The 57,671-nt window shown below is 69.2% G+C and carries 46 protein-coding genes (2 of these 46 running past the window's edge); 24 read left to right on the top strand and 22 right to left on the bottom strand.

The window, feature by feature from the left end; genetic code table 11:
• Nucleotides 1-550 carry the 5' end (the start) of a carbon starvation CstA family protein gene (locus tag EHF44_RS05585; protein WP_124682837.1) on the bottom strand. It extends 1,526 nt beyond the left edge of the window, so 550 of the gene's 2,076 nt are visible here — the first part of the coding sequence; it begins with the start codon at nt 548-550; the stop codon falls past the left edge of the window.
• Nucleotides 551-937: 387 nt separating this feature from the next.
• On the opposite strand from EHF44_RS05585, the gene EHF44_RS05580 reads away from it, so the two are divergent.
• The 5 genes from EHF44_RS05580 (at nt 938) to EHF44_RS05560 (ending at nt 7,104) form a co-directional block, all read left to right on the top strand.
• Nucleotides 938-2,347, top strand: coding sequence for a cache domain-containing protein (locus EHF44_RS05580; protein ID WP_124682836.1), 1,410 nt, complete (start codon nt 938-940; stop codon nt 2,345-2,347).
• Nucleotides 2,344-3,033, top strand: coding sequence for a response regulator (locus EHF44_RS05575; RefSeq protein WP_124682835.1), 690 nt, complete (start codon nt 2,344-2,346; stop codon nt 3,031-3,033). Before EHF44_RS05580 ends, EHF44_RS05575 begins: the two co-directional genes overlap by 4 nt.
• A gap of 342 nt (nt 3,034-3,375) precedes the next feature.
• On the top strand, nt 3,376-4,524 hold the full coding sequence (locus EHF44_RS05570) for a TRAP transporter substrate-binding protein (RefSeq protein ID WP_124682834.1): 1,149 nt from the start codon (nt 3,376-3,378) through the stop codon (nt 4,522-4,524).
• Between the two features lie 37 nt (nt 4,525-4,561).
• The gene (locus tag EHF44_RS05565) at nt 4,562-5,185 is read left to right on the top strand and encodes a TRAP transporter small permease subunit (protein WP_124682833.1); all 624 of its coding nucleotides are present in this window, start codon (nt 4,562-4,564) and stop codon (nt 5,183-5,185) included.
• On the top strand, nt 5,182-7,104 hold the full coding sequence (locus EHF44_RS05560; protein ID WP_124682832.1) for a TRAP transporter large permease: 1,923 nt from the start codon (nt 5,182-5,184) through the stop codon (nt 7,102-7,104). Before EHF44_RS05565 ends, EHF44_RS05560 begins: the two co-directional genes overlap by 4 nt.
• A 497-nt stretch (nt 7,105-7,601) precedes the next feature.
• On the opposite strand, the gene EHF44_RS05555 is transcribed toward EHF44_RS05560, so the two are convergent.
• Complete coding sequence (locus EHF44_RS05555; RefSeq protein WP_124682831.1) at nt 7,602-9,455, bottom strand: phosphoenolpyruvate carboxykinase (GTP); 1,854 nt, start codon at nt 9,453-9,455, stop codon at nt 7,602-7,604.
• Nucleotides 9,456-9,971: 516 nt separating this feature from the next.
• Here EHF44_RS05555 and EHF44_RS05550 point away from each other — a divergent pair.
• The 7 genes from EHF44_RS05550 (at nt 9,972) to EHF44_RS05520 (ending at nt 18,497) form a co-directional block, all read left to right on the top strand.
• The gene (locus EHF44_RS05550; RefSeq protein ID WP_124682830.1) at nt 9,972-10,985 is read left to right on the top strand and encodes a D-2-hydroxyacid dehydrogenase family protein; all 1,014 of its coding nucleotides are present in this window, start codon (nt 9,972-9,974) and stop codon (nt 10,983-10,985) included.
• 247 nt (nt 10,986-11,232) lie between these two features.
• On the top strand, nt 11,233-11,892 hold the full coding sequence (locus EHF44_RS05545; RefSeq protein ID WP_124682829.1) for an MOSC domain-containing protein: 660 nt from the start codon (nt 11,233-11,235) through the stop codon (nt 11,890-11,892).
• A gap of 239 nt (nt 11,893-12,131) precedes the next feature.
• Entirely contained in the window at nt 12,132-13,379 is a 1,248-nt protein-coding gene (locus EHF44_RS05540; protein WP_124682828.1) for an efflux RND transporter periplasmic adaptor subunit, read from the top strand.
• Nucleotides 13,380-13,383: 4 nt separating this feature from the next.
• Nucleotides 13,384-16,581 carry an efflux RND transporter permease subunit gene (locus tag EHF44_RS05535; RefSeq protein ID WP_124682827.1) on the top strand — a complete coding sequence of 1,066 codons (3,198 nt, stop codon included), beginning with the start codon at nt 13,384-13,386 and terminating at the stop codon, nt 16,579-16,581.
• Between the two features lie 202 nt (nt 16,582-16,783).
• Nucleotides 16,784-17,293, top strand: a complete 510-nt coding sequence (locus EHF44_RS05530; RefSeq protein ID WP_253699989.1) for a MotA/TolQ/ExbB proton channel family protein — start codon at nt 16,784-16,786, stop codon at nt 17,291-17,293.
• Nucleotides 17,290-17,652 (top strand): DUF2149 domain-containing protein, encoded by a 363-nt coding sequence (locus EHF44_RS05525; protein ID WP_124682826.1) that lies wholly within the window; start codon nt 17,290-17,292, stop codon nt 17,650-17,652. The genes EHF44_RS05530 and EHF44_RS05525 overlap by 4 nt, the downstream gene beginning before the upstream one ends.
• Nucleotides 17,649-18,497, top strand: coding sequence for a ChaN family lipoprotein (locus tag EHF44_RS05520; RefSeq protein WP_124682825.1), 849 nt, complete (start codon nt 17,649-17,651; stop codon nt 18,495-18,497). Before EHF44_RS05525 ends, EHF44_RS05520 begins: the two co-directional genes overlap by 4 nt.
• A 194-nt stretch (nt 18,498-18,691) precedes the next feature.
• Here EHF44_RS05520 and EHF44_RS05515 read toward each other — a convergent pair whose 3' ends face one another.
• Complete coding sequence (locus tag EHF44_RS05515) at nt 18,692-20,167, bottom strand: sensor histidine kinase (protein ID WP_124682824.1); 1,476 nt, start codon at nt 20,165-20,167, stop codon at nt 18,692-18,694.
• Between the two features lie 4 nt (nt 20,168-20,171).
• Entirely contained in the window at nt 20,172-20,855 is a 684-nt protein-coding gene (locus EHF44_RS05510) for a response regulator (protein ID WP_124682823.1), read from the bottom strand.
• 233 nt (nt 20,856-21,088) lie between these two features.
• Between EHF44_RS05510 and EHF44_RS05505 the strand changes: the two genes are divergently transcribed.
• The gene (locus EHF44_RS05505) at nt 21,089-22,180 is read left to right on the top strand and encodes an ABC transporter substrate-binding protein (RefSeq protein WP_172966094.1); all 1,092 of its coding nucleotides are present in this window, start codon (nt 21,089-21,091) and stop codon (nt 22,178-22,180) included.
• An 18-nt stretch (nt 22,181-22,198) separates the two neighbouring features.
• On the opposite strand, the gene EHF44_RS05500 is transcribed toward EHF44_RS05505, so the two are convergent.
• Nucleotides 22,199-22,909, bottom strand: coding sequence for a TetR family transcriptional regulator (locus EHF44_RS05500; RefSeq protein WP_124682822.1), 711 nt, complete (start codon nt 22,907-22,909; stop codon nt 22,199-22,201).
• A gap of 432 nt (nt 22,910-23,341) precedes the next feature.
• Between EHF44_RS05500 and EHF44_RS05495 the strand changes: the two genes are divergently transcribed.
• The 3 genes from EHF44_RS05495 to EHF44_RS05485 are packed head-to-tail and all read left to right on the top strand — an operon-like array spanning nt 23,342 to nt 29,291.
• The gene (locus tag EHF44_RS05495; RefSeq protein ID WP_124682821.1) at nt 23,342-24,595 is read left to right on the top strand and encodes an efflux RND transporter periplasmic adaptor subunit; all 1,254 of its coding nucleotides are present in this window, start codon (nt 23,342-23,344) and stop codon (nt 24,593-24,595) included.
• A 53-nt stretch (nt 24,596-24,648) separates the two neighbouring features.
• A complete protein-coding gene (locus EHF44_RS05490) occupies nt 24,649-27,804 on the top strand; it encodes an efflux RND transporter permease subunit (protein ID WP_124682820.1) in 3,156 nt (1,051 codons plus the stop codon).
• A 2-nt stretch (nt 27,805-27,806) separates the two neighbouring features.
• Nucleotides 27,807-29,291, top strand: a complete 1,485-nt coding sequence (locus tag EHF44_RS05485) for an efflux transporter outer membrane subunit (RefSeq protein ID WP_124682819.1) — start codon at nt 27,807-27,809, stop codon at nt 29,289-29,291.
• 161 nt (nt 29,292-29,452) lie between these two features.
• On the opposite strand, the gene EHF44_RS05480 is transcribed toward EHF44_RS05485, so the two are convergent.
• From EHF44_RS05480 to EHF44_RS05450, 7 genes are all read right to left on the bottom strand, one after another.
• Entirely contained in the window at nt 29,453-30,304 is an 852-nt protein-coding gene (locus EHF44_RS05480) for an OmpW/AlkL family protein (RefSeq protein ID WP_124682818.1), read from the bottom strand.
• A 14-nt stretch (nt 30,305-30,318) separates the two neighbouring features.
• Complete coding sequence (locus EHF44_RS05475) at nt 30,319-31,569, bottom strand: DUF2957 domain-containing protein (protein ID WP_124682817.1); 1,251 nt, start codon at nt 31,567-31,569, stop codon at nt 30,319-30,321.
• Between the two features lie 59 nt (nt 31,570-31,628).
• Nucleotides 31,629-32,993 (bottom strand): DUF2957 domain-containing protein, encoded by a 1,365-nt coding sequence (locus tag EHF44_RS05470; protein ID WP_124682816.1) that lies wholly within the window; start codon nt 32,991-32,993, stop codon nt 31,629-31,631.
• Nucleotides 32,994-33,219: 226 nt separating this feature from the next.
• Nucleotides 33,220-34,119, bottom strand: a complete 900-nt coding sequence (locus tag EHF44_RS05465) for a DUF1571 domain-containing protein (protein WP_124682815.1) — start codon at nt 34,117-34,119, stop codon at nt 33,220-33,222.
• A gap of 218 nt (nt 34,120-34,337) precedes the next feature.
• Nucleotides 34,338-35,279: a TetR/AcrR family transcriptional regulator gene (locus EHF44_RS05460; protein WP_124682814.1), complete on the bottom strand. Its 942-nt coding sequence runs from the start codon at nt 35,277-35,279 to the stop codon at nt 34,338-34,340.
• Between the two features lie 214 nt (nt 35,280-35,493).
• Complete coding sequence (locus EHF44_RS05455) at nt 35,494-37,089, bottom strand: GMC family oxidoreductase (protein ID WP_124682813.1); 1,596 nt, start codon at nt 37,087-37,089, stop codon at nt 35,494-35,496.
• A 5-nt stretch (nt 37,090-37,094) separates the two neighbouring features.
• Entirely contained in the window at nt 37,095-37,679 is a 585-nt protein-coding gene (locus EHF44_RS05450) for a hypothetical protein (RefSeq protein WP_124682812.1), read from the bottom strand.
• Nucleotides 37,680-38,026: 347 nt separating this feature from the next.
• On the opposite strand from EHF44_RS05450, the gene EHF44_RS05445 reads away from it, so the two are divergent.
• From EHF44_RS05445 to EHF44_RS05430, 4 genes are read left to right on the top strand one after another with little or no spacing between them, the layout of a single operon-like run.
• Complete coding sequence (locus EHF44_RS05445; RefSeq protein WP_124682811.1) at nt 38,027-39,589, top strand: flavin-containing monooxygenase; 1,563 nt, start codon at nt 38,027-38,029, stop codon at nt 39,587-39,589.
• A gap of 34 nt (nt 39,590-39,623) precedes the next feature.
• Nucleotides 39,624-40,517, top strand: coding sequence for an SDR family NAD(P)-dependent oxidoreductase (locus EHF44_RS05440; protein WP_124682810.1), 894 nt, complete (start codon nt 39,624-39,626; stop codon nt 40,515-40,517).
• A complete protein-coding gene (locus tag EHF44_RS05435) occupies nt 40,514-41,512 on the top strand; it encodes an alpha/beta fold hydrolase (protein ID WP_124682809.1) in 999 nt (332 codons plus the stop codon). Before EHF44_RS05440 ends, EHF44_RS05435 begins: the two co-directional genes overlap by 4 nt.
• On the top strand, nt 41,509-42,381 hold the full coding sequence (locus EHF44_RS05430; RefSeq protein WP_124682808.1) for a metal-dependent hydrolase: 873 nt from the start codon (nt 41,509-41,511) through the stop codon (nt 42,379-42,381). Before EHF44_RS05435 ends, EHF44_RS05430 begins: the two co-directional genes overlap by 4 nt.
• A gap of 13 nt (nt 42,382-42,394) precedes the next feature.
• On the opposite strand, the gene EHF44_RS05425 is transcribed toward EHF44_RS05430, so the two are convergent.
• Nucleotides 42,395-43,237 carry a MerR family transcriptional regulator gene (locus tag EHF44_RS05425; protein WP_124682807.1) on the bottom strand — a complete coding sequence of 281 codons (843 nt, stop codon included), beginning with the start codon at nt 43,235-43,237 and terminating at the stop codon, nt 42,395-42,397.
• 59 nt (nt 43,238-43,296) lie between these two features.
• Here EHF44_RS05425 and EHF44_RS05420 point away from each other — a divergent pair, with 59 nt between their 5' ends.
• The 4 genes from EHF44_RS05420 to EHF44_RS05405 all read left to right on the top strand — a co-directional run bounded on the left by EHF44_RS05420 (nt 43,297) and on the right by EHF44_RS05405 (nt 49,156).
• Nucleotides 43,297-44,235 carry a LysR family transcriptional regulator gene (locus EHF44_RS05420; RefSeq protein ID WP_124682806.1) on the top strand — a complete coding sequence of 313 codons (939 nt, stop codon included), beginning with the start codon at nt 43,297-43,299 and terminating at the stop codon, nt 44,233-44,235.
• 600 nt (nt 44,236-44,835) lie between these two features.
• On the top strand, nt 44,836-45,816 hold the full coding sequence (locus tag EHF44_RS05415) for a Bug family tripartite tricarboxylate transporter substrate binding protein (RefSeq protein WP_124682805.1): 981 nt from the start codon (nt 44,836-44,838) through the stop codon (nt 45,814-45,816).
• A gap of 10 nt (nt 45,817-45,826) precedes the next feature.
• Nucleotides 45,827-46,801, top strand: a complete 975-nt coding sequence (locus tag EHF44_RS05410) for a M14 family metallopeptidase (protein ID WP_124682804.1) — start codon at nt 45,827-45,829, stop codon at nt 46,799-46,801.
• 342 nt (nt 46,802-47,143) lie between these two features.
• Nucleotides 47,144-49,156: a methyl-accepting chemotaxis protein gene (locus tag EHF44_RS05405; protein WP_253699988.1), complete on the top strand. Its 2,013-nt coding sequence runs from the start codon at nt 47,144-47,146 to the stop codon at nt 49,154-49,156.
• A 57-nt stretch (nt 49,157-49,213) separates the two neighbouring features.
• Here the strand turns inward: EHF44_RS05405 and EHF44_RS05400 are convergent, their stop codons facing one another.
• From EHF44_RS05400 to yidC, 9 genes are all read right to left on the bottom strand, one after another.
• Nucleotides 49,214-49,813: an Sbal_3080 family lipoprotein gene (locus tag EHF44_RS05400; protein ID WP_124682803.1), complete on the bottom strand. Its 600-nt coding sequence runs from the start codon at nt 49,811-49,813 to the stop codon at nt 49,214-49,216.
• Between the two features lie 187 nt (nt 49,814-50,000).
• Nucleotides 50,001-50,576, bottom strand: a complete 576-nt coding sequence (locus EHF44_RS05395; protein ID WP_124682802.1) for an OB-fold putative lipoprotein — start codon at nt 50,574-50,576, stop codon at nt 50,001-50,003.
• A gap of 65 nt (nt 50,577-50,641) precedes the next feature.
• Nucleotides 50,642-51,229, bottom strand: coding sequence for a TetR/AcrR family transcriptional regulator (locus EHF44_RS05390; protein WP_124682801.1), 588 nt, complete (start codon nt 51,227-51,229; stop codon nt 50,642-50,644).
• A gap of 102 nt (nt 51,230-51,331) precedes the next feature.
• On the bottom strand, nt 51,332-51,826 hold the full coding sequence (locus EHF44_RS05385) for a hypothetical protein (protein ID WP_124682800.1): 495 nt from the start codon (nt 51,824-51,826) through the stop codon (nt 51,332-51,334).
• Between the two features lie 215 nt (nt 51,827-52,041).
• Entirely contained in the window at nt 52,042-53,676 is a 1,635-nt protein-coding gene (locus EHF44_RS05380; RefSeq protein WP_124682799.1) for an ATP-binding protein, read from the bottom strand.
• Nucleotides 53,677-53,689: 13 nt separating this feature from the next.
• Nucleotides 53,690-55,117, bottom strand: coding sequence for a tRNA uridine-5-carboxymethylaminomethyl(34) synthesis GTPase MnmE (mnmE, locus tag EHF44_RS05375; protein WP_124682798.1), 1,428 nt, complete (start codon nt 55,115-55,117; stop codon nt 53,690-53,692).
• A 47-nt stretch (nt 55,118-55,164) separates the two neighbouring features.
• A complete protein-coding gene (locus EHF44_RS05370) occupies nt 55,165-55,929 on the bottom strand; it encodes a CHAD domain-containing protein (protein ID WP_124682797.1) in 765 nt (254 codons plus the stop codon).
• 93 nt (nt 55,930-56,022) lie between these two features.
• Complete coding sequence (gene tam, locus EHF44_RS05365) at nt 56,023-56,793, bottom strand: trans-aconitate 2-methyltransferase (RefSeq protein WP_124682796.1); 771 nt, start codon at nt 56,791-56,793, stop codon at nt 56,023-56,025.
• Between the two features lie 157 nt (nt 56,794-56,950).
• A protein-coding gene (gene yidC, locus EHF44_RS05360) for a membrane protein insertase YidC (protein WP_124682795.1) crosses the window boundary here: on the bottom strand, nt 56,951-57,671 show its final stretch. It continues 956 nt past the right edge of the window; the window shows 721 of its 1,677 coding nt (coding positions 957-1,677); the start codon falls outside the window, past its right edge; it ends in the stop codon at nt 56,951-56,953.

Here is a 57,671-nt window from a genome sequence, read left to right as displayed (position 1 = left end):
TCACCACGATCAGCGCCAGCACCGCCAGGATGATGATCATGATCATGAAGCAGCCGAACAGCGCGATCATGCCGGGCACGGTACCCATCTCGGACTTGACCAGGTCGCCCAGCGAGCGGCCGTCGCGGCGCGTGGAGATGAACAGCACCATGAAGTCCTGCACCGCGCCGGCGAACACCACGCCGGCCAGCAGCCACAGCATGCCGGGCAGGTAGCCCATCTGCGCGGCCAGCACCGGGCCCACCAGCGGCCCCGCGCCGGCAATGGCGGCGAAATGGTGGCCGAACAGCACCGCCTTGTTGGTCGGCACGTAGTCCAGGCCGTCGTTGTGGCGCCACGCGGGCGTCATGCGTTTGGGGTCGAGCTGCATCACCTTGTCGGCGATGAAGCGGCTGTAGTAGCGGTAGGCGATCAGGTAGATGCAGAGCGCGGCAACCACGATCCACAGTGCGCTGACGGCTTCACCGCGCGACAGCGCGACAGTGGCAAAGGCAAATGCGCCGAGCACGGCGACGGCCAGCCACAACAGGTGTTGTCCGATGCGATTCATGTTGAAGGGTCTCCTCAGACCGGCTGAAAGAACCTGCGGCGGCAGACAGGCGGGCAGCGGGGGCGGTGCCGGATGGCGGACGCGGACGTGTCGCGCGGAAAACGGGGTCTCCTGGGACGTCTGCGGGCGCCCGGTCTGTTCTCGTCTGGTCCCGGATCTTGCCGTGCAGGCAGGCAGTGCGTCCCGGATCTGGCGGAAATGCCATGCCGCGGCGCACCTACTGCGTCGGTTTGCGGCGCGGGGCAAGCCCGGACGCGAACCGGCGTGTAGTATTGACAGCCGCCCATGTCGGCACAAGCGCGAAACTACGCAACACCGGTGCGTAGTAGTACGTAGACCGACGATGCCAGGCGGCCTCCCCGGCATCGGTGTTTACCCCCGGTTCAGATGAAACTCCGCCAAAAGATCCTGTTGCTGGCCGTGGCGCCCCTGGCCGTCGCGATGCTCGGCATCGCCTTTGCCGTGCGCTACCAGGCCACCGCGCTGGCGCGCCACGAGCGCGCGCTGGTGGAAGCCGCCTACCTGCAGAGCAAGGAAACCGAGCTGCGCCACTACGTCGACCTGGCCCAGAGCGCCATTGCGCCGATGGTGCAGTCGGGCCGCACCGACGCCGCCACGCGCCAGGCGGCCATGGAGGCACTGGCCCGGCTGGACTACGGCCCGGACGGCTACTTCTTCCTCTACGACCTGCAGGGTCGGAATCTGATGCATCCGCGCCAGCCCGAGCTGGTGGGACAGGACCTGTGGCTGATGCGCGACCCGCAGGGCGCGCTGACGATCCAGAAGCTGGTGACGGCCGCCAAGGCTGGCGGCGGGTCCGTGCGCTACATGTGGCAGAAGCCGTCGTCGAAGCAGACCGTGCCCAAGCTGGGCTACGTGGTGGCCGTGCCGGGCTGGAACTGGATGCTCGGCACCGGCATCTACCTGGACGACGTCGAGCGGACGCTGCGCCAGCTCGACGCGCGCGCCGAGACCGACATCCGCGAGACCATGGCCTGGATCGGCGTGATCGCCGGCATCAGCATCCTGCTGGTGGCCGCCAGCGGGCTGGCGCTGAACATCAGCGAACACCGCGAGGCCGACGCCAAGCTGCGCCAGCTTGCGCAGCGCGTGGTGCAGTCGCAGGAAGAGGAACGCGCGCGGCTGTCGCGCGAGCTGCACGACGGCATCGGCCAGTTGCTGGTGTCGGTCAAGCTGGTGCTGGAAGCCGCCGCCAACCGCATCCGCACGGCCCCGGCCGACGGTGCCGCGGTGGCACCCATCCTTGGCATGGCGCTGCACCGGCTCGATTCGGCGTTCAACGAGGTGCGGCGCGTGGCCCGCAACCTGCGCCCCGCCCTGCTGGACGACCTGGGCCTGTTTGCGGCGCTGCAGCATCTGGCGCGCGAGATGCAGGCCGGCAGCACGCTAAGCGTGGAGGTGGCGCAGTCCGGCCAGCCGCGCACGCTGTCCGACGAGCAGGCCACGGCGCTGTTCCGCATCGCGCAGGAGGCGCTGGCCAACGTGGAGCGCCACGCGCACGCGCGGCATGTCCGCATCGAACTCGATTTCTCGCCGTCGGCCACGCGCCTGACCGTGCGCGACGACGGCACCGGCTTCGACGTCGCCCGCATGCAGCACGATCCGCAGCGCGGCATCGGCCTGCGCAACCTGCGCGAGCGCATGGCCGCGCTGGGCGGACAGTTCGACATCGTGTCGATGCCGTCCGGCACGCGGCTGGTGGCGGTGCTGCCGGCGTCCGCTGCGTCGGCCGTGGCCGCCGTGCCCCCCGTTTCCACCGATATCCCCCTGTCATGACCGTTTTGCACGACGAAGACCTCGTCCCACCGCCCTCGAACGCCCCGGCCCGCGTGCTGCTGATCGACGACCACGCGCTGGTGCGCGACGGCATGCGCATGCACCTGGCGCTGCAGCCGGGCCTGGAAGTGGTGGGCGAGGCCGACGACGGCGAGGCGGCGCTGGCGTGGCTGGCCGGCGCCGGCCCGGCCAGCGTGCCCGAGCTGGTGATTACCGACATCGGCATGCGCGGCATGGGCGGCATTGCGCTGGCCGGGGCGCTGCACGACCGGTATCCGGAGGTAGCCGTGCTGATCGTGTCGATGCACGACAACCTTGAATACGTGCGCCAGGCCATCCGGGCCGGCGCGCGCGGCTACGTGCTCAAGGATGCGCCGGCCGACGAGCTGATGGCGGCCATCCAGGCCGTGCTGGCCGGGCGGGTGTTCTACAGCGCGCGCATTGCCCGCGGCATGGCCGAGCAGGCGATCAGCCCGCTGGACGCGCTGACGCCGCGCGAGCGCGACATCCTGCACGGCATCGGCCGGGGCCAGTCGAACAAGGACATCGCCGCGCGGCTCGGGGTGTCGGTGCGCACGGTGGAAACGCACCGGCTCAACCTCAAGCGCAAGCTGGGCATCGAGGGCCGCGCGGAACTGGTCAAGTACGCGGTGCAGCAGCTGGGCCTGGACCGCAACCCGGCCTAGCCGCCACGGGTGCCGGGGCGCCCCACGGGCGTGCGCCGGGCCGGCCCGCGTGCGATGCGCGCCACCGAATCGGGTAATCCCTACATTGTTAACGTGATCAGCGCTGCCTAAGATCAAGTCAACTGAAGGGCCATGAACCTGTCTGCGAATGTCTGCCTGCGCGCGCCATGCCGGCCGCCGCGCGGCACGCCGCCCCGACCACGGCGCATCGAGCCCCCGCACCGAAACCTTCCTATTGCCTTTGTCCCGCTTCAGGCGGCACCGGCCCCATGGCCGGCGCGCCGGGGGGCGGGTGTGCAGTTGTCGTTCGTCGGTTCGTCCAACACGAAAGGGGAGACGGTCATGGCAGCAAGGCGCAAGGATGGCACCGGCGGTGCCGGTGAGAAGGTTTCGCGGCGCGGCTTCATCGGCGGCGCCACCGCGGCGGCGGCCGGCGCAGCCACGATGGGCTTTCCGGCCATCGTCAAGGCCCAGGGGCCGGTCACCATGCGCTGGCAGAGCACGTGGCCGACCAAGGACATCTTCCACGAGTTCGCCGGCGACTTCGTCAAGAAGGTCAACGACATGTCGGGCGGCGAGATCAAGATCGAGCTGCTGCCGGCCGGCGCCGTGGTCAAGGCGTTCGACCTGATCGACGCGGTCAGCAAGGGCACGCTGGACGGCGGCCACGGCGTGATTGCCTACTGGTACGGCAAGAACTCGGCGCTGGCACTCTGGGGCTCGGGCCCGGCCTGGGGCATGGACCCGAACATGCTGCTGGCCTGGCACAAGTACGGCGGGGGCAAGGAACTGCAGCAGGAGATCTACAAGAGCCTGAACCTGGACGTGGTGTCGTTCCTGTACGGGCCGATGCCCACGCAGCCGCTGGGCTGGTTCAAGAAGCCGATCACCAAGCCCGAGGACTTCAAGGGGCTGAAATTCCGCACGGTCGGGCTGTCGATCGACATCTTCACCGGGCTGGGCGCCGCCGTGAACGCGCTGCCGGGCGCCGAGATCGTGCCGGCGATGGACCGCGGGCTGCTGGACGCCGCCGAGTTCAACAACGCCAGCTCGGACCGCGCGCTGGGCTTCCAGGACGTCTCCAAGGTCTGCATGCTGCGCAGCTTCCACCAGTGCTCGGAGCAGTTCGAGATCCTGTTCAACCGCAAGCGCTACGAGGCGCTGTCGCCCAAGCTGCGCGCGCTGATCGCCAATGCCGTGGACGCCAGCTCGGCCGAGATGTCGATGAAGGCCATCGACCGGTACGCGAAGGACTACCAGGCGCTGCAGGAACAGGGCGTGAAGTTCTATGCCACGCCCAACTCGGTGCTCCAGGCGCAGTTGAAGATCTGGGACGAGATCGTCGCGCGCAAGGAAAAAGAGAACCCGATGTTCAAGAAGGTCAACGACTCGATGAAGGCGTTTGCCCAGCGCAGCACGCGCTGGCAGAACGACACCAACGTCGACTACCGGATGGCCGCCTCGTACTACTTCTCGACCAAACGCGGCTGATGGGGCCGCCACGCCTGCGCGCCTGACGGAGCACCGCATGCAAAAGCTGCTGCTGGGTATCGACCGGATCAGCACGGTCGTGGGACAGGCGGCCTCGTGGCTGATCGTCGGCCTGACACTGATGATCAGCTACGAGGTGTTCTCGCGCTACGCGCTGGGCACGCCGCACGCCTGGGTGTTCGACGCCAGCAACATGCTCTACGGCGCGCTGTTCATGCTGGGCGGCGCCTACACGCTGGCCAAGCGCGGCCACGTGCGCGGCGACATTCTCTACGGCTTCCTGGCGCCGCGCGCGCAGGCCACCATCGACCTGGTGCTGTACCTGGTGTTCTTCTTCCCTGGCGTGATCGCGCTGGCCTGGGCCGGCATCGACTTCTTCGAGGTGTCGCTGGCGCAGAACGAGCACTCGTCGATTGCCGCCGACGGGCCGCCGATCTACCCGTTCAAGGCCGTCATCCCGATTGCCGGCGCGCTGCTGCTGCTGCAGGGCGTGGCCGAGGTGGCGCGCTGCGTGATGTGCGTGTCCACGGGCCACTGGCCCCGGCGCGAGGACGACGTCGAGGAGGTGGACGTCGACAAGCTCAAGCAGATGGTGGGCCAGGACGCTGCCCACGGCGTGGCGCCGGCCGCGGTGCCCAAGGTGGAGGAGCGCGCGCAATGAGAAAGGAACTGTGGTTCGGCGTGACGCTGATGGTGCTGATCATCGGCGCCGTGATCTTCCTGATGCCGTCCCCGGCCGACTGGACCAACGGCCACCTGGGCCTGTTGATGCTGGCGCTGATCGTGGTGGCGATCATGCTCGGCTTTCCCACGGCGTTCACGCTGATGGGCATGGGCGTGCTGTTCGCGTGGCTGGCGTACCGCCACGCCAACCCCGCCATCGCCGTGGAGCAGACGCTGGACCTGATGGTCCAGCGCGCCTATGCGGTCATGACCAACGACGTGCTGATTTCGGTGCCGCTGTTCGTGTTCATGGGCTACCTGGTCGAGCGCGCCAACCTGATCGAGAAGCTGTTCCGCAGCCTGCACCTGGCGCTGGCGTGGCTGCCGGGGTCGCTGGCGGTGGCCACGCTGATTACCTGCGCGGTGTTTGCCACGGCCACCGGCATCGTCGGCGCGGTGGTGACGCTGATGGGGCTGCTGGCATTCCCGGCGATGCTGCGCGCCGGCTACAGCCCGCAGCTGTCGGCCGGGGCGGTCACCGCCGGCGGCTGCCTGGGCATCCTGATTCCGCCGTCGGTGCTGCTGATCGTCTACGGCGCCACGGCTGGCGTGTCGGTCGTGCAGCTCTATGCGGGTGCGTTCTTCCCGGGGCTGATGCTGGCCGGGCTCTACATCGTCTACGCGATCATCATCGCCAAGCTCAAGCCGTCGCTGGCGCCGCCGCTGTCGCGCGAGGAACGGGTCATTCCGCTGTCCGGCTTCGCGGCCACGCTGCACGACCAGTTCAGCCATCGCGCGCTGCCCGCGCTGCTGCTGGCTTTCAAGGGACGCCGCAACGCCGACGTGCCGGCCGGCTACCTGATGCGCCAGCTGGGCGTGGTGCTGATGCCCGCGTTCGTGGTGGCCGTGGCGATGAGCCTGATGTACGCGGCGGTGACCGCGCCGCGCGCCGTGGAGGCGTCCGGCGGCCTGGTCGAGATGGGCGCCGCCACCGAGGCCGCGCCGCAATCGTTCGACGACCTGCAGGCCCCGCCGGCCGACAGCGACGCGCCCGCGCCGCTCAACGCCGACCCGGCCACGGTAACGCCCAAGCCCGCCACCGCGCAGGACGTCGCCCCGGCCACGGCCCTGCCGGCTGCCCCGGCGGCTGATGCGCCGTCCCGGCCTGCCCCGGCGTGGTTCTGGATCACGCTGGCCGTCGTGGCCGCCGCGCTGGCGCTGTTCTACTGGTTCTTCAACTTCGCCCGGCTGGAAATCTTCAAGCTGCTGCTGTCGTCGTTCTTCCCGCTGGCGGTGATGATCCTGGCCGTGCTCGGCTCGATCGTGTTCGGGCTGGCCACGCCCACCGAGGCTGCCGCCGTGGGCTCGCTCGGCGGCGCGGTGCTGGCGGCCGCGTACGGCCAGCTCAACTACGGCGTGGTGCGCGATTCGGTGTTCCTGACGGTCAAGACCAGCGCGATGGTGTGCTGGCTGTTCGTCGGCTCGTCGATCTTCTCGGCCGCGTTCGCGCTGCTGGGCGGCCAGGCGCTGGTCGAGGAATGGGTGCTGTCGCTGGACCTCACGCCCGTGCAGTTCATGATCCTGGCGCAGGTCATCATCTTCCTGCTGGGCTGGCCGCTGGAATGGACCGAGATCATCATCATCTTCATGCCGATCTTCATCCCGCTGCTGGACAACTTCGGCATCGACCCGCTGTTCTTCGGCCTGCTGGTCGCGCTGAACCTGCAGACAGCCTTCCTGTCGCCCCCGGTGGCAATGGCCGCGTTCTACCTCAAGGGCGTGGCCCCGCCCCACGTCACGCTGAACCAGATCTTCGCCGGCATGCTGCCGTTCATGGCCATCCAGGTGGTGGCGCTGGCGCTGCTGTACGTGTTCCCGGAAATCGGGCTGTGGCTGCCGGAGGTTTTGTATCGGTAGGCTGTGGGAGATGACAAGGCGAGCTTCCGCCTTGCGCTTGTGGTCTCCCCTCTCCCGCATGGCGGGAAAGGGGCCGGGGGAGAGGGCCGGCGGCGCAGGATGCGATGCGGTCGGCAAGCAGAGCCTCGACGCCCTCTCCCCCAACCCCTCTCCCGCACGGCGGGAGAGGGGAGCCAAGACAGCGGCATTGTGAATACCCGGTGGGTTTCTCCCCTCTCCGCACGGCGGGAGAGGGGAGCCAAGACAGCGGCATTGTGAATACCCGGCGGGCTTCTCCCCTCTCCCGCATGGCGGGAGAGGGGCCGGGGGAGAGGGCCGGCGGCGCAAGATGCGATGCGGTCGGCAAGCAGAGCCTCGACGCCCTCTCCCCTCAACCCCTCTCCCGCGCGCGGGAGAGGGGAGCCAAGACAGCGCAGTCCTCAGCGTCGTCGCCGACCCCAAACAAAAAACGCCGGACGGCCACCAGCCGTCCGGCGTTTCTTCCACCACCCAGCGAATCAGCCCAGTCGCTTGGCCAGGGCTGCCTTGGTTTCCACCAGGGCGGGCGGCAGGTTGTGCTGGAGCTGCGTGAACAGTTCGTCGTGCAGTGCCAGTTCCTGCTGCCAGGCGTCGCGGTCGATCGAGGTGACCTGGTCGAACTGTTCGGCCGTGAAGGCCAGGCCGTCCCAGTTCAGGTCGGCGTAGCGGGGCGACGTGCCGAACACGTGTTCCTGGCCCTGGCCGCGGCCTTCCACGCGGTCGATCATCCACGACAGCACGCGCATGTTCTCGCCAAAGCCCGGCCACACGAAGTTGCCGTCGGCGTCCTTGCGGAACCAGTTGACGCAGTAGAACTTCGGCAGCGTGGCGCCCGATGCCTCCAGCTTCTTGCCCAGCGCCAGCCAGTGGCCGAAGTAGTCGCTCATGTTGTAGCCGCAGAACGGCAGCATGGCGAACGGGTCGCGGCGCACCACGCCCTGCTGGCCGGCGGCCGCGGCGGTGGTTTCGGAGCCCATCGTGGCGGCCATGTAGACGCCTTCGGTCCAGTTGCGGGCCTCGGTCACCAGCGGCACCGTGGTGCTGCGGCGGCCGCCGAAGATGAATGCGTCGATGGCCACGCCGGCGGGGTTGTCCCAGTTCTCGTCGATCGACGGGCACTGCGACGCCGGCGCGGTGAAGCGGGCGTTCGGGTGGGCGGCCTTGGCGCCGGTCTCGCGCGCGATCTCGGGCGTCCAGTCCTTGCCCTGCCAGTCGATCAGGTGCGCCGGGGCTTCCTTGGTCATGCCTTCCCACCACACGTCGCCGTCATCGGTCAGCGCCACGTTGGTGAAGATGACGTTCTCCTTGAGCGTCGCCATGGCGTTGTAGTTGGTCTTCTCGCTCGTGCCCGGCGCCACGCCAAAGTAGCCGGCCTCGGGGTTGATCGCGTACAGGCGGCCGTCCTGGCCCGGCTTGATCCAGGCGATGTCGTCGCCGATCGTGGTGACCTTCCAGCCGTCGAAGCCCTTGGGCGGGATCAGCATGGCGAAGTTGGTCTTGCCGCAGGCCGACGGGAACGCGGCGGCCACGTGGTACTTCTTGCCCTCGGGCGAGGTCACGCCCAGGATCAGCATGTGCTCGGCCAGCCAGCCCTCGTCGCGGCCCATGGTCGAGGCAATCCGCAGCGCAAAGCACTTCTTGCCCAGCAGCGCGTTGCCGCCGTAGCCGGAGCCGAACGACCAGATCTCGCGCGATTCGGGGAAGTGGACGATGTACTTGGTGGGATTGCACGGCCACGCCACGTCCTTTTCGCCGGCGGCCAGCGGCTTGCCCACGGTGTGCACGCACGGCACGAATTCGCCGTCGGCGCCCAGCACGTCGTACACGGCGCGGCCCATGCGCGTCATGATCCGCATGTTCACGGCCACGTACGGCGAATCGGACAGCTCCACGCCGATGTGCGCGATGGGCGAGCCCAGCGGGCCCATCGAGAACGGCACCACGTAGAGCGTGCGGCCGCGCATGCAGCCGTCGAACAGCCCGGCCAGCGTCTGGCGCATTTCTGCCGGGGCGGTCCAGTTGTTGGTCGGGCCGGCTTGTTCCTTCTTCTCGGTGCAGATGAAGGTACGGTCCTCGACGCGCGCCACGTCGGACGGGTCGGACAGGGCCAGGAACGAATTCTTGCGCTTGGCCGGGTTCAGGCGGCGCATGGTGCCCGCGGCCACCATCTGCTCGCACAGCCGGTCGTACTCTTCCTGCGACCCATCGCACCAGTAGATCTGGTCCGGCTTGGTCAGCGAGGCGATTTCCGCAACCCAGGCGACCAGTTTCTGGTTCTTGACCCAGGCCGGCACGTTCAGCGCCGGTGTACCTTGCATCGTGGGGTGGTTCATTTTTGAATGCTCCAAAGCGAAAAGGAATTCGGGGCCTGTCCGGCCGGGGCGTCAGCCGGCATCATGGGGAAAGGCGGGCAGCGGCCTGCCGCAAAGTGGGCGTGGCGCATGCGCTTCGCTGACCGTCACATCCCGTTACAACTCGGCGACGACCAAATCCGCGCAAATGGTCGCGGGGGTCCCTGCGGCTGCGATACAGTTGCGCTTCGCCCGCTTTTGGCGGGCGCCAGGGTCCGGTCGGGCATTGTCCGGCGGCAAACAGGGGGCGGGAGCGTGGCTCGACCGCACTGTCCGCTGCGGGAAGCGGGCAAGAATACCACTGTACCGGGCCCCTGTTTTTTGCTGCGCAGCATTGTTTCCCCTGTCAGAATGCCCGTTCGCCACCGCGCAGTGCGTGTCGCGCGGCGTGGACCGCGCGGCTTGCCAGCTGCGATTGTTGCGTCAGGGAAGCTAACAATACTGTCCGGCGCGCGCTGATTCTGTGGTCGCGCGCACCAAGCCCCCAACGAGTCACTCATGAAGATTGCCGTTCTCGACGATTACCAGGACGCCGTACGCAAGCTGCCGTGCTTTTCCTTGCTGGAGGGGCACGACGTCAAGGTTTTCAACAACACAGTCAAGGGCGTGGGCCAACTGGCCGCGCGGCTGTCCGATGTGGAGGCGCTGGTCCTGATCCGCGAGCGCACCCGCGTGACCCGCCAGCTGCTGGAAAAGCTGCCCAAGCTCAAGATCATCAGCCAGACCGGCCGCGCCGGTAACCACGTGGACCTGGACGCCTGCACCGACCGCGGCGTGGTGGTGCTGGAGGGCGTGGGCTCGCCGGTGGCGCCGGCGGAGCTGACCTGGGCGCTGATCATGGCGGCGCAGCGGCGCATTCCTCAGTACGTGGCCAGCCTCAAGCACGGCGCGTGGCAGCAGTCGGGGCTGAAGTCGACGACGATGCCGCCGAACTTCGGCCTGGGCCAGGTGCTGCGCGGCCAGACGCTGGGGATCTGGGGCTACGGCAAGATCGGCAAGCTGCTGGCCGGCTACGGCCGGGCGTTCGGCATGAACGTGCTGGTCTGGGGCCGCGAGGCGTCGCAACAGGCTGCCCGCGACGATGGCCTGAACGTGGCCGAATCGGTCGAGCAGCTTTTCACGGACAGCGACGTGCTGTCGCTGCACCTGCGCCTGAACGACGAGACGCGCGGCATCGTCAAGCTGGCCGACCTGCAGCGCATGAAGCCCACGGCACTGTTCGTCAACACGAGCCGCGCCGAGCTGATCGAGGAAAACGCGCTGGTGGCCGCGCTGAACCGGGGCCGCCCCGGCATGGCCGCGGTGGACGTGTTCGAGTCGGAGCCGATCCTGCAGGGCCACGCGCTGCTGCGCATGGAAAACTGCATCTGCACGCCGCACCTGGGCTACGTGGAGCGCGACAGCTACGAGCTGTACTTCCGCACGGCGTTCCAGAACATCCTGGACGTGCTGGGCGGCAAGCACGACAGCATCGTCAATCCGAAGGCCCTCACGCCAGCGCTGCCGCGCTGAGCGCTTCCCCCTTCCTGCCAGCGCTTCCGCGCTGAGCGGCTTCCCCCTTCCTGCCAGCGCTCCCGCGCTGAGCGCCTTCCGCCCTCCCCCTGCCCGGCGCGCGCCGGGCCGGCGTGCGTCTGTTTGCCCACATTGGCGGCCCTCAAACGAGCGGACGAGCCGGTACACTCGGTGCAAACAGTCAGCGTGCGACATCCGGGCCTCCGGTGCATCGCGCGCAGGCCCGCAAACGCAAGGAGGGCGTCCCGTGGCCGAATCCGATCCGCGTCCCAATCCCGCAGGCGCCGGCGGTGCCGCCGCCGGCCGTGTGCTGGCGGTCAACGTGGGCACCGCGCTGCCGCTGGTGGTGGCCGGTGCCGGTACCGAGGCGGTGGTGATGTCGGCCGTCCGCAAGCACCCGCTGAGCACGCTTCATCATCCGATCGCCGTCGGCGTACACCGGCTGGGCCTGGCCGGCGACGAACAGGTGGACCGCAGCGTCCACGGCGGGCCGAACCGGGCCGTCTACGCCTATCCGATCGAGCACTACACATGGTGGAACACGCGCCGCCGCGAAGCCGGCGTGGAGGAAGCCGAGCGCCCGCTGGCCTTTGGCGCGATGGGCGAGAACCTGACCACGCAGGGGCTGGTGGAGACCGCGCTGTGGGTGGGCGACCGCCTGCGCATCGGCGAGGTCGAATTTGTGGTGGAATCGCCACGCCGCCCAGGCTGCAAGTTCAACGCGGTGATGGGCTACGCCCAGGCCGTGCGCGACATGGCCCGCAGCGGCTTTTCGGGCGTGTACCTGAGCGTGGCGCGGTCTGGCGTGATCCGGGCCGGCGACACCATGATCCTCACCCCCGGCCCGCGCCGTGTATCGATTGCCTGTCTGGCCGAGTCCGCCCACCGCCAGGCGTCCGCGCGTTAGTCCCAAGTTGAGTCGTCTCGCTTTTCTGCTAATGTTTTGCATCTGATACAAGCGATTCGACCGACCCCCCGCGGGTCCGGGCAGCCTTTCCCCCGACGAAGCTGTAATGGCTTGTAATACCGCGCGCTTGGCCTGACCGGGCCGATGCGGTACTAGTAGCAATTTGCGCGGGCGCAAACCGGCTCCAAGAAGCCGGCGCCACCGGGGGAGCGCGCCACGCGGGATTTGAGGGTCCTCACATGAAAACTGACGGGATCGACCGGCCGAAAGGCTTCGTCGATGGCAACTGGAGCGCGTCCGCCGCCACGGGGCGCGGCCGCACTTCGCCTTGGATCGCCGTGGCGGTCGTGCTGGTGCTGGCGCTGGCCGCGTGGTTCGGCTGGAAGACGTGGTTCGCGGCCAAGCCGGCGCCCAAGGGCCCGGCCGTGGCCACGGTGACTACCGCGCCGGTGCGCCAGGGCGACGTGCCCGTCGAGGTCACCGCCAACGGCACGGTCACGGCCATGCAGACCGTCGACGTGCGCCCGCAGGTGTCCAGCACCGTGCGTACCGTCCATATCAAGGAAGGCCAGTCCGTCAAGCCCGGCGACCTGCTGTTCACGCTGGACACCCGCATGGACGAGGCCAATCTGGCCAAGGCGCGCGCCCAGCTGATGCGGGACCAGGCCGACCTGGCCGATGCCCGCCGCACGCTGGCCCGCAGCCAGGAACTGCTGCAACGCAATTTCATCTCGCGCAGCGCCGTGGACACCGCGCAGGCCAAGGTCGACGGCTTCGAAGCCACCATCCGCGCCGACCAGGCCGCCATCGAGGCCAGCCAGGTAGCCATCAGCTACGGCCAGATCCGCGCGACGATCGGCGGGCGCACCGGCGTCATCAACGTGTTCCCGGGCTCGCTGGTCACGCCGACCAACACCACCACCACGACGGCGATGGTCACCATCGCCCAGATCGCGCCGATCACGGTCATGTTCACGCTGCCCGAGCGCCAGCTTGCCGCGCTGCGCGAGGCGCTGCAGGCCGGCCCGGTCACCGTGACCGCCCAGCCCAACGACGGCAATCCGGCGCCGGTGACCGGCAAGATCACGTTCGTCGACAACACCGTCGACCCGCAGTACGGCAGCATCCGCGTCAAGGCCATGTTCCCGAACGAGGAACAGCGGCTGTGGCCGGGCACCTACGCCAATGTGAACGCCACGGTGCAGGTGCTGAAGAACGCGCTGAGCGTGCCGCCGCAGGCCGTGGTGACTGGCCCCGAGGGCCGCTTTGTCTATACCGTGGGCGCCGACAGCAAGGTGGCGCGCGTGCCGGTCAAGGTGCTGGTGTCGACGGCCGCCGCCGCCGTGGTCGAGGGCGTGCCGCCCGGCGCGCGCGCGGTGACCGAAGGCGCGCAGAACCTGCGGCCGGGCAGCCTCGTGCGCGAGGCCACGCCGCGCGCCGCATCGGCACCGCCCGCCGCCGTGGGCGTGGGCAACGGCGGACACTGAGGCCATGTCGCTTTCCGAGCTTTGTATCCGCCGGCCCGTCATGACGGTGCTGCTGTGCCTGGCCGTCATCGTCACGGGCATCGTGCTGTATCCGACGATCCCGATCGCCGCGCTGCCCAGCTTCAACTCGCCGGTGATCCAGGTCACGGCCACGCTGCCCGGGGCCAGCCCCGAGACCATGGCGGCGTCGGTCGCCACGCAGCTTGAGAAGCAGTTCGCGACGATCCCGGGCGTGACCGTGATCAGCTCGTCGAACACGCTTGGCAATTCCAGCATCACGATCGAGTTCAACAGCGACCGCGACATCGACGACGCGGCCGTCGACGTGCAGGCGGCCCTGTTCCGCGCCCAGCGCTCGCTGCCCATCGAGATGACGGTGCCGCCGTCGTACCGCAAGGTGAACCCGGCCGATGCGCCGGTGATCCTGCTGGCGATCAACTCGCCGTCGATGAGCCTGGGCGAACTCAACGCGTTTGGCGACAACCTGATCTCGCCCACGCTGGCTACGCTGCCCGGCGTGGCGCAGGTGCAGATCTTCGGCCAGAAGCGCTTTTCGGTGCGGGTGCGCGCCCACCCGGACGCGCTGGCCGCGCGCGGCATGACGCTGGACGAGCTGGCCACGGCGCTGAACCGCGCCAACGCAAACACGCCGGTGGGCACGCTCGACGGCGCGCGCCAGACGCTGACCATCCAGGCCAACCGCCAGATGACCAACGCCGACGCGTTCCGCAACATCATCGTCGCCAGCCAGCCCAGCGGCGCGGTGGTGCGGCTGTCGGACGTGGCCGACGTGGAAGACAGCGTCGAGACGATCAAGACCGGTAGCTGGCTCAACAACGAGCGCTCGATCGTGCTGGCCGTGCTGCGCCAGCCCGACGCCAACACCGTGGCCGTGGTGGACGCGATCAAGGCCGCCCTGCCCCGGCTGGTCCAGCAGATGCCGGGGTCGGTCAACGTGAGCGTGGTGAACGACCGCTCGAACTCCATCCGCGAATCGATCCACGACGTGCAGTTCACGCTGGCGCTGACCGTGGCGCTGGTGGTGATGGTGATCTTCCTGTTCCTGCGCCGCGCGGCGGCCACGCTGATCCCGACGGTGTCGCTGCCCATCTCGCTGATCGGCACCGTGGCGCTGATGAAGGCGTTCGGCTACAGCCTGGACAACGTGTCGCTGCTGGCCATCACGCTGGCCGTGGGGCTGGTGGTGGACGACGCCATCGTGATGCTGGAAAACATCGTGCGCCACATCGAGGAAGGCGTGCCGCCGCTGAAGGCCGCGCTGGTGGGCTCGCGCGAGATGGGCTTCACGATCCTGTCGATCTCGATCTCGCTGGTGGCCGTGTTCATCCCCATCTTCTTCATGCCGGGCGTGATCGGGCTGCTGTTCCACGAGTTCGCGGCCGTGGTGTCGCTGTCGATCCTGGTGTCGGCGCTGGTGTCGCTGACGCTGATCCCCATGCTCTGCGCGCGCTTCCTGTCGGCCGAGAACGTGCCCGTCGACGAATCGCAGCACGCCTATGGCGACCACGCCCACGGCGCGCCGGCCCACCGCGCGCCGCAGAAGCAGACCATCGGCCTGCGCGCCACGCAGTGGTTCGAAGACCTGTTCGAGTGGACGCTGCACCGCTACGCGCGCGGGCTGGACTGGTGCCTGGCGCACCGGCGCGTGGTGCTGGGCGTGGCCGGGCTGACGTTCGTGCTGACGGCCGTGCTGTTCGTCAAGATCCCCAAGGGCTTCTTTCCCGAGGAAGACATCGGCCAGATCCAGGTCAACGCCGAGGGGCCGCAGGACATCTCGTTCGATGCCATGTCGGATCGCCTGCGCGACGCGGCCGAGCGCATCCGCGCGAATCCGGCCGTGAAAAGCGTGGTGGCGTCGATTGGCGGCGGCAGTTCGCCGGCCATCAACACGGGCCGGATGTTCGTCGAGCTCAAGCCGCTGGGCCAGCGCCCCAAGATGCCGCAGGTGGTGGAATCGCTGCGCAAGGACGTGGCCGGCGTGCCGGGGCTGCAGGTCTATTTCTCGCCGGTGCAGAACCTGCGGCTGGGCGGCCGGCAGAGCAAGAGCCGCTACCAGTACACGCTGCAGAGCGTGAAAGCGGGCCAGTTGCAGGAGTACAGCGACAAGCTGATGGCCAAGATGCGCGCCGAGCCCATCTTCCGCGACGTGACCAGCGATTCGCAGCAGTCGGGCCTGGAGGCGCAGCTCTCCATCGACCGCGACAAGGCCAACGCCATGGGCGTGCAGATGCAGGACGTGCGCGCCGCGCTGTACACGGCATTCGGCGAGCGGCAGGTGTCGACGATCTACACGCCCATCGACAACTACTACGTGATCCTGACCGCCGCCGACGTCGACCGCGTGGACGAGACCGCGTTCTCCAAGCTCTACGTGCGCAGCAAGACCGGGCAGATGGTGCCGGTGTCGGCCTTCGCCACCACCGAGCGCCGCGTGGGCCCGATTGCCGTGAACCACCAGGGGCAGTTGCCGTCGGTCACGGTGTCGTTCAACCTGGCGCCGGGCGCGCCGCTGGGCGATGCGTCGAAGCTGATGGACCGCTACCGGCAGGAAATCGACATGCCGGCGTCGATCTTCACGAGCTGGGGCGGCGACGCGGCCGTGTTCCAGTCGTCGCAGGCCACGCAGGTGGTGCTGCTGATCGCGGCCATCGCCGTGATCTACACGCTGCTGGGCGTGCTCTACGAGAGCTACATCCACCCGCTGACCATCCTGGCCGGGCTGCCGTCGGCGGCCATCGGCGCGCTGCTGACGCTGTTCCTGTTCAACGTCGAGCTGTCGCTGATTGCCACCATCGGGGTGCTGATGCTGATCGGCATCGTCAAGAAGAACGCCATCATGATGATCGACTTCGCGCTGGCCGCGCAGCGCGAGCAAGGCATGGCGCCGGCCCGCGCCATCCGCCAGGCCTGCCTGCTGCGCTTCCGGCCGATCATGATGACCACCTTCGCGGCCGTGATGGGCGCCCTGCCGCTGGCGCTGGGCCTGGGTGCCGGCGCCGAGCTGCGCCAGCCGCTGGGCCTGGCCGTGGTGGGCGGCCTGCTGTTCTCGCAGGTCATCACGCTGTTCATCACGCCGGTGATCTACCTGGCGCTGGACCGCTACTCGGGCAGCGGCCCACTGCAGATCGACGCCGAAGGCAACCCGGTGGCCGACGAGGCCCGCGCGGAACCCGTGCACTGAGCGGCGCGGCCGGGCGCCCGCTGCCCGGCCTGCCGCGCCTTTTCCCTCACCTGGCCCGCCGCGGCCGTGCTGCCGGTGCTATCTTGGCTGGCCGGACGACCGCGCCCGTTGCACGGTCGTCGCTATCATTGGCATGAATGTCGATGGATCCTATTGATCACAATCCATCCATCATATGGATATTTAGCGCCGTCTTTCGATCATGACCCCTTCCCTGCTCGAATCCCTGATGTATGACGTGGGCCAGCTTTTTCTGTACCCCACGCTGGTGCTGATCGGCCTGCTGTTCCTCTACGCCTTCTGGGCCCTGGGCGACTTTGCGATGCAGGCGTGGCTGCGCAGCCGCCATGCGATTGGCACCGGGCGCGGCTACCCGCTGGTGGCCTGGGCGCGGCGCCACAAGGTGACCCACCCCGACGCGCTGGACGTGACCGCGCACAAGCTGCTGGAACGCCCGCGCATCGCCACGCGCGTGGCGCCGATGCTGGGGCTGGTCGCGACGATGATTCCGATGGGACCGGCGCTGAAGAGCCTGTCGGGCGGCAACCTGGCCAACGTCGGCGAGAACCTGACCATCGCGTTCTCGGCGGTGATTTTGGCGCTGATCGCGGCCAGCATCACGTTCTGGGTGGTCAACGTGCGCCGGCGCTGGCTGGCCGAGGAACTGGTGTGGCTGGGCCAGACGCCGCCGCAGTGGGAGCCCGAGGCATGAAGTTCCTGGACGAAAGCGAGGCCGACGACCCGATCCTGTCGGTGGTGAACCTGATCGACGTGTTCCTGGTGGTGATCGCCGCGCTGCTGGTGACCGTGGCGCAGAACCCGCTGAACCCGTTCCTGCACCAGGACGTGACCGTGATTTCGAACCCGGGCAAGCCGAACATGGAAATCGTGTCGCGCCAGGGCGAGAAGATCGTGCGCTACCAGGCCAGCGGCCAGGCGGGCGCCGGCGACGGCATCAAGGCGGGCGTGGCCTATCGGATGAAGGACGGGTCGATGGTCTACGTGCCCGAAGTGACCCAGACAGGCGGCACCGACCGGGCGCCGTCGCAACCGGAGCCCGCGCGGCCATGATGCGATTCCTGAACGCCCCGGCCGCCGTGGCGGCGCTGGTAATGGTGGCCGGCTGCGCCTCGACGCAGCCGTCGCCCGATGCCGCCAGCCGGCAGTTCGCTGGCAAGTCCTATGTGCTGCTGGGCGAGGTCCACGACAACGCGGACGGGCAGCAGCAGCGGCTGCAGGCGCTGACGCGCGCGGTGGCGGCCGGCTGGCGCCCGGCCATCGCGATGGAACAGTTCGACCGCGAACGCCAGCCCGACATCGACCGCGCCCGCCGCGAACGGCCGCGCGACGCCGACTACCTGATCGCCCAGGCGGCCGGCGGCAAGAGCGGCTGGGACTGGACGCTGTACCGGCCCGTGGTGGCGCTGGCGCTGCAATACGACCTGCCGCTGCTGGCCGCCAATCTGTCGCGCGCCGACGCGTCACGCATCGTGCGCGGCGGCATGGGTGACGTCTTCGCCCGCAACCAGCAGACGGCGCTGGGCCTGGACCGCGCGCTGCCGGCGGACATCGCCGCCGCCCAGACCGCCGCGCTCGACGCCGGCCACTGCGGCCATTTCCCCAAGGCGATGCTGCCCGGCATGCTAGACGCCCAGGCCGCGCGCGACGCCGTCATGGCCCAGACCCTGCGTCCCTACGCCAACCGCGGCGCCGTACTGATCGCCGGCAACGGCCACGTCCGCCGCGACATCGGCGTGCCCCGCTGGCTGCCCGATGCCGGCAACGGCGTGCTGAGCATCGGCTACCTGGAACCTGATTCGCCCGCCACCGGCTTCGACACCGTCGTGCGCGTACCCGCCAAGCAACGCGAGGACCCGTGCAAGGACGCGGTGATGGGAAAACCGATGGCGCGGTAGTGCGTGGTCCGTTTTGCCACCTCGCCAGTTTTTCTCCCCTCTCCCATGCAATGGGAGAGGGGCCGGGGGTGAGGGCGTTGAGGATCTGCTTGCCGACGGGTCTCGCATTTTGAACCGCCGGCCCTCACCCCCAACCCCTCTCCCGTAGTCGGGAGAGGGGAGCAAGACGGCGGGCGGTGCCGTGCGGCGCTGCCCTACTCCGCCAGCAGGAAATCCAGTTCCGCCCTCAGCCCCCTGCCCTGTGTCGCGTCGCGCAGCGTGACCTTGCCGCCGAAGCGGGCGGCCATTTCGCGGGTGATGGCCAGGCCCAGGCCGGAGCCCGGTTCGGTGTTTTCCACGCGGCGGTAGAAGCGGGCGAACACCTTCTCGCGCTCGTTTTGCGGGATGCCGGGGCCATCGTCCTCCACGGTCAGCAGCGCGTGGCCGTCGCGGCGGGCGGCGGATAGCGTGATGCGGCTGCCGCGGCCCGAGTACTGGATGGCGTTGTGGACCAGGTTGGCCAGCGCCTCGCGCAGCAGCGCGGCGTCGGCACGCACGGGCAGGGTCAGGCCGGCCGGGCGTTCCCAGCCGAAGTCCTGCTGCTTGCCACGTGCCAGCGGCAGGTAGTCCAGCGCCACCTGTTCGGCCACCGTCACCGCGTCGATGATGCCGGCCACTTCCTCGGACGCCGCGGCGTCGCGCGCGGGCTGGCGCACGCGGGCCAGCGCCAGTAGCTGGTTGGTCAGCCGGGCCGCCTGTTCGAGCTGGGTGACGATGCCGCCCACCGCCTCGGATGCCGCCGCGCGTGCCGGGGCGTCGTGCGGCAGTTGAAGTTGCCGCTGGGCGAATTCCGCCTGGGTCTTGAGGATGGCCAGCGGCGTGCGGAGCTGGTGCGCGGCGTCGGCGATGAACTGGGCCTGCGACTGCGCCATCGCCTCGGAGCGCGACACGTGCAGGTTCACGGCGTCGACCAGCGGGCGCACCTCCACCGGCACGATGTCGAACCGCAGCGGCGTCAAATCCTCGGGCGACCGCGCGCGCACGTCGTCGCGTACCCGTTGCAGCGGCTTGAGCACGTAGGTGATGCCGCCCACCAGGATCAGCGCCGACAGCGTGATCAGCGCGATGTCGCGCAGCAGCGCGCTGCGCCAGACGTTGCCGATCAGCGCGGCGCGCGGCTCGGCGGTTTCGGCCACCTGGATGATGACGCGCATGTTGGCGTCGGGGCGGTAGATCGGCCGCGCCAGCGCGGCGATGCGCACGGCGTCGCCGTGATAGGTGGCGTCGTAGAAGCGCGGCACGTTGTTGGCCAGCGCGCCCCGGGGCAGCGGCAGGTCGTCGTAGCCGGTCACGGTCTCGACGCTGCCGCCGCGCTCCATCGACACGCGGTAGAACACGTGGGTCTGCGCGGCGGTCTCGAACATTTCCATGGCGGCGTCGGGCAGCGTGAGCTGCACGCTCTCGCCGGCCATGCCGATGGCGTTGTCGATGGCCCGCACCGAGCCGTAGAGCGAGCGGTCGTAGGCGGTGTTGGCGGCGTCGCGCAGCGTGCCGTAGGTGAACCACGTGTCGGCCGCCATCATCAGCGCCAGCGCCGGTACCAGCAGGATCAGCAACTGCCGGCGCAGGCTGCCGCGCAGCCACTGGCGCACGGGCAGGCGCGCACGCGGGCGCAGGTGGCGCGGCCACATGGCGTCAGGCCCCGGCGTCGGGGGCTTCCGGTTCCAGCAGGTAGCCGAAGCCGCGCAGCGTGACGATGGTGACGCCGTGCCCGCTCAGCTTCTTGCGCAGGCGGTAGACCAGCACCTCGATGGCGTCGGGGCTGACGTCGGCGTCGAGCGAGAACACCTTGTCCAGTAGCTGCGCCTTGGTCAGCGGCTGGCCGCTGCGGGCCAGCAGGGCGCCCAGCAGCGTCGATTCGCGCGGCGTGAGCGACAGCGGCGCGCCGCCCAGCGTGAAGCTGCGCGTCTCGCCATCGAAGACCAGCGTGCCGCATTGCAGGCGCGGGTGCGCGCGGCCCCGGCTGCGGCGGATCAGGGCCAGGATGCGGGCTTCCAGTTCTGCGATGGCGAACGGCTTGGGCAGGTAGTCGTCGGCGCCCAGGTTCAGGCCGCGCACGCGCTCGTCGAGCGTGTCCTGCGCGGTCAGGATCAGCACGGGCGTGCGGTCGTCGCGGCCGCGCATCGACTTGAGCACCGCCAGGCCGTCCTTGCCGGGCAGGCGCAGATCCAGCACCACGGCGTCGTACTCCTCGGCCATCAGGCGGGCCTCGGCCTGCAGGCCGTCGGCCACGTGCTCGATGACAAAGCCGCCCTGCTCCAGCGCGCGGGCCACCCAGCGGGCCAGTTCCACCTCGTCTTCCACCAGCAGGATGCGCATGCCGGACCTCCTCTGCCCGCTCTCGTCGTGTCGCGCGGGGCCGCTCCGGGGCCCCCGCGGGCGCCTATAATACCTCCGCCCTGCCCCCCAGGTGTCCGCGGGCCGCCGCGTCATCGCCAGCGGTCCGCCCGCCTCCGATTCCCGTGCCGCCGAGCCTGCCCCCTTCCGCCGAATCCGCCGAACCCGACGCCTTCCGCGCCACGCGCCGCCATCTGCTGCTGGCGGGCGGGGCCATGGCGCTGGGCCTGCCCGCGGGCGCCCAGCCGGCGCCGCGCGTGCCGGCCGGGTATCCGGGCGACTACGCGGAGACCATCGCACGGGCGCAGCAGGAAGGCGCCGTGTCGGTCTATGCATCGACCGACCTGGAGGCGGTGCAGCCGCTGATCGACGGCTTCCAGGCGCGCTTTCCGGGCGTGCGGGTCCAGTATCAGGATCTGAATACGCTGGATCTGCATGAGCGCTATCTGGCGGAGACCGCGCGCCTGGGCGACGGCCGGCCGGCCCGCGACGCGGCGTATGCCGACGTGCTGTGGAGCACGGCGATGGACCTGCAAATCAAGCTCGTCAACGACGGCCACGCGCAGCGCTACGAGTCGCCCGAGCGCCGGGGGCTGCCCGGCTGGGCGGTGTGGCGCGACGAGGCCTGGGGCACCACGTTCGAGCCGGCCGTGATCGTCTACAACCGCCAGCATTTCGCGGGTGCGCACGTGCCCGGCAGCCGCAGCGGGCTGGCGCGGCTGCTGCAGGAACACGTGCAGCAATGGCGCGGCAAGGTGGTGACGTACGACGTGGAGCGCTCGGGCGTGGGCTACCTGCTGGCGCAGCAGGACGCGCGCATGGGCAGCGAGTTCTGGTATCTGGCGCAGGCGCTGGGGCGGGCGGGGGTGCGGCTGTCGGCGTCGACGGCCGACATGATCGAGCAGATCGCCAGCGGCGAACTGGTGCTGGGCTACAACCTGCTGGGGTCGTACGCGCTGTCGCTGATGGAGCGCGGCGCCGGCATCGGCGTGATTGCGCCGCGCGACTACACGCTGGTGATGTCGCGCGTGGCGTTCATCGCCCGGCGCGCCCCGCGCCCGCACGCGGCGCGGCTATGGCTGGACTACCTGCTGTCGCGCGAAGGCCAGGCGCTGCTGAGCCGGTCGACGTCGCAGCTCTACACCATCCGCACCGACACCGACAGCCAGCACACTGCCAACGCGCTGGCCGAGCGGCTGGGCTACGCGCTCAAGCCGATCAGCGTCGGCCCCGGGCTGCTGGCCGCGCAGGACGCGCTGCGCAAGCGGGCCTTCCTCGCGCGCTGGCGCGAGGCGCTGAAAGGCTGAAAGGCTGAAGCAGGGGAATCAGGCGACGACGGTCTGCGGCCGCTCGCAGAGCGCGGCCATCTCGGCGTCCAGCGGCGCCATCGGGCGCGGCACATAGCCAAGGCGCAGCGCGGGAGACAGGCGCAGCGTGTCGACAAAGGCGTCCGCCAGGCGCTCGGCCTCGCGGCTCAGTTCGAAATCGGTCGGGGAAAACAGCCAGTGGGCCAGCACGCCGCCAATGGCGGCATGGAACGCGTTGACGGCCAGTTCGAGGTCCAGGTCGGCGGGTAGCTGGCCGCGCTCCATGGCCAGGCGCAGGTGCTCGCGCATCTTGACCGTGCCTTCCTGGTGGGACTGGCGCTGGCGCTCGAAGATCGCGCCGTTGTCCTCCACCATCTCGCACTTGTGGAAGATGATCTCGAACACCCGGCGCCATTGCGGATTGGTCACGGTCTGGCGGAACACGAACGCGCAGATGTCGCGGATGCCGCCCAGCGGGTCTTCCTGCAGCGCCAGCCGCTCGGGCGCGCAGAGCGCCTCGACGGGCAGGTTCACGCGGTCGCACATGGCGGCGAACACGTCGCTCTTGTTCTTGAAGTGCCAGTAGATGGCGCCGCGCGTGACGCCGGCCGCCTCGGCTATGTCCGCCAGCGACGGGCGCGCCACGCCGCGGGCGTGGAACACGGCTTCCGCCGCGTCAAGAATCCGGTTGCGCGTCTCTAGCGCTTCTTCCTTGGTACGTCTGACCATTTCCTCTTTTTCCAGGACCAGGGCTTGCCGTCCGGGTCTTCTGACCCCTTGCGCGGATGTCGCGGCCAGGGGCTTTGGCCTTGCAAGTCGCCCGATGGTTGCGGCGGGCCGCATCGTACCGTGAATGGAACAATCGTGCTCACGGCGGCCGAACATTCCAATGCACACAACAGGTGCCATGTGTTGCGGGCACCGCTAATTTCGTAAGCGGGACTTACATACATGCGCGAATGTATCTATACTACGCGCTTGTCCGGAGTTCGGCCAAGCCGTTTTTTCGGGGGTGCAGGTGACCCGCCAGTCCCGCCGCCGATTCCGTCTGACTCAAACTTCACTTTTTAGCCGCCGCGCCCCGCCCCCGGGGCGCAACTGCTTCCTGCGCCATGCCGGGAGCGGCGCGGCAGATCTCAAATTGCCATCACGGGGTTATCGATGAGGAAGTCCCAACCAGTCCGTGGCGTAGCCGTTGCTGCCGCCGCCATCGCCGTTGCCGTGGCGCTGTCCGCCTGCGGCAAGAAGGCCGCCGAAGGTGGCGCCCCGCCGCCGCCGGAAGTGGGCGTGGTTACCGTCACACCGTCCGCCGTCGCCGTCGTCAACGAATTGCCGGGCCGCCTGGAAGGCGTGCGCACGGCCGAAGTGCGCGCGCGCGTGGAAGGCATCGTGCTGTCGCGCAACTACACCGAAGGCGGCGAGGTCAAGGCGGGCCAGGTGCTGTTCCGCATCGACCCGGCCCCGTACCAGGCCCAGCTTGCATCGGCCAAGGCCCAGCTGGAACGCGCGGAGGCCAACGCGGTTTCGGCCCGCCAGAAGGCCGAGCGCTACAAGCCGCTGGTGGCCGTGAACGCGGTCAGCAAGCAGGAATACGACGATGCCGTGGCCGCCGCCGGCCAGGCCAATGCCGACATCGCCGCCGCCAAGGCGGCCGTGACCACGGCCCAGATCAACCTGGGCTACACCACGGTCACTGCGCCGATCTCGGGCCGCGTGGGCCGCGCGCTGGTGACGGAAGGCGCACTGGTGGGCAAGGGCGAGGCGACCAAGCTGGCCACCGTCGAGCAGGTCGATCCGATCTGGGTCACGTTCACCCAGCCGGCGTCGGAAGTGGCGCGCCTGCGGGCCGCCATCGAGTCCGGCAAGGTCAAGGGCGTGAACGGCGGCGCCAGGGTGCACCTGTTCCCGGAAGCCGGCGACAAGGAATACAGCGCCACCGGCAAGCTGCTGTTCACCGACATGACCGTGGACCCGACCACCGGCGCCATCACGCTGCGGGCCGAATTCCCGAATCCGAAGCGTGAACTGCTGTCCGGCACCTTCGTGCGCGTGAAGATCGAGCAGGGCATCGACGAAGCCGCCCTGACCGTGCCGCAGCGCGCGCTGATCCGCAGCGCCCAGGGCGCCAGCGTGATGGTGGTGGGCGCCGACGGCAACGTGGCCGCCGTGCCGGTCAAGGCACCGCAGGCCATCGGCGACCGCTGGGTCGTGACCGAGGGCCTGAAGGGTGGCGAGAAGGTGATCGTGGAGGGCCTGCAGAAGGTGCGCCCCGGTGCGCCGGCCAAGGCCGTGCCGTTCCAGGCGCCCAAGACGGCGGAAGCCGCGCCGGCATCGGGCGCCGCGGCGCAGGGCGCGCAGCCCGCCGCCGGCAAGGACGCCAAGGCCGGCCAGGCCACCCCGGCCAAGCAGGGCTGAGGCGGCGAGCCATCCAGAGAATCCGCAGAGAATCCGTTTAGGGAGCCAGATTCATGGCGAAGTTTTTCATCGACCGGCCGGTGTTCGCGTGGGTGCTCGCGCTGATCATCGTGCTGGGCGGGATGCTGGCGATCACGCAGTTGCCGATCGCGCAGTACCCCAATATCGCGCCGCCGATCATCACGGTGACCACCACGTACCCGGGCGCGTCGGCCAAGACGATCGAGGACTCGGTGGTCACGCCGATCGAGCAGGAGCTCAACGGCGCACCGAACCTGCTCTACTACGAGTCGCAGAGCGAGTCGTCGGGGCTGGCCACGATCAACATCTCGTTCGCGCCGGGCTCCAACGCCGACCTGAACTCCGTCGAGGTGCAGAACCGCCTCAAGCGCGTGGAAGCGCGCCTGCCGGCCGAAGTGCGCCAGCAGGGGGTGCGGGTCGACAAGGCCGGCAACAACTACATGATGTTCATCACGGTCTCGTCGAAGTCGGGCAAGTCCGACGCGATCGAGCTGGGCAACTTCGTCTCGGCGCAGGTGGTGGACTCCGTCCGCCGCGTGCCGGGCGTGGGCGCCGCCGACCTGTTCGGCACCGAGTACGCAATGCGGATCTGGCTGGATCCGGCCAAGCTGACGGGCTACAACCTGACGCCGCTGGACGTGACCGCCGCCGTCGAGGAACAGAACATCCAGGTGGCCGTGGGTGAACTGGGCGGCACGCCGTCGCCGCGCGGCACGGAACTGAACGCGACGGTCAGCACCGAAAGCCGGCTGACCACGCCGGAGCAGTTCGCCAACATCCTGCTGCGCGTGAACCCGGACGGCTCGTCGGTGCGCATCAAGGACGTGGGCCGCGTGGAACTGGGCGGCGCCGACTACTCGACGCTGGCCCGCATCAACGGCAAGCCGGCGTCGGCCATCGCCATCAAGCTGTCGCCCACGGGCAACGCGCTGGCCACGGCCGAGGCGGTACGCGCCAAGATGGAAGAGCTGTCGCGCTTCTTCCCGCCCGACTACGAGTACAGCGTGCCGTACGACACCTCGGCCTTCGTGAAGATCTCGATCGAGGAAGTGGTCAAGACGCTGCTGGAAGCCGTGGTGCTGGTGTTCCTGGTGATGTACCTGTTCCTGCAGAACTTCCGGGCCACGCTGATCCCGACGCTGGTGGTGCCGGTGGCGCTGCTGGGCACGTTCGGCGCCATGCTGGCGTTCGGCTTCTCGATCAACGTGCTGACGATGTTCGGCATGGTGCTGGCGATCGGTATCCTCGTGGATGACGCCATCGTGGTCGTCGAGAACGTCGAGCGGATCATGAGCGAGGAAGGGCTGTCGCCCCGCCAGGCCACCCGCAAGGCCATGGGCCAGATCACGGGCGCCATCATCGGCATCACGCTGGTGCTGACGGCCGTGTTCATCCCGATGGCGTTCTTCTCGGGCTCGGTGGGCAACATCTACCGCCAGTTCTCGCTGTCGCTGATCTCGTCGATGGCGTTCTCGGCGCTGCTGGCGCTGACGCTGACGCCGGCGCTGTGCGCCACGCTGCTCAAGCCGGTGGAAGCCGGCCACCACCACGAGAAGAAGGGCTTCTTCGGCTGGTTCAACCGCACGTTCGCCACGGCATCCACGGGCTACCAGGGCATCGTGGCGCGCATCCTCAAGCGCTCGGGCCGCTACCTGATCATCTACGCGCTGATCATCGGCGGCGTGGTGGTGCTGTTCCAGCGCCTGCCGTCGTCGTTCCTGCCCGACGAGGACCAGGGCTACATGATCACGGTCGTGCAGCTGCCGACCGGCGCCACGCAGGAGCGCACCATCGGCGTGCTCAAGCAGATCGAGGACTACTACCTGCAGAAGGAATCGAAGGTGGTGGACCAGATGATCACGGTGGCCGGCTTCTCGTTCTTCGGCCGCGGCCAGAACGGCGGTATCGCGTTCGTGCGCCTGAAGGACTGGAAGGAACGTCCGGGCGAGGACCAGACCGCGCAGGCGCTGGTGGGCCGCGCCTTCGGCACGCTGTCGTTCATCAAGGACGCCATCATCTTCCCGCTGAACCCGCCGGCCATTGCCGAGCTGGGCAATTCGTCCGGCTTCGACTTCCGCCTGCAGGACCGTACCGGCCAGGGCCACGCGAAGCTGATGGAGGCGCGCAACATGATGCTCGGCATGGCCGCACAGTCGCAGGCGCTGGTTGGCGTGCGCCCGGAAGGCCAGGAAGACGCGCCGCAGCTGCGCATCGACATCGACCGCGAGAAGGCCCGCGCGCTGGGCGTATCGGTGGCCGAGATCAACCAGACGCTGTCGATCGCCTTTGGCTCGTCGTACGTGAACGACTTCATCTACGAAGGCCGCGTGCGCCGCGTGATCGTGCAGGCCGAAGGCCAGGACCGCCTGCTGCCCGACGACCTGGGCAAGCTGCGCGTGCGCAACGGCAACGGCGACATGGTGGCGTTCTCGGCTTTTTCGACGTCGCAGTGGATCATGGGCTCGCCGCGCCTGGAGCGCTACAACGGCATGCCGGCCGTGAAGCTGGCCGGCCAGGCCGCGCCGGGCAAGTCCACGGGCGAGGCGATGCGCGTGATGGAGGAAAACTTCGCCAAGCTGCCGCCGGGGTTTGGCTTCGAGTGGTCGGGCCAGTCGTATGAAGAGCGCCTGGCCGGCTCGCAGGAGCCGATCCTCTACACGCTGTCGCTGATCATCGTGTTCCTGTGCCTGGCCGCGCTCTACGAGAGCTGGTCGATCCCGGTGTCGGTGCTGCTGGTGGTGCCGCTGGGCGTGATCGGCGCGCTGCTGGGCGTGACGCTGCGCGGCATGCCCAACGACGTGTACTTCAAGGTGGGCCTGATCGCCACGATCGGCCTGTCGGCCAAGAACGCCATCCTGATCGTCGAGTTCGCCAAGGACCTGCAGGCGCAGGGCCGCAGCCTGATCGACGCCACGCTGGAAGCGGTGCACCTGCGGTTCCGCCCGATCCTGATGACGTCGATGGCGTTCATCCTGGGCGTGCTGCCGCTGGCCATCTCCACCGGCGCGGGCTCGGGTAGCCAGCGCGCCATCGGTACCGGCGTGATGGGCGGCATGATCACGGCCACGGTGTTGGCGATCTTCCTGGTGCCGGTGTTCTTCGTGGTGGTGCGCAGCCGCTTCAAGGGCAGCAAGGCCCAGCAGGAACGCGAACAGGCGCGCCTGGAAAGCAGCCAGAAGGAAATCTGACCATGACCAAGACTTTGACCACATTGCTGCTGGTGGCCGGGGTGATGAGCGGCTGCACGCTGGCGCCGCGCTACGACCGCCCCGCCGCCCCCGTGGCCGGCAGCTACCCGGCCGCGCCGGACGGCTACGCCACGGCCGAGGTGAAGAGCGGCGAGACGCGCCGGGCCGCCGATATCGGCTGGCGCGAGTTCTTCACCGACCCGCGGCTGCAGACGCTGATCGCCACGTCGCTGGAAAACAACCGCGACCTGCGCACGGCCGCGCTGCGGATCGAGGAAGCGCGCGCGCAGTACCAGATCCAACGCGCCGACCTGCTGCCGACGGTGAACGGCAACGCGAGCTTCCAGCGCGGGCGGTTCTCGGGCGCCACGTCGGGCGTGAACCAGTCGTTCACGGGCAACATCTACCAGGTGGGCCTGTCGGTGACGCAGTGGGAGCTGGACTTCTTCGGCCGCGTGCGCAGCCTGTCGAACGCCGCGCTGGCGCAGTACTTCTCCACCGAGGAGGCGCACCGCGCCGCGTACATCTCGCTGGTGTCCGAGGTGGCCAAGGCGTACCTGGCCGAGCGGGCCGCCGCCGAGCAGTACGATCTGGCGCGCGAGACGCTGGAGGCGCGCCAGAGCACGTTCGAACTGGCCAAGAAGCGCTTCGATGCCGGCGCCACGTCGGCGCTGGATCTGCGCGACAACGAGTCGCTGGTGGCCCAGGCCCGCGTGTCCGCCGCCCAGCTCGCGCGTCAGCGCGCGCAGGCGCAGAACGCGCTGGAAGTGCTGGTGGGCAAGCCCATCGCCGAGATTCCGAACCTGCCGGCGCCGATGCGGCTGTCTGACGAGCGCATCATCAGCGACATCCCCGAGGGCCTGCCCTCGGATCTGCTGACGCAGCGTCCGGACATCCGCCAGGCCGAGCAGGCGCTGCTGTCGGCCAACGCCAACATCGGCGCGGCGCGCGCGGCGTTCTTCCCGCGCATCACGATGACGGCCAACGCGGGCAACATCAGCACGTCGTTCACGAACCTGTTCGACAACGGCGCGGGCGTGTGGTCGTTCTCGCCGCAACTGGTGCTGCCGATCTTCGACTATGGCCGCAACCTGTCGAACCTGGACCTGGCCAACGTGCGCAAGAACATCCAGGTGGCCAACTACGAGAAGACGATCCAGACCGCGTTTTCCGAGGTGGCCGACGCGCTGGTGGCACGCGGCACGCTGGAGGAACAGGTGGCCGGCCAGGAGCAGCAGCGCAACGCCGAGGCCGCGCGCTACGAGCTGTCGCGGCTGCGCTTCCGCAGCGGCGTGGCGAGCTACCTGGATGAACTGGACGCCCAGCGCCAGCTGTTCTCGGCCGAACAGGCGCTGGTGCAGGCGCGGCAGCTTCGGCTGACCAACGCGATCGACCTGTACCGCGCGCTCGGCGGCGGCCTGAACGAAACCGGCGCGGTGGCCCAGGCGGCCCCGCAGCCAGCCCCGGCGACGACGACCACGCAGTAATCGTCGCGTGCAGCGCGACTGTCCATGAAAAAGGGCGAAGCCTTCGGTGCTTCGCCCTTTTTCTTTTGGCGCATGACGGGGGCGGATGCTGATGTGCTTGCCCTCTCCCCGACCCCTCTCCCGCGAGCGGGAGCGGGGAGCAACAACGCCGGGATCGTCGGTCAGAACTTGTACGTCGCCGCCAGGAAGAACACGAGCGGGTTGGGCCGCAGCGTGGTCTTCGACGTGGACAGCACGGTGCCGTCCGACGCCTTGATCGTCATCGTCGATTCCGATTTCAGCGGGATGTAGGTCACCGCGCCGGTCACGCCCCAGTGCTCGTTGAAGTTGTAAGTGGCGCCCAGGTTGAAGATCGGCGCCCATGACGACGACGCGTCGGCGCTGACCGACGTCGGGCCGGGGATGCCGGCCCCCGCGGCCAGGATGGCGCCGAGGTTGTTGTTGACGGACTCGGCAAAGGCCGGGTTGACCTTGATGTCGGTGAAGAAGTTGTACGACACCCCCACGCCCACGAACGGCCGGAACGACACCCCCGGCGAGCGGAAGTGGTACTGCACCATGGCGGCCGGGCTCCACTGCCGTGCGCGCGTGATGATCGGGTTCAGCGACGGGTCGCCCAGGCTCTGGCGGCCCAGCGCGCCGGCGGGCCCGGGCGGAATCAGCTCGCCGTGGCCGTAGATCTTGAATGTCGGCGGGATTCCGCCCACGCCCGTGATGGCGATGTGGTCGGTGACAAAGTGGCTGAAGGTCAGCCCCAGCGTGTCCGCGTTCGACGACGACAGCCCGCTGCCCGGCGCCGTGAACGATGACGGCAGCCCGAGCGGGTAGTTGATCGGCACGTCGACGACGTTGGTGGTCAGCGGCCCGCTGGTGCCGAACGTCTGGATATGGAACCAGCCGGCCGACACGACGTTGTCGCCAGCCTTCTGCGCGTGGGCCGGCGCGGCCAGGCCGGCGGCCAGCAAGGCGGCGGTGGCCAGCCGGCATGCCAGGGTGAGGCGCTTGTTCTGCATCGTGGTCTCCCCTGTTATTCGACGAAGGCGCCGATCGTGAAGTACGGGCTGCCGTTGCGGTTTTCCAGGAAGCCGAACACGCCGCCCGTGAACATCAGCTTGCCGGTGATGCCGGGCGTGCCTTCCTTGCGCGTGGTGGTGATCACGCCGGGCGTGGTTTGCGAGAAGTCGAGCTTCAGCGCGATGGCCCGCGTGGCGTCCGATGCGTGGAACGGGTCCAGCATGGCCGCGTCGGCCCCCACCAGCGCCGTGGTCTTGTACTCGAACGCGCTGTCCACGCCCACGTACTCGCCGTTGATCGTGCCCTGCGTGGCCGCCACGGCCGGCGCCATCATGCCGATGCCGATCTCGTCGTCGGCGCCCAGCGGCAGCGCCTCGGCGCTGGCGTAGCCCACGCGGATCATCACCGGCACCAGCTGGCCGCGCAGCTTGCCGACGATCAGGTACGCGCGGCCCATCACGGCGCCCAGCGTCGGCGCACGCTCGCCTTCGTAGTTGGTGGACATCAGCGTGCCGGTGGGCTGCGCCACGAACTTGTTGCCCTTCTGCTTGCAGGTGCCGCCGCTGCGGTTGTCGCAGACCGTGAACGAGCCGTCGGCCGCCAGCGACATCCGGTAGTCCTGCGCCACCTGCGCAAAGCCCTGCGACGGGATCTCGTGGAAGCCCGATCCGTTGTAGACGCCGGCCACCTTGCCCAGGTCGGTCTCGGTCTGGGCAAAGCCGATGAACTGGAAGTACGGGAAGGTGGTGTCGGGCACCGCGCCCGCGCCAAGCAGGCCGTTGAACTGGATGCGCGCGCCGGGAATGGTGCCGCCCATCACGCCCTCGCCCAGGAACAGCTTGGCCGGGCGCGCCGGGTCCAGGCTGGCGCCCTGCAGCACAAACGCGCACTGGTTCAGCTTCTGGGTCGGCAGCGTGGTTTCCTGCGCCAGCTTGCCGGTCATCACGTTCTTGCCGTCGGTGGGGTCCGAGCGCGTGGGCGAGACCGTGCCCGGCGTACGCGGCACCGACGAATCCAGGAACGTCACGGCCCACGTCATCCTTGCCGTGTCGATCTGCACCTTGACCAGCTCGCCGGAGCCGGTGCCGCCGATGTACGGCGTCGAGTAGTCGACCGATGCGGGACACAGCCGTGGCGTCACCGACGCCGGCGTGGACGTGCCCCCGCCACCGCCGTCCCCGCCGCCGCAGGCGGCCAGCAACGTGGTGGTGACGAGCGCCAGCGCCAGGCGCGGCGTCCAGCGTGGGATCGGATGCTGCTGCATGTGGAGTCTCCTTGGTACGTTCTTATGGGCGAGGCAGGGTACTGGGGTGCGGGCAGCGGCTAGCGGCTGGCCACGGCGCTGACGCGGAATGTCGGGTTGGCGGCGTCGCCGAACAGGTGCGCGTACACGGGGCCCGTGGTGATGAGCGAGCCGGTGATGCCGCTGTTGTCCACGGTGCCCACCAGCCCCGGCTGCGTGGCCTGCGTCAGATCCATCTGGAAGCCGCCCGTGGGCGTGAGCGACGGGTCCTGCGGATCGAGCCACGCGCCCACGTTGTCGTGCAGCGACGATGCGACGTAGCGGAAATCGCTGCCCGAGCCGATGTAGCCGCCCTTGAGCGTGGCGGCCGTAGCCGCGGTGGCCGGCGCCAGCAGCGCGATGCCGGATTCGTCGTCGATGTTGATGTCGAACGTCGACAGGTCCGCGATGGCGTAGCCCACGCGCACCACCAGCGGCACGCGCTGGCCTTCCAGCTTGCCGACCACCAGCACGCCATGGGCCCGCGAATCACGGGTCTGTACGCGCTGGCTGTAGAAGATCGGATACTGGGCGCCGCCGGACGCCTCGGCGTTGCCGCTGTCGAAGCCCGCGCCATCGGCCCGCAGCGTCCACGGCGTGCCCGTCGTGCGGCAGGCGGCGTTGTTCGGGCCCGTGCAGGACCCGTCGGCCTGCAGCGTTTCGGTGCCGCTGTAGGTGCCGGCCACAAAGTGGTCGCTGGCCACGATGCTGCCGCCGGACGGCACCAGGTGATAACCCAGCACGTTGTAGCGGCCGGCCACCTTGCTGAAATCGGTCTCGGTCTCGGCAAACGCCAGCGCCGGGTACATCGGGAACGTCTTGGCCGGAATGACGCCGATGCCGAAGATGCCGCCGAAGCTGATCGTCGCGCCCGGGATGCCACCGCCGACCACACCGTTGCCGACGAACAGGATCGGCGGATTGGCCGGATCGATCAGCGCCTGCGAGCGCCCGTCGGACGCCTCGGCGGTCTTCAGCTCGTACGCGCAGTTGTTCTGCGCGGCCGTGGGCAGCGGGCGGGTCGGGTGCGACATGGTGCCGGTGAACGTCACGCCGGCGCGGGTGGGATTGACCTCGCCCGGCACCTGCGGCACGGCCGATTCGAGCACCTGGATGCGGTAGGTGCCCTGCTTGCTGTCGAGCTGGATCTTCAGCAGTTCGCCCGCCCCCGATCCGCCCGTGTACGTGGTGCCGTAGTCCAGCGTGGCCGGGCAGATGGCGGCCACCGGATGATTGAGGGTGGGGCCCGACGGCGTGCACGTCCCATTGGTGGCGCATTGCTGCGCGGCGGCCTGCGGCGTGGTGCCACCGGGGTCGCCGTCGCCGCCGCCGCAGGCGGCCAGCGCGATGGTCAGGCTTACCCCGGCAACGGCAAAGGTGGTGCGTCGAAGGATCGACGGGTGCATGGTTGTCTCCTCGTTCTTATGGCGCGCGCACCGGCATGGGCCAAGGTGTCGCACGGTGGTCGGAATCTCGCGTTTCAAGCGCCTGCGCGCAATAGAGCGCTCGTTCCAAACATCGCCGCCGTGCCGTGGGCCGTTGTTGGCCAAGCGATCACGTGGCCTGTTCAAACCGCCCGCGCGTGGCCCGGCACGCGCATTCAAACGGGGGTGACGCCCGGCGTGGCGCGCTTCAGAACTTGTATTCGCTGTTGGTGGGGTCGAACGCGGACGCATCGAACGACTTCTTCGCGGCCTTCTCGAAGACGATCTTCTCGACCATGTTGCCGTCGGCATCCCAGGCCGTTTCCGCGCGCGGCCACGGATGCTTGAGGTCGAACATCAGCTGGACCTTCTTGGCGTAGTACTTGGGCGCGCCCTCGGGCAGCTCCCAGGTCAGCGCCACCATGCGCGTGCCGTGCTCCTGCACGATCTCGGCGCGGCTGTACTTCTCGGACAGCCCGGCGGCGCGCAGCGTCCTGGCGTCGCGTTCCAGCATCGACAGCACGAACTGGAAGCCCAGGTCGCGCACGGTGTGGTTCGACTGCGACCTGGCCAGCGAGCCGTCGATCGACGTCCAGATCGACGTGAAGCCCATGATGCCGCCCAGGTGGCCGTACATCTCGTCCTTGCGCTTGGTCTCGTCGTACAGGATCTCCTGCCCCGCCTGCGCGCCGTTGGGCAGCCACCTGGCGTAGAGCTGGCGCGGCATGTGGCGGTAGCGGATGAACATGCGCGCGGGCTTGTCCTGCCACTGGCCGTTCAGCCGCTCCTGGCGCGTCATCGTGTATTCGTACTCGGGAAAGCGGTTGATCTCCTGGCGCGCCCACGTCAGCAGCGCCTCGGGCTGCAGCGCGTCGAACACGGCCAGCACCTGCGCGTCCGGCAGCGCGGCCAGTTCGCCGCTGGCCGTCTGCCGGGCGAACAGCGCAGTCTGCTGGGCGGTGGACAACCCGTCGTAGGGCGTGGCGGGGCGGGCCGCGGCGGGCGCTGCCGGGGCGCCCTGCGCGTGCGCCTGGAGCAGGGTGCCCGGCTGCGTGGCCAGGAACCCCAGGATGCCGCCGATCGCGGCAATCAGGACCATCTGCTTCATCGCGTGTCTCCAGTGTGTGGTCTGGCGTCAGGCAAGACGGGGCCCTCCCGCGCGTGGCAGCCACGGCAGGTGCATGCGTGCGGCAGGCGCGGCGCGCAGGGGGTCACGCCTCGCCTTCGGCGTGGCGTATCAACAGGTCGTTCTCGAAGGCGACGGTTGCCGTCGCGGCTCGTGGCGGTGCGCGCCGCGGCCCCGGTGGAGACCGCGGCGGCGGGCCGCTATGTCCTGGGGCGGGTGCGCATCCAGTCGTCGAGCGGATTGCTGGGGAAGGTGGCGCAATGCTCGCGGCGTACCGCCATGCTGGCGGTGGGCGGCCGCGATGCGCCTTCACTGCGTGCGGCCCGCGCGCTGCGCCGGGCCCGGCCCATCGCCGCGGCGGTGGCGGCGGCCAGCTCCTGGGCCTCGGTCTCGGCCGTGGCGGCCTGCGCGGCCATCTGGGCCTGTTCGTCGGCCTGCTGGGCCTCGCCGATCTCGAACACTTCCTGCAGGGCGCCCAGTTCCTGCGTGGCCGGCGACGGCGCCTTCAGGGCCGCCACCACCATCGACGTCAGTTGCGCCAGCACCTGCGCGTCGCTCATCCGCTTGCCCTGCGTGAAGGCCGGCATCAGGTTGCCCAGTTCGTCGCCAGCCAGCACGCCGGCCAGCGCCTTGAGCGCGAAATGCAGGCGCCAGCCCAGTTCCTGGCGCGGCACGTCGGGCAGCGCCCGCGCAAACGCTTCGAAGAAGCGTCCGAAGACGGGCGCGTAATGGCCCATCAGCCAGGACTGGATGAATGGCGAGGTATCGGAATACACGCGCCCGAGCAGGCGCAGGAACGACGGGCCGCCAATCTCCGGCTCGCGCGCCATCTGCAGCGCGGGCACGAACAGCGCGCCCATCACGTGCTCGCAGCGGATGGCGTTGCCGGGCCAGCGGGCCTCGCAGGCGTCCAGCAGCGCCAGGCGCCGCGTGTTGAGGGGATCCAGCCGGCGGCTCAGCACCGACTGCATCATGATTTCCTTGCTGCGGAAGTGATAGTTCACGGCAGCCAGATTGACGATCGCTCGTGAAGTCACCTGCCTGAGCGAAGTCGCCTCGTAGCCTACCTCGATGAACAGTTTCTCGGTCGCATCGAGGATGCGGGCCTTCGTATCTCCTGCCGTGGTTTTCCCGGTCTTCATGGGGCGTCTCTCGCTGAAAAACCGCTGTGGACCCCTGCAAAAAAATGTCACGCAATCCACCACCGTCCCGCTCCGCGCTCTGTCGGCATACGGATGCTTCAAACGGTTGTAGGGAGCCTATCCAGCGCTCCGAGCGTTTCACAAGTCCATTTTTCGAAGACTTGCTCTAAATTGCAAGCCTTCTGTGGTGGCCGATTCCGCCAGGCGATTTCAGTCACGCCGTGATGGTCTTGCGCAACGTCGTGGCATTCTGCGCCGCCAGGGCCAGCACTGACAACTGGGGATTGGCCCCGATGCTGGTAGGAAATACCGATCCGTCGAGCACGTACAGGTTCGGCAACTGGTGATGGCGGCCCGCGCTGCTCACCACGCCGCGCGCCGGATCCTCGCTCATCGCGCAGCCGCCCATCAGGTGCGCACTGAACAGGAGCACGCGGAACGGCTTGAGCGGCAACTGGCCGATGGCGTCGCGCGCCTGCGGCCAGCTTGTGTACCACGTGGCATCCAGGTGGGCCGGCCGCACCCGCTGCGCCCCGGCCGCGAACTGGGCCTCGGCCATGCTCAGGTAGGCCCGGCGCACCCCGTCCCATAGGTAGTCGCTCACTTCGTAGTCCAGGATCGGGCTGCCATCGTCGGCAATCCGGACCCGCCCGCCGGGGCTTTCGGGCACAAAGCCGTCGCGCAGCAGCGCCAGCATGGCGTTGGCGTGCGGCAGCGCGGCCATGTCGCGCCGCAGGTCGTCGCCCATGCCGTTCAGCACGCCGGCGCTGATGCCCGGGAACATCGGCGGGACTTCGAGCTTGTAGCCGATCGGCCCGGTCGCGCCGTGGCGCCACTGGAAGTGGTCAGACGCGATCGACTGCGGCGCGCCATAGTATGGATCGATTTTCTCCGGCATTTTGGCGACACTCAAATTCACCGGATGAATAAACGTGCGTTGGCCGAGCCGCTGGTACGGGTCGGGCACGCGGGATCGCAGCAGCAGCGCCGGGGTGTTGATGGCCCCGCCCGCGGCAATGACATGGCGGGCGCGGACGGTGACGCGGATGCCGGTCGGCGAGTAGCCGTCATGGCCCAGCGCGTCGCCCGTCACGCCCCGCACGGCCTTGCCGTCATGGTCGATGGCCCGTACCCGCAGCCGGTGGACCAGTGTGGCGCCATGCGCCAGCGCGGCGGGGATCGTCGACACCAGCATCGACTGCTTGGCGTTCACCGGACAGCCAAGGCCGCAGTAGCCCGAATTCCAGCAGCCCTTCACGTTGCGCGGGATCACGTGCCACTCCCAGCCGAGCGCTTCGCACCCGCGCCGCAGCACCGCGTTGTTCGGGTTCGGATCCATCGCCCACGGCGCCATGCTGAGCCGTTCCTCGATCCGGGCGAACCATGGCGCCATGTCCTGCTCGCCGTGGCCGGCCACCGCGTGGTGCGCAGCCCAGTGCGCCAGCGTGCGCGGCGGGGTGCGGAAGCTCGACGACCAGTTCACCGTGGTGCTGCCGCCCACGGCGCGGCCCTGCAGGATCGAGATGGCGCCGTCCGACGTGGCCCGCGCGGCGGCCTCCTGATACAGGGTGCGATAGGCGCGCGCCTCGTCCATGTCGCGGAAGCTGTCGGACGTGTGCAGGCCGCCCTCCTCCACCATCACCACGTTCAGCCCGGCCTCGCTGAGCAGCTCGGCGGCAATGCCGCCGCCCGCGCCGGTGCCGACGATGACAACGTCGGCGTCGATGGTGCGCGGCGCGGTGAACGTGGCGGCGTCCAGCACCTTCCAGCCGGACGCGATGCCGGCGCTGTAGAGATCGGGAATCGGCATGGCGGTCAGCCCTGGAGGGCGCGGTAGATGGCGGGGTTGGGGCCGGGATAGCCGCTGGCGGCCCAGGTGTCCGGCGCGACGAAGTAGCTCACGCTGGCCAGCTTCACAAGCACCACGCCGCCGGCGTTGAGCGCGCCGATCCGGCTGCCGCGCCAGCGCGCCAGGAACGCGCGCACCTGGTCCGGCGTGGCGGCGTGCCACGGCGTGCGCACGCCCGCCAGCAACCAGCGCAGCGGCGCGCTGGCCAGCAGGTCCAGCAGCTTGCGCAGTTCGTGGCGTGCGTTGAGGTCCATCGCCGCAATGGTGCCGTCGATGTTGCGCATGGCCGCGTCGATGCGCCGTGCGCGGGTTGCCGCGTCAAGCCCTTCGAGTTCGCTCGCCACGGCCGGCAGCACCGCGCGGAACAGCGCCACGTCCGCCGGGCGCAGCCACGCCATGCCGGGCTGCGGCGGCGTATCGGCCGGCGAGCAGCCCGTCAGCCCCGGCAGCAGCGCCGAGCAGGCCACGGCGGCTGATAGCCCGGCACCGAGCTTCAGGAACACCCGGCGCGACGGGTCGGGCGGGACGGCAGGATCGGCAGGGTTTGTCATCGTGTCTCCGGATGTTGTTCTGCGCGTCGCCGGGGGCTGGCGCGGCCGCACTGGGGCGGCGTTGCGATTCTGCCGAAGCGGCGCATTTCTTTTTTGGGCCGTGCAACGGTTTCAAACGCACGACCGACTGGCGCCTGCCATGCCGGTCTTTCGGCACGAACGCCGTTTAATGTGACGCCAACGGCGCTGGATATCGCCGAAAAATAGAGCAATCCTTCCATCCACCGCATTTGACCGACCCGGCAGCGGACCCTACGATGACATCGATCAATGTCACAATCAACGGTGTTCGCAGCCCTCGCCACCCCCGGCGGACGCGACGTGGCACCAGACCGGAAAGCGCCCTCATGAATGCACCCGCCGAGCTGCCAGCGTTTCTCTCGTCCGAGCCGGAACAGGCGTGCGACATCGCCATCATCGGCAGCGGGTTTGCCGGGCTCGGCATGGGCATCCGGCTCAAGCAGTCGGGCGTGGACGACTTCCTGATCTTCGAGAAGGCCGATTCGGTGGGCGGCACCTGGCGCGACAACCACTACCCCGGCTGCGCCTGCGACGTGCAATCGCATCTCTACTCGTTCTCGTTCGCGCCGAATCCGGACTGGTCGCGCATGTTCTCGCGCCAGCCGGAGATCCGCCGCTATCTCGAACACTGCACAGACCGCTTCGGCCTGCGCGGCCACCTGCGGCTGGGCCACGAGCTGGCGCGCGCCGAATGGGACGCTGGCGCCGCGCTCTGGCGGCTGCGGATGCGCGATGGCCGGCGCGTGCGCGCCCGCGTGCTGGTGTCCGGCATGGGCGGGCTGAGCCGGCCGGCCATCCCCGATATCCCGGGCCTCGACACATTCGCCGGCACGCTGTTCCATTCCCAGCAGTGGCGCCACGACTACCCGCTGGCCGGCAAGCGCGTGGCCGTGATCGGCACGGGCGCCAGCGCCATCCAGTTCGTGCCGCAGATCGCGCCGCAGGTGGCGCGGCTCGATCTCTACCAGCGCACGCCGCCGTGGATCATGCCCAAGCCGGACCGCACGGTCACGGCGGCCGAGCGCTGGCTGTTCCGCCATGTGCCGGCCACGCAGGCGCTGGTCCGCACCGGCCTGTACTGGATGCTGGAATCGCGCGTGCTCGGTTTCGTGATCCATCCCCGGCTGATGAAGGCGGTGGAGCAGGTGGCGCGCCGCCACCTGAAGCGGCAGGTGCCCGACCCCGCGCTGCGCCAGGCGCTGACGCCCGACTACACCATCGGCTGCAAGCGCGTGCTGATCTCCAACGACTACTACCCGGCGCTGATGCGCGAGAACGTCGACGTGGTGACCGCCGGCATCGCGCGCGTGGAGCCAGACGCCGTGGTGCTGCGCGACGGCACGCGCCGGCCAGCGGACGCCATCATCCTGGGCACCGGCTTTCATGCCACCGATCCGCTGCCGCGCGGCGTGATCGTCGGCCGCGACGGGCGCGACCTGCTCGATGCCTGGCGCGACGGCGCCGAGGCGTACCTGGGCACCACCGTGGCCGGATTTCCCAACCTGTTCCTGATCGTCGGGCCGAACACAGGGCTGGGCCACAGCTCGATGGTGTTCATGATCGAGTCGCAGGTGAACTACGTGCTCGACGCACTGCGCCAGATGCGCCGCGACGGCGTGCAGGCCGTGGACGTGCGCCCGACCGTGCAGGCGAACTTCAACCAGGGCATCCAGCGCAAGCTCGGCCATGCGATCTGGACGGCCGGCGGCTGCGCGAGCTGGTACATCGACCCGCGCAGCCGCAAAAACACCACGCTCTGGCCCGGCTTCACGTTCCAGTTCCGCCGCGCCACGGCCACGTTCCGCATGGGCGACTACGAGCGCTGGCCGGTGCGCCATGGCAACGCCGCTGCCGCCGAGCCGGGGCATGCCGAAACGGTCCGCGCGTGACGCGGCGATCCGCACAACGACAGAGGAGCCACGCATGAAGGATTTCCGCAACCGGGTAGCCGCCATCACGGGCGCCGGCTCGGGCATGGGCCGCGCGCTGGCCGTGCAGTTGGCCCAGGCCGGCTGCCACGTGGCGATGTGCGACCGCGACGAAGCCGGGCTGGCGCAGACGCTGGCCGACGTGCGGCGCGTGGCGCCCGACGTGCGCGCCACCATCGCCTGCGTGGACGTGGCCGACCGCGCCGCCGTGCACGCCTGGGCCGACGCCGTGGCCCGCGACCACGGCCGCGTGAACCTGATCTTCAACAACGCTGGCGTGGCGCTGTCGAGCACGGTCGAGGGCATGGGCTACGACGACCTGGAATGGATCCTCGGCATCAACTTCTGGGGCGTGGTGCACGGCACCAAGGCGTTCCTGCCGTACCTGAAGGCCAGCGGCGAAGGCCACGTGGTCAACACGTCCAGCGTCTTCGGCCTGTTCGCCCAGCCGGGCATGGGCGCCTACAACGCCAGCAAGTACGCGGTGCGCGGCTTTACCGAATCGCTGCGCCAGGAGCTGGACCTGATGCAGTGCGGCGTGTCGGCCACGACCGTGCACCCGGGCGGCATCAAGACCAACATCGCGCGGTCGAGCCGGGTGTCGCCCAGCGTCAACGGCCTGCTGGTGCGCGACGCCCAGCAGGGCCGCGAGGAATTCGAGAAGTTCTTCATCACGTCGGCAGACAAGGCCGCGCGCGTGATCCTGGCCGGCGTGCGGGCCAACAAGCGCCGCGTGCTGATCGGGCCCGATGCCTATGCGGCCGACGCCATGGCGCGGCTGCTGCCGGCGGCCTACCAGTCGCTGGTGGTGCGCGAGGCGCGCCGCAAGCGCAAGCAGCTCGTGCCAGATGCCGCCGCCGCGCCGGCCCGCACCGGAGACGCCGCATGACGCGCGCCGCGCTGCCACGTGAAGCGGTGCTGCAATCGCCGCCGGGCACCTTCACGCGCTGGTTCGGCCAGGGGCGCGTGGGCCTGTTCAGCCTGTCGCGCGATACGCTGGCGCGCCGCTACGCGCTGCCGGCGTCGCGCTGGGTGCAGGTGATGGGCGCGCTGGTCCACTACACCGACGAAGGCGCGCCCGAGGGCGAGCCGCTGGTGCTGATCCACGGCTTTGGCGCGTCGCTCCATACCTGGGAAGGCGTGCTGCCGGCGCTGCGCCAGCACCATCGCGTGATCCGGCTGGACCTGGCGCCGTTCGGGCTGACCGGCCCGCTGCGCGATGCACGCGGACGCATCGTGACGATGGATATCGACGCCTACCGCGCATTCATCGACGCCTTCCTGGCCGCCATCGGGCTGCAGCGCGCCACGTTCGTTGGCAATTCGCTGGGCGGGCTGGTGGCGTGGGACCTGGCGGCGCGGCGGCCGTCGATGGTGAACCGGCTGGTGCTGATCGACGCGGCCGGCTTTCCGATGAAGCTGCCGATCTATATCGACCTGTTCCGCCATGCCGCGGTGCGCTGGTCGGCGCCGTGGCTGCTGCCCGAATGGATCATCCGCGCAGCCACGCGCGACGTCTACGGCGACGCCACGCGCGTGCCGGAGGCCACGTTCCGCCGCTACGTCGACTTCTTCTACGCGGCCGGCAGCCGCGAGGCCGTGGGCCGCATGGTGCCGAAGCTTGATTTCGACCAGATCGATACCGAACGCCTGCGCGGCGTGCGCCAGCCCACGCTGGTGCTCTGGGGCGACCGCGACCGCTGGGTTCCGCCCGCGCACGCCGACGCCTTCGCAGCCCGCCTGCCCGACGTGACGCTGCGCCGCTACGCGGGGCTGGGGCACGTGCCGATGGAGGAAGACCCGCAGCGCGTGGCGGCCGACCTGCTGCGTTTCCTGAACCGCGCCCCCGCGGCGCCAGCCCTTGCACAGGAGTCCACATCATGATGCCAGTCCGCCGTGACGTGCATCCCCACCTTCCGCCGGCGCGCATCTGCGACTGGCACGAGCGCGGGCCGCACGTGACCCATTTCATCAACGCGCTGTCGATCTTCTTTCCGGCCGGCGAGCGCTTTTTCATGGACAGCGTGCGCAACTACCGCGACCGCGTGACCGACCCCGAGCTCAAGCAGGCCGTGGCCGGCTTCATCGGCCAGGAGGCCATGCACACGCGCGAGCACATCCTCTACAACCGGCTGCTCGACGATGCCGGCCTGCCCGCGTCAAAGCTCGACAACGCCGTGGCAAAGCTGCTGAACCTGCTGCGCAAGGTGCTGCCGAAGTCGTGGCAACTGGCGCACACCATCGCGCTGGAACACTACACGGCGATGCTGGCCGGCGGGATGCTGGCTGATCCGCGCCACATGGGCAATTCCGAGCCCGGCTACCGGCAGGTGTGGACGTGGCACGCGCTGGAGGAAACCGAGCACAAGGCCGTGGCCTACGACGTCTGGAACCTGGTGATGAAGCCGGGCCCGTACCGCTACCTGCTGCGGGCGTTCACGATGCTGACCACGACGGTGACGTTCTGGGCGCTGGTGTTCGTGTTCCACGTGCGGCTGGTGATGGCGGACCGCACCTGCCGCAACAAGCTCACCGGCTTTGGCAGCGTGGTGAACTTTCTGTGGGGGTCGCCCGGCGTGCTGCGCAAGATGATTCCGGAATGGTTCGACTACTTCCGGCCCGGCTTCCATCCGTGGGACGCCGACAACCGCGCGGCGCTGCATCGCATCCAGCCGCTGATCGCCGAGATCGAGGAGACGGCGCTGCGGGCCGGCGCCAGCACCAAGGCGCCACCGATCCGCGGCGCGGCGTAGCCGGGGCGCTGGGTCAGCCCCTGGGCGGCGTCCCCGGCGCGTCGTGCAGATGTTCGAGGATGGCGGCCACGCGGTCGCCCAGGTATTTGTTGGCCGACAGCTCCAGCGCCCGCATCATCTCGGTTTCCAGCGCCACCAGCGCGAGCGGGCGGATGCGCCACAGCACGTCGACAATGCGCGGCACCTCTGCCGGCGGCGGGAGCTGGCCTTCGCCGAACTTGTCCAGTTCCCGCACCACCATCGCGACGATGCGGTCCGAGACGGCCTGGAAGTGCTCGCGCGCATGGCCGATGATGTCCAGCACGTCTTCCAGCGCAAAGCCGGCGCGCGCCATTTCGGCACCGGCCGCCAGCGCGCGCGGACTGCGCGCCAGGTAGCCCAGGCCGTCCGGCTCCAGCAGCCCCAGCGAGATCGCGCGGGCCAGCGCCGGGCGAGAGATCGCCCGCCCGAACAGCCGCGCCAGCGCCAGGTACGAATAGTGGCGCGGGGCCTCGCTGTTCCAGGGGCTGCTGATGGCCGTCTCCAGGCCCAGGATCGAACGCAGGTCGTGCCCTTCCACGATGGCCTTGAGCAGCTCCATGATGTTGGCCAGCGTGTAGCCGCGCGCCAGCAGATGGTGGATCAGCCGCAGCCGGCCCAGATGGGTCTGCGTGTAGATGCCCACGCGGCCGCGCCGCTCGGGCGGGTCGATCAGACCGCGGTCCTGGTACGAGCGGATATTGCGCACCGTGGTGCCGGCGGCACGCGCGAGTTCGTCGATCGTGTATTCCGGGGATGGGGTGCGCGCCGGTGCGCTGGCATCGGGCAAGGCAGGGGCGGATGCGGACGGCCGGGCGCCGCGCGGTTGGGAGGGCATGGCGAAAATTCTAACCGAGCCGGCGACGTTACAATGCGCCAACTCTTCCTGGCGTCCCCATGCATATCCGTTGGCTCGAAGACTTCGTGTGCCTGGCGCAGGCCGGCAGCCTCGCGCGGGCCGCCGAGCTGCGCAACGTCACGCCGCCGGCGTTCGGGCGCCGCATGCAAGCGCTGGAAGTCTGGGCCGGGGCGCCGCTCATCGACCGCAGCGCGTACCCGGTGCGGCTGACCCGCGAAGGCCGCCAGTTCCTGGAAGCCGCGCAGACCGCGCTGCGCACGCTGGACGAAACCCGCATGGCGCTGCGCGCCGCCCATCGCGCCGATGCCCGCACGCTCACCATCGCCACCGGCAAGACGCTGGCCCGATCGATGGTACCCGCGTGGCTGGCCGGCCTGCGCCATGCCATGCGCGACGACCCGGCCGGCGCCGGCTTTCGCACGCGGCTGTCCACCCATTCCACGCACGACGCGCTCGAACGCTTTACCGAGGGCGACGCCGATTTCCTGCTCTGCTACAGCCCGCACGACCTGCCCGTGATGCTCGACGACGCGCGCTACCAGTTCCACGCCGTGGGCGTGGAGCGGCTGGTCTGCGTGTCGGCCGCCAACGCGCGCGGCGGGCCCGAGTTCCGGCTGCAGAAGCCCAAGGCAGGCGCCCGGCCCGCGCCAGTGCCGATGATCGCCTACGCCGAGACGCTGACGATGGGCCGCATGGTCAACCAGGAGATCGCCCGCCGCAAGCTCGCAAGCTGGCTCGACGTCATCGCCGTCAGCGACTTCGCGGAATCGGTCCACGAAATGGTGCGCCAGAAGATGGGCCTGGCCTGGCTGCCCGCCCGCCTGATCGCCGATGACCTGCACACCGGCCGCCTGGTCCGCGCCGACCTGCCCGGCGGCGACACGGCCGACCTGGCGCTCGACATCCGCCTGTACCGGCCCCGCACGGCGATGCGCCCGCTGGCGGAAGCGTTCTGGATGGCGGCCACGGCGGGGTGATGGGGCTAGTCTGTTTGCAGCCCCTGGTTTGCTCCCTTCTCCCGCGTTGCGGGAGAGGGGCCGGGGGAGAGGGCCGGCGGTGCAAATTGCGACTAGTCGGCAAGCAGATGCTCAACGCCCTCTCCCCCAACCCCTCTCCCGCAGGCGGGAGAGGGGAGCAAAAGCCAGCGGTAGAGCCTGAACGCCATCGCTTGTTGTCTCCCCTCTCCCGCGTTGCGGGAGAGGGGCCGGGGGAGAGGGCCGGCGGTGCAAATTGCGACCAGTCGGCAAGCAGATGCTCAACGCCCTCTCCCCCAACCCCTCTCCCGCAGGCGGGAGAGCGGAGCAAAAGCCAGCGGTAGAGCCTGAACGCCACCGCTTGTTGGCTCCCCTCTCCCGCGTTGCGGGAGAGGGGCCGGGGGAGAGGGCCGGCGGTGCAAATTGCGACCAGTCGGCAAGCAGATGCTCAACGCCCTCCCGCAGGCGGGTGAGCAGGAATACCGTCCTGCACCATTTCCGCCCATTGCCGAAACGGCAACCCCCGTTGCCAAAGCCGCATCCTGCGCCGTTGCGCGCTCTCTACCATCGCCGGACAACATCTACAGACCTGCCGGAGAAATCATGAAGACCCTGCTGCGCGTGCTTGCCGCCGCTTCCGTTGCCAGTTGTGCATTTGCCACCGCCAGCGCCTCTGCGGCCGGTGGCTATCCGACCAAGCCGGTCACGCTTGTGGTGGGCTACACCGCCGGCGGCAGCGTCGATCTGGTGGCGCGCACCGTGGCGCCCGAGTTGGGCAAGCGGCTGGGCCAGAGCGTGGTGATCGAGAACCTGGGCGGCGCGGGCGGCACCATTGGCGCACAGAAGGTGGTCAAGGCGGAGGCCGATGGCTACACGTTGCTGATGGGCTCGGGCAGCGAGGTGTCGATCGCGCGGCTGACCAACCCGGCGGTGCGCTACGACGGCGAGAAGGACCTAGCGCCGATTACCTTCGTCGGCACGCAGCCGATGGTGCTGGTGGGCAAGCTTCAGTTGCCCGCCAAGGATGCCGGCGAGCTGATCGCGCTGGCCGGGGCCAAGCCGGGCGCGCTGTCGTATGCGTCGTCGGGCGTGGGCACGCCGCTGAATCTGGCCGGCGAGCTGATCAAGCAGCAGGGCAAGGTCAACATCACGCACGTGCCGTACAAGGGCGCGTCGGCGATGGCGACCGACCTGCTCGGCGGCCAGATCGACCTGGCGGTGATGGTGCTGTCGTCGGCGCTGCCGCATATCCAGGCCGGCCGCGTGCGTGCCTACGGCGTGACCGAGAACAAGCGCGCCAGCGTGGCGCCGAACGTGCCCGCACTGGCCGAGACCCCGGCGCTCAAGGGAGTCGACATGGGAGTATGGTTCGGATTGATGGCGCCTGGCGCCACACCGCGCTCCGTTATCGATCGACTGAATACCGAGATGCAGGCCGTGCTGGCGATGCCGGACGTCCGCAAGAAGCTGGCCGAAGCCGGCGTGGAGGTGGCACCGGCCAATCCCGCCCAGTTCGCCGCGTTCGTGAAGCGCGAGACGGCCAAGTACCGCACGATCGTCCAGACCGCCGACATCCGCCAGTAAGGACCGCCCGATGACGCCAACCACGCCCCCGCTCGACGCCTATCCGGTCGAGGTCGCCTTTCCGGACATCCGCCCCTATGCCGATGGCAGCACGGGCATCGCCTACGTCCACACGTTCGACAGTGGCGCGCCCGGCCCGCATGTGATGATCAACGCACTGACGCACGGCAACGAGGTCTGCGGCGCGATCACGGTGGCCGGCCTGCTGGACCACGGCCTGCGGCCGCGCCGGGGCCGGCTGACGCTGGCGTTTGCCAACGTGGATGCCTACGCCGCGTTCGACGCAGCCCGGCCCGATGCCTCGCGCTTCGTCGACCAGGATTTCAACCGCGTGTGGACCGCGGCGGTGCTGGACGACCTGTCGCGCGATTCGTCCGAACTGCGCCGTGCGCGCGCCATGCGTCCGGTGATCGACACGGTCGACCTGCTGCTGGACCTGCACTCGATGCACGAGAAAAGCCGGCCGCTGATTGTCTCCGGGCCGCTCGACAAGGGCATCGCGCTGTCGCGCGCCGTGGGCGCGCCGGCCGACATCATCGTCGACGAAGGCCACCCCGAAGGCCGCCGCATGCGCGACTACGCCGGGTTTGGCGATCCGGCCAGCCCGCGCAACGCGCTGCTGATCGAATGCGGCCAGCATTGGGAAACCTCGGCCGTCGACGTGGCGCGCGACAGCACTGCCCGCTTCCTGCTCCACGCGGGCGTGGTCGACGAGGCCGACCTGCCGGCCGGCTGGCTGCAACCGCGGCCCGCCACGCAGCGCGTGGTCCGCGTGACCGAGCCCGTGGTGGCCAGCAGCATGGACTTCCGGTTCGCGGGCCCCTACACCGGCCTGGAAACGTTCGACGACGCCGGCACCGTGATCGGCTGGCGCGACGGCGAGCCGGTGGTCACCCCGTACCCGAACTGCGTGCTCGTGATGCCGTCGCTGCGGCAACTGCGGCCGGGGGTGACGGTGGTGAGGCTGGGGCGGCTGGAGGTTTGAGGACGTTGGCGATGCCTTCGGCCGCGCTCCCCTCTCCCGCCTGCGGGAGAGGGGCTGGGGGAGAGGGCGTCGAGGATCTGCTTGCCAACCGTCTCGCAAATAGCGCGGCTGGCCCTCTCCCCCGACCCCTCTCCCGCGCGCGGGAGAGGGGAGTCCACCCCGCGTATGCAACGGGTTTCATCCCATCACACCGTGATACATCCACCCCACGGTTAGATTAAGCATTCCCTGAATTCAAGAGCATTGTCTGTACATCCGATAACTCCGTTGTGACGATCCGCCGTCAGAGCGGACGTCGCCCGTGCGTCATGACGGCGCACGGCGATCTACACGGAGCGCCCCTTGTCTTCTACCTATTCCCTTACCCTGCCGCAGCAGGCAGCGGCGGGCCGCGTGCGCGCGGCTGCCGGCAGCTGGAGCATCGGCACGCGCATTGCGCTGGTCGTGCTGGCCGTCCAGCTTGTTGCGTTCGGTGCCTTCTCGCTGGCCCTGTCCCATAGCAGCATGACCCAGCTCGAAGCGCAGGCCCGCGACGCCATCAGTGCCGAGAGCCAGACGCTGCGCGAGCTGGTGGCCCAGCTTGACGACACCATGCTGCAGGAGGCCGACCGCTTCCTGCTGAGCTTTGCCGCCGTGCTGCCCGGCCCGTACGCGGTGGACCCCGCGCAGACCGTCGAGGTGGCCGGCAAGGCCACGCCGACCTTCCGCAGCGGCGATCTGGTGCTGAACAACAGCTTCGAGGTGCCGGACAAGTTCTTTGCCAACACCGGCGGCGTCGTGGCCACGGTGTTCGCCCGCACCGGCGACGACTACATCCGCGTGACCACGTCGCTCAAGAAGCAGGACGGCCAGCGCGCCATCGGCACCCTGCTGGACCGCGCCAGCCCGGCCTACGCGGCCGTGTCGTCGGGCAAGTCGTACCGCTCGCTGGCGTGGCTGTTCGGCAAGCCCTACATGAGCAAGTACGAGCCCGTGCGCGACGCCGGCGGCAAGATCGTCGGCGCGCTGTACGTGGGCGTGAACGTCGAGGCCGAGCTGGCGGCGCTGAAGAACCGCATCCGCCGCAAGAAGATTGGCGACGACGGCCAGTTCATCGTCATCGACGCCAAGGGCGGGGCCGACCAGGGCAAGATCATCGTCGACCGCTCGGGCTCCGAGGGCACGGTGCAGATCGACGCCAGGGACGCCGCCGGCAAGCCGTGGATCCGCGACATGATCGCGGCCAGGGAAGGCGCCGTGACCAACACCGTGGCCATCGGCAACGACGCGGCGCGCGAGCGGCTGACCGCGTTCGTGACCTACCCGGAATGGCAGTGGACGATTGCCGGCTCCGTGCCGACGGCGTCGCTGCGCGATGAACTGGAAGCCAGCCGCAACCGCTTCCTGGCCGGGGGCCTGCTGGCGGCGCTGGCGGTGTCGGCCGCGTTCTGGTGGCTGCTGCGCCGGATGGTCAGCCAGCCGCTGGCCGCCGCCGCCGATGCCGCGGCGCGCCTGGCGTCGGGCGACCTGACCGCGCGGCTGGATACGCCGCGCAATGACGAGATCGGCCAGTTGATGCGCGCCATCGACGGCGTGGGCCAGGGCCTGTCCGGCATCGTGGACAAGGTGCGCGGCAGCGTGGGCGCCATCGCGGGTAGCACGAGCCAGATCGCCAGCGGCAATGCCGACCTGTCGTCGCGCACGGCCGCGCAGGCCGGCAGCCTGGAGCGCACGGTGGCCAGCATCGAGGAACTGTCCGCGACGGTGAAGCAGAACGCCGACAACGCGCACGACGCCAACCAGGCCGTCGCCAGCGCCGCCGAGGCGGCCCGCGCGGGCGGCACGACGGTGGGCCGCGTGGTCGACACGATGGCCGATATCCATCGCAACGCGCAGCAGGTGGTGGACATCATCGGCATGATCGACGGCATCGCGTTCCAGACCAACATCCTGGCGCTGAACGCCGCCGTGGAAGCGGCGCGCGCGGGCGAGCACGGGCGCGGGTTTGCCGTGGTGGCCGGCGAGGTGCGCAGCCTGGCGCAGCGCAGCGCCAACGCGGCCGGCGAGATCAAGCAGTTGATCGAGCGGACCGTGACGGACCTCAAGAGCGGCAACGAGGCCGTGCAGCAGGCCGGAACGGCCATCGACGACATGGTGCGGCGCGTGGAAGCGATTGCGGCGCTGATGGGCGACATCAGCGTGGCGTCGCGCGAGCAGTCGCAGGGGCTGGCGCAGGTCAGCGGTGCCGTGGCCGAGATGGACAGCGTCACGCAGCAGAACGCGGCGCTGGTCGAGGAGGCCGCCGCGGCCGCCGAAAGCCTGCACCACCAGGCGCAGGAACTGCGTCAGGCGGTGGAAGTGTTCCGCCTGGCCTGATGGCCTGACGACCCTGCCCCGCCCGGTCCGGCCGGATCGGGCGCGGCGGCGTGACTGTCAGGCGGCCGGGACGGCGGCCGGCGCCTGCTCGGGCGCCGGAGCCGGAGCCGGCGCGGCCTGGGCCGGCACGGGCTGCGGTTTCAGGCCCGGGAACAGCCGGTCGACCAGTTCCTCGATCTTGGTGTCGGGCTGGATCAGATGGCTCAGGTTGATGCCGCCCGCGCTGCGGTTGGCGTTGAACACGGCCTTGCCCACGCGCTCGCCGTTGCGGAACACCGTGATGTCGGCCGACACCAGGAACGGCGCGAGGTAGGTCTGCCGCTGGGCCACGTACATGGCCGTCATCGGGCAGGACGCCACCGACGAATACGGCGGCAGCATCTTGACCTCGAAGTTGCGCGCGCGCAGCGCACTGGCGAAGCTGTCGACGTAGGCGTTGCCGTTGACCTGGTTGGTGATGACGCAGAACAGCGCGCCATCGGCACCGACCATGCGGTTGCCGTCGACGCGGAACTGGGCCGGGCCGCCGAAGGCGCCATTCTGGAACCCGGCGATCGGGTCGATGATCTCGGTGCGGTCGACCGGCGTCACGCTCTGGTAAGTGGAACAGCCCGTGGCCAGCAAGGCCAGCGCGGCCGCAATCGTTGCTCTCTTCATTTCGGATCCTGATAGCGCGTCGGCTAGGAAGCCGGCCGCCCGGATGCCGCGCGAAGGGCGGTTCAGGGACGCATTGCCGGCAGCATGCCTGCGTAATGTAGGCGTGCCGGCGGCGCGTCAAAGCGAAGAACAGCGGGGGAGCCGGGCCGCAAATCGTCGAAGTGATTCGCGCGGCGCTTGGTGCGGGCTAGTTCGCGCCGCCCCGCAGCAGGCAGTCGGCCAGCAGCGGCGTGTTGCCGTCGCCCTGCCCCGCGCCGGTACATTCCACGGCCACCTTCTGGCCGCGCCGGACCATCGTGGCGCGCGCTTCCACCTCGCAGGTGCGCCCGGCCGGGCCGCAGATCTGCTGGCGCAGCAGCGCGGCGCGCACGACCTGGCTGGCGTTGTCGGTGCGGATTTCCAGGAAGACGTTGTCCTGCTCGCGCCGGATGCCGCTGGCCACGCCTTCGACAATGAAGTACTGGCCGCGATAGCGCTCGTCCGCGGCGGTGGCGTCGTTGCGGTAGTCGGCGGCCAGCGCGTCGGCCGGATACTGCGGCAGCAGGTTGGCCGGGCGGTTCGGGTCGATGCTGATGGGGTCGAGCGTGCCGTTGCGCGGGATGCCGCGCGGCACGCTGGCGGGCGCGCCGGAGGCGGCGGCCACGTTATCGGCCGCGGGGTCGGCGGGCACCGGATCGCTTTTCTCGTTGCCGACGAACCAGAGCAGGCAGAGGATGAAGACGGCAACGACGGCGACGAGGGTTTGTCTGGTACGGCTCAACATCGGGGGCGGGCGGACAGGACGACGAAGTCCGCAAGTGTAGCGCGCCCGGCGCGGGCGTCAGGTTTTCAGCCTTCCGGCAGCAGCGCCGCGCGCGCGGCGGCCAGGATTTCGTTCGACAGCGGCGTGCCCTGCGTGGCGCGCGACAGCGTCAGCGCGCCGGCCAGCATCGCCATCTGCGCCAGCGCGGCCTGCCGGTTCGCGGCGGCGTCGTCGCCGGGCTGGACGCTGGCGAGGATGTCCAGCAACTGCTCCACGCCCGCGTGGAAGGCCCCGCGCACGGGCTTGTCGTCGGGCTCGCGCGCCACGTCGTTGGCCAGCGCGGCCACCGGGCACCCGGCGCCGGCATTGTTGCGATTGCGCGCGGACAGGTAGCCATCGACCAGTGCCGACCGCGCGGCGGCCCGGTCCGGCGCCTCGCCCACGCGCTTGCGCCAGCGGGCTTCGGACTCCTCGAACGCGCGCGCGCAGGCGATGGCTGCGAGCGCGTCCTTCGATTCGAAGTGGCCATAGAACCCGCCGTGCGTGAGCCCGGCGGCGCCCATCAGATCGGCCACGCTGATGCCATGAAAGCCCTGCTCGCGGAACAGCCGTGACGACACCTGTTCGATGATGGCGCGGTTCTTTTCCGCTTCCGCTTTCGATACGCGGGGCATGTTGGACTCCGGTTTGCGTTGTGGCCGATGGTCCGCCACATCGCCCCGCAAGTCAACGCGACACCTTGGAGGAAACCCTCGCCGGCGCGCGCCATGCGCGCATCACACGAGCGTGCCGCCCGGCCCGCCGAGCGCGGCCAGGTACTCGTCCGCCCCGTACGGCGCCCGCTGGCCCTGCCGCGCCAGAAAGTAGTCGCGCAGGATATCGCCCTGCTGCTCCAGCTTGTAGGCGCCCAGCGGCTTGCCGGCATCGAGCCGGTAGCGGTACTGGTCGAACCCCAGGAAGTGCTTGACCTGCTCAACCGCCCCGCGCAGCAGCACGTTGACCCCATGCTGGTACTGCCAGACATGGGCCATCTCGTGGATGAACAGCCCCTGCAGCGCCAGGCTGGCCACACTGAAGTCGGTCAGCCCCCGCAGCCGGCGGCCAAGGTAGATCTGGCCATTCGGCGTGATGATGTAGTGCCCGCCCTGCCAGAACACGTAGTTGCGATGGTGCACACGCACGCGCGTGTAATCGATGGTATCGGCAAAGATCGACCGGGCGAGCGCGCGTTCGCCGGGGGAGAGGAGGCGGGATCGTGAAGCGTCGGGCATGTTGTGGCTGGCGCTCGGGCGGGACGGCTGGCGACTACGTGGCACTCGCACCGGCGGCAGATTCAGACGCCGGCTTGGCGCGGAAACCTGGCGCATACAACATTGTTGAGCCAAGTGGCAACTCCTTGCGTTTCAAGGGGTTACGACATCTTCGGGCCGGTTTTGGTTCAGCAACTTGGCGCGCGGCGGGCAGATAGCCGTGCCGTTGCGCCAAGTTACGGAGCACGATAGCGTGTACCACTGCGCACGCCCTCCTGAAGCAGCCTGCCTTCCCTGACCAGTTGTTCGAGGGCGCGCCGGATGCGGGAGCGCGGAATCTCCGGGCCGATGCGCGCGTGGATGTCGCCGATCCGGGTCTGCGGATAGCGCTCCACATCCTCGACGATCAGCGCAAGAAGACGGTGCGGCTCGATGCGCTTGAGCGTGGTGGCGGCAGTGAAGTCAAGGCTGCGCACCAGTTGCGGATCGATAAAGTAGCGTGTGGCCTGGGTCCGGCCCGTACAGCGGACCAGTTGCCACTCCAGCGGCCGCTTGAGCCACGGGCGTAGCAGGTCGATCGAGGCCAGTTCCAGCGCCTGGGCCAGTTCCCGCGCGGTCAGGCCCTCGTGCTGGGCCAGCAATCCCATGGCGATGCGTTCGCGCTGGGTCAGATGGTACGTCTGGTCGGCCTTGGCGATGAAGTCGATCACGTCGGGCTGGACGATGCGGCGGCGCACGGTTACCTGAACCCGGTCATGGCTTTCGGTCAGCTCCGGCGCCGGCCTGCCTTGCGACAGCAGCACCTCGTAGATCTTGTCGAAGCCGCTGCCCTCTCGCTCCATGAGCTTGAGATCGTGGAACACCCGTGCAAGGTGTTCGTTGCGGCGTACGGTCACATGCAGGACGTTCTGTGGCGTCACGCCGAGCGGGAGCGGGCCGGGATTCACCACCTCCAGACGGTCGGGGTACAGGTTCAGGAAGATATCGCCGCGTTGCGTGTAGGGCCGATGGACCAAGGCATTCACCAGCAGCTCACGCACGACGATTTCGTCGAATGCCGGGACATTCTGGCGGTACAGGCCGTCGGGCAGTTCGTACCGTTCACGGAAGTCTGGCACGTCTTGCCAGACCGCCTCGATCATCTCCATGGGACTCAGCGTATGGTCGTCCCAGACCCATTTGTTGACCTTCTGGGCGTGCTCGTCGAACTTGACGAACTGGATGACCGGCGCCGTCGACAATTGCGCCCGATGCGCCTGCCGACCGACGCAGAGGATGCCGAGATGGGTCAGATACAGACCCTGCGCCAACTGGTAATGATCGAGCAGCTCCTCGTCTGCCTTCTCCTTGACCGATGCCTTGACGCGATCCGACGCGCGCAGGGCATCGAGGAATCGGCGCACCTTGTCTGGATCGCGCTCGCTACGGGGGACGCGGAGGGTGGTCTGCGACTCCCACGGCAGGGCTGTCCGCTCGGCGGCAAGGCGCATCACCTCGTCCCCGGTGACGGGCTTGCTCTGGTCCGCGATGCGCAGGAAGTAGCGGCCATCGGTGGTCGACGCCACGGCTGCGGAGCGCGGGATGGCCAGGTCGATGTACTGGCCGCCGTTGTCGGCCGTCCGGACGTTGGGAAGCGCCACCACGTTGACGGTGCGCTCGGCGAGCTTGCGCCGGAGCATGTCGGGCAACTCGCTCGGGATATGCTGGTGCGCGGGCGGGCTGGTCTCGTCGTCCTCGATGCCCAGCAGCAGATGTCCGCCCGTTGCATTGGCAAACGCCACGCAATCCTTGACCAGTTCGGCCCAGTCCGCCGTCTTGCCCCATACCGCGCGCAGCGACTTCTTGTCGAGCAATTGGCCTTCCCGGCTCATCGGCAGGCTCTCCTCACTTCCCAATACAAAACCGCGTGAAGATCGTGCCGAGCAGGTCGTCGCTCGTGAACTCGCCGGTGATGCTGTTCAGGTGCTCCTGCGCCAGGCGCAGTTCCTCGGCGAACAGGTCCAGCGCCTGGGCGTTCTGCTCGGCGCGTTCGACGGCGCAGTCCAGGTGGGACTGGGCGCTGCGCAGCGCCGTCAGGTGGCGTTCGCGGGCCAGGAACGTGCCTTCGTTGCCCGATTGCCAGCCGATCAGGCGCAGCAGCTCGCGGCGCATCAGGTCGATGCCGGCGCCGGTGCGCGCGGAGATCCAGATCTCGGTCGGGTTCGGGCCGTTGGCGGCCACCACGTGCGGGCGGTTGCCGCCAAAGCCCATCTGGCCCGCCGCCGGCGCCAGGTCGATCTTGTTGACCACGCGCACGATGGGCGATCCGGGTGGGAGCTGGCCGCTGAGGCGGTCGTCGATATGGTCGTCGACCTCGGAGATGCCGTGTTCCAGGTAGTCGGCCGCGTCCACCAGGTGCAGCACGATGTCGGCGCGGCGGATGGCGTCCCAGGTACGTTCGATGCCGATGCGCTCCACCTCGTCGGCCGCGTCGTCGCGCAGGCCGGCCGTGTCGATGATATGGATGGGGATGCCGTCGATCTGGATCGTCTCGCGCACGCGGTCGCGCGTGGTGCCGGCGATGGGCGTGACGATGGCCAGTTCGGCGCCGGCCAGCGCGTTGAGCAGCGACGACTTGCCCACGTTCGGCTGGCCCGCCAGCACCACCGACAGCCCCTCGCGCAGCAGCGATCCCTGCCGGGCCTGCTTCAGCACGCCGGCCAGGTCCGTGCGGATGCGCGCAAGCTGGCCGCGCGCGTCGGACGCTTCCAGGAAGTCGATCTCTTCCTCCGGAAAGTCCAGCGTCGCCTCCACCAGCATGCGCAGGTGGATGACCTTTTCGACCAGCGCGTGGATGGCGCGCGAGAATTCGCCCTCCATCGAGCGCGCGGCGGAGCGGGCGGCGGCCTCGGTGCTGGCTTCGATCAGGTCCGCCACGGCCTCGGCCTGGGCCAGGTCCAGCTTGTCGTTCAGGAATGCGCGCCGGGTGAATTCGCCGGGCTCGGCCACGCGCAGGCCGATGTCGCGGCCGGCCTGCAGGCAGCGCGACAGCAGCATCTGCATGACCACGGGGCCGCCATGGCCCTGGAGTTCGAGCACTTCCTCGCCGGTGTAGGAATTGGGCGCCGGGAAGTACAGCGCCAGGCCGTGGTCGATGACCTTGCCGTGCGCGTCCAGGAACGGCAGGTACGTGGCGTGGCGCGGTTGCAGCGCGCGGCCGCAGACGGCGCGCATGACGCTGCCGACGTCGGGGCCCGACACACGCACGACGCCGATGCCGCCGCGGCCCGGTGCGGTGGCGATGGCGGCAATGGGAAGCTGGGTAGCAGTCATGGGCGGTATTGTCGCAGATCGATCCTTGGCCGGGATGGCCGCGGCATTCAGGCTTGCGGGTCGTCGACGCCCAGGCATTCGCACATCAGCCGGCGCGCCACGGCGCCGTCGATCACGGCGCCCAGTTCGGTCTGCCGCGCCACCAGTTTCTTGCGCAGCTTGTTGCGGTAGCGGCCCGGCAGCACGTCGGACAGCGCCTCGATCGCGTAGCGCAGCCGCTTGTTGCCGATGCGCAGCTGGTGGACGTGTTCGGTGCGGCCGTCGCGCGCGATGCGGGCCCGCTCGCGCACGTCGGCGCGTGCCTTGCGGATCCGCCGCGGGCCGAACGTCCGCATCCGGCCCCGCGACGGGCGCGCCGCCAGATGCGCCAGGTCACGCTTCAGCGTAGGCAGCGGCGCCTGCCGGTAACGTGACAATCTTGTCATCATCGACGCGTGCGCGGTGGTTCGGCGGGCCTGCGCGGTGTCGATCAGTGCCGCCAGCACGGGGTTGGCGGGCTGCTGCGCCAGTGCCGGGGCCAGGGTCTCGGCGATGAAGACGTCCCAGTCGCGTACATCGCCGGCGGCGTCGGCCACGTCGTGCAGCGCCTGCTTCCAGCGCGCCTTGACGCTGTCCGGCAGGACCGGGCCGAAGGCCCATGTCACCGCCCGCAGGTGGCGCACGGCCACGCGCAGGTCGTGCACGTCCTCCACCTCGTCGCGATGTTGCAGGGCATCAAGGTGATGGTGCACGGCCTGCAGGCCCGCATCGGCCAGCGCGACGAACGCGGCGGCGGGGCGCATCTTCCGGTGCAGCTCGGGCGGACGGCTCATGGCGGTGTCTCTGTTGGCAAAGAGAGTGACTGCGCAGCGTCCGTCTAGTGTAGGCGACGGCGCACGAGGCTGCCGCCGCCCTGCGTCGGCCGGCTATCGCGTGGCGACGATGAACACGCGCGGAAACGGCAGCAGCACGGTGCCGTCCGCCATCGGCGGGAAGACCTTGGCCAGCGCCGCCTCGTAGCGTGCCAGGTAGTCGGCCTGCTCGGCGGCGTCGAGCGGCGCCAGGAACGGCCGCAGCCCGCTGCCCTTGAACCATTCCACCACCGCTGCCGGGCCGCCCTGGAGCGGGTGCTGGTAGATCGTGCGCCAGATATCCACGCGCGCGCAGTGCGGCTTCAGCAGTTCGTAGTACCAGCGCTCGGACGCCAGCGCGGTGTGGGCATCGGCCGCGGCCGCCAGCTTGGGCGCCCACGGGCCCTGCAGCGCGGTCTCGCGCATCAGCAGGTGCGGCGGTTCGTTGAGGTTGTCGGGCATCTGCATGGCCAGGCTGCCGCCGGGTGCCAGCTTGCCCACCAGCGACGGGAACAGCCGCGCGTGGTCGGGCACCCACTGGAACACGGCGTTGGCCAGGATGACGTCCCAGGGGCCGGCATCGGTCCACTGGGAAACCTCGGCGATGTCGAAGCGCAGGCCGGGCAGCCGCTTGCGCGCGGCGGCGATCATGTCGGCGTCGCTGTCCAGGCCGGTGACTTCCGCCTGCGCATAGCGCGCCGCCAGGACCTCCGTGGAATTGCCGGGGCCACAGCCCACGTCCGCCACGCGGCGGGCGCTGGCGGTGGGAATAGCGGCGACGAGGTCCCGCACGGGGCGGGTGCATTCGTCCTCGAACTGCACGTACTGGCTGGCCGACCACGTCATGGTCTGTCTCCCCTTTGAACCGCCGATCTGGCGAATGTGCGATCTTGCGCGCTTCGGTGCGGCGCAGGTCTTATATAAGACACAGGCTTCGAAGCATACGCCGGTAACAAAAAACCCGGCACGGGGCCGGGTTTCTCGGTACTGCGGCGGGGGACGGTCAGCCCTTGGCCACCGCGGTCGCCTTGCCCTTGCTGAGCATGCGGTTGATCTGCCACTGCTGGGCGATCGACAGGATGTTGTTCACCACCCAGTACAGCACCAGGCCGGCCGGGAAGAAGAAGAACATGAACGAGAACACCAGCGGCATGATCATCATGACCTTGGCCTGCACGGGGTCCGGCGGGGTCGGGTTCAGCTTGGTCTGCACGAACATCGACACGGCCATCACGACCGGCAGGATGTAGAACGGGTCCGGCACCGAGAGGTCGTGGATCCAGCCCAGCCACGGCGCGCCGCGCATTTCCACCGACGACAGCAGCACCCAGTACAGCGCGATGAACACCGGGATCTGGATCACGATGGGCAGGCAGCCGCCGAGCGGGTTGACCTTCTCGGTGCGGTACAGCGCCATCATCTCCTGGTTCATCTTCTGCGGGTCGCCCTTGTAGCGCTCGCGGATGGCCGTCATGCGCGGCTGCAGGTCCTTCATCTTGCCCATCGACTTGTAGCTGGCGGCCGACAGCGGGAAGAACACCAGCTTGATCAGCACCGTCAGGGCGATGATCGACCAGCCCCAGTTGCCCAGGAAGCCGTGCAGCTTTTCCAGCAGCCAGAACAGCGGCTTGGCCAGGATGGTCAGCCAGCCATAGTCCTTGACCAGCTCCAGGCCCGGCGTCACCTGTTCGAGCATGTGCTCTTCCTGCGGGCCGGCAAACAGG

Source organism: Cupriavidus pauculus (assembly GCF_003854935.1).
Taxonomy (GTDB): domain Bacteria; phylum Pseudomonadota; class Gammaproteobacteria; order Burkholderiales; family Burkholderiaceae; genus Cupriavidus; species Cupriavidus pauculus_C.
The sequence above is the reverse complement of the archived record's forward strand: the minus strand, read 5'-3'. Positions and strand labels throughout refer to the sequence as shown.

Excerpts from the sequence above, each read along its gene's own strand:
- EHF44_RS05580 (WP_124682836.1), top strand. The coding sequence starts at position 938 with ATGAAACTCCGCCAAAAGATCCTGTTGCTGGCCGTGGCGCCCCTGGCC.
- EHF44_RS05575 (WP_124682835.1), top strand. The coding sequence starts at position 2,344 with ATGACCGTTTTGCACGACGAAGACCTCGTCCCACCGCCCTCGAACGCC.
- EHF44_RS05570 (WP_124682834.1), top strand. The coding sequence starts at position 3,376 with ATGGCAGCAAGGCGCAAGGATGGCACCGGCGGTGCCGGTGAGAAGGTT.
- EHF44_RS05565 (WP_124682833.1), top strand. The coding sequence starts at position 4,562 with ATGCAAAAGCTGCTGCTGGGTATCGACCGGATCAGCACGGTCGTGGGA.
- EHF44_RS05560 (WP_124682832.1), top strand. The coding sequence starts at position 5,182 with ATGAGAAAGGAACTGTGGTTCGGCGTGACGCTGATGGTGCTGATCATC.
- EHF44_RS05555 (WP_124682831.1), bottom strand. The coding sequence starts at position 9,455 with ATGAACCACCCCACGATGCAAGGTACACCGGCGCTGAACGTGCCGGCC.
- EHF44_RS05550 (WP_124682830.1), top strand. The coding sequence starts at position 9,972 with ATGAAGATTGCCGTTCTCGACGATTACCAGGACGCCGTACGCAAGCTG.
- EHF44_RS05540 (WP_124682828.1), top strand. The coding sequence starts at position 12,132 with ATGAAAACTGACGGGATCGACCGGCCGAAAGGCTTCGTCGATGGCAAC.
- EHF44_RS05535 (WP_124682827.1), top strand. The coding sequence starts at position 13,384 with ATGTCGCTTTCCGAGCTTTGTATCCGCCGGCCCGTCATGACGGTGCTG.
- EHF44_RS05530 (WP_253699989.1), top strand. The coding sequence starts at position 16,784 with ATGACCCCTTCCCTGCTCGAATCCCTGATGTATGACGTGGGCCAGCTT.
- EHF44_RS05525 (WP_124682826.1), top strand. The coding sequence starts at position 17,290 with ATGAAGTTCCTGGACGAAAGCGAGGCCGACGACCCGATCCTGTCGGTG.
- EHF44_RS05520 (WP_124682825.1), top strand. The coding sequence starts at position 17,649 with ATGATGCGATTCCTGAACGCCCCGGCCGCCGTGGCGGCGCTGGTAATG.
- EHF44_RS05515 (WP_124682824.1), bottom strand. The coding sequence starts at position 20,167 with ATGTGGCCGCGCCACCTGCGCCCGCGTGCGCGCCTGCCCGTGCGCCAG.
- EHF44_RS05510 (WP_124682823.1), bottom strand. The coding sequence starts at position 20,855 with ATGCGCATCCTGCTGGTGGAAGACGAGGTGGAACTGGCCCGCTGGGTG.
- EHF44_RS05505 (WP_172966094.1), top strand. The coding sequence starts at position 21,089 with ATGGCGCTGGGCCTGCCCGCGGGCGCCCAGCCGGCGCCGCGCGTGCCG.
- EHF44_RS05500 (WP_124682822.1), bottom strand. The coding sequence starts at position 22,909 with ATGGTCAGACGTACCAAGGAAGAAGCGCTAGAGACGCGCAACCGGATT.
- EHF44_RS05495 (WP_124682821.1), top strand. The coding sequence starts at position 23,342 with ATGAGGAAGTCCCAACCAGTCCGTGGCGTAGCCGTTGCTGCCGCCGCC.
- EHF44_RS05490 (WP_124682820.1), top strand. The coding sequence starts at position 24,649 with ATGGCGAAGTTTTTCATCGACCGGCCGGTGTTCGCGTGGGTGCTCGCG.
- EHF44_RS05485 (WP_124682819.1), top strand. The coding sequence starts at position 27,807 with ATGACCAAGACTTTGACCACATTGCTGCTGGTGGCCGGGGTGATGAGC.
- EHF44_RS05480 (WP_124682818.1), bottom strand. The coding sequence starts at position 30,304 with ATGCAGAACAAGCGCCTCACCCTGGCATGCCGGCTGGCCACCGCCGCC.
- EHF44_RS05475 (WP_124682817.1), bottom strand. The coding sequence starts at position 31,569 with ATGCAGCAGCATCCGATCCCACGCTGGACGCCGCGCCTGGCGCTGGCG.
- EHF44_RS05470 (WP_124682816.1), bottom strand. The coding sequence starts at position 32,993 with ATGCACCCGTCGATCCTTCGACGCACCACCTTTGCCGTTGCCGGGGTA.
- EHF44_RS05465 (WP_124682815.1), bottom strand. The coding sequence starts at position 34,119 with ATGAAGCAGATGGTCCTGATTGCCGCGATCGGCGGCATCCTGGGGTTC.
- EHF44_RS05460 (WP_124682814.1), bottom strand. The coding sequence starts at position 35,279 with ATGAAGACCGGGAAAACCACGGCAGGAGATACGAAGGCCCGCATCCTC.
- EHF44_RS05455 (WP_124682813.1), bottom strand. The coding sequence starts at position 37,089 with ATGCCGATTCCCGATCTCTACAGCGCCGGCATCGCGTCCGGCTGGAAG.
- EHF44_RS05450 (WP_124682812.1), bottom strand. The coding sequence starts at position 37,679 with ATGACAAACCCTGCCGATCCTGCCGTCCCGCCCGACCCGTCGCGCCGG.
- EHF44_RS05445 (WP_124682811.1), top strand. The coding sequence starts at position 38,027 with ATGAATGCACCCGCCGAGCTGCCAGCGTTTCTCTCGTCCGAGCCGGAA.
- EHF44_RS05440 (WP_124682810.1), top strand. The coding sequence starts at position 39,624 with ATGAAGGATTTCCGCAACCGGGTAGCCGCCATCACGGGCGCCGGCTCG.
- EHF44_RS05435 (WP_124682809.1), top strand. The coding sequence starts at position 40,514 with ATGACGCGCGCCGCGCTGCCACGTGAAGCGGTGCTGCAATCGCCGCCG.
- EHF44_RS05430 (WP_124682808.1), top strand. The coding sequence starts at position 41,509 with ATGATGCCAGTCCGCCGTGACGTGCATCCCCACCTTCCGCCGGCGCGC.
- EHF44_RS05425 (WP_124682807.1), bottom strand. The coding sequence starts at position 43,237 with ATGCCCTCCCAACCGCGCGGCGCCCGGCCGTCCGCATCCGCCCCTGCC.
- EHF44_RS05420 (WP_124682806.1), top strand. The coding sequence starts at position 43,297 with ATGCATATCCGTTGGCTCGAAGACTTCGTGTGCCTGGCGCAGGCCGGC.
- EHF44_RS05415 (WP_124682805.1), top strand. The coding sequence starts at position 44,836 with ATGAAGACCCTGCTGCGCGTGCTTGCCGCCGCTTCCGTTGCCAGTTGT.
- EHF44_RS05410 (WP_124682804.1), top strand. The coding sequence starts at position 45,827 with ATGACGCCAACCACGCCCCCGCTCGACGCCTATCCGGTCGAGGTCGCC.
- EHF44_RS05400 (WP_124682803.1), bottom strand. The coding sequence starts at position 49,813 with ATGAAGAGAGCAACGATTGCGGCCGCGCTGGCCTTGCTGGCCACGGGC.
- EHF44_RS05395 (WP_124682802.1), bottom strand. The coding sequence starts at position 50,576 with ATGTTGAGCCGTACCAGACAAACCCTCGTCGCCGTCGTTGCCGTCTTC.
- EHF44_RS05390 (WP_124682801.1), bottom strand. The coding sequence starts at position 51,229 with ATGCCCCGCGTATCGAAAGCGGAAGCGGAAAAGAACCGCGCCATCATC.
- EHF44_RS05385 (WP_124682800.1), bottom strand. The coding sequence starts at position 51,826 with ATGCCCGACGCTTCACGATCCCGCCTCCTCTCCCCCGGCGAACGCGCG.
- EHF44_RS05380 (WP_124682799.1), bottom strand. The coding sequence starts at position 53,676 with ATGAGCCGGGAAGGCCAATTGCTCGACAAGAAGTCGCTGCGCGCGGTA.
- mnmE (WP_124682798.1), bottom strand. The coding sequence starts at position 55,117 with ATGACTGCTACCCAGCTTCCCATTGCCGCCATCGCCACCGCACCGGGC.
- EHF44_RS05370 (WP_124682797.1), bottom strand. The coding sequence starts at position 55,929 with ATGAGCCGTCCGCCCGAGCTGCACCGGAAGATGCGCCCCGCCGCCGCG.
- tam (WP_124682796.1), bottom strand. The coding sequence starts at position 56,793 with ATGACGTGGTCGGCCAGCCAGTACGTGCAGTTCGAGGACGAATGCACC.